53 protein-coding genes and 2 tRNA genes (2 of these 55 only partly in view) are annotated in these 55,942 nt (G+C 71.3%); 27 read left to right on the top strand and 28 right to left on the bottom strand.

The window, feature by feature from the left end; all coding sequences use genetic code 11:
* Both GQ466_RS15785 and GQ466_RS15780 read left to right on the top strand, forming a co-directional pair.
* Positions 1-441 carry the 3' portion of a deoxyribonuclease IV gene (locus GQ466_RS15785; RefSeq protein ID WP_161103579.1) on the top strand. Its footprint begins 330 nt before the window's first position, so 441 of the gene's 771 nt are visible here — the last part of the coding sequence; its start codon lies off the left edge, out of view; the stop codon is at positions 439-441.
* Positions 442-627: 186 nt separating this feature from the next.
* Complete coding sequence (locus GQ466_RS15780; protein ID WP_161103578.1) at positions 628-1,002, top strand: DUF4190 domain-containing protein; 375 nt, start codon at positions 628-630, stop codon at positions 1,000-1,002.
* 3 nt (positions 1,003-1,005) lie between these two features.
* Here the strand turns inward: GQ466_RS15780 and GQ466_RS31635 are convergent, their stop codons facing one another.
* Together GQ466_RS31635 and GQ466_RS15770 are read right to left on the bottom strand one after the other, a co-directional pair.
* Positions 1,006-1,449: a barstar family protein gene (locus GQ466_RS31635; RefSeq protein ID WP_161103577.1), complete on the bottom strand. Its 444-nt coding sequence runs from the start codon at positions 1,447-1,449 to the stop codon at positions 1,006-1,008.
* Between the two features lie 21 nt (positions 1,450-1,470).
* A complete protein-coding gene (locus GQ466_RS15770) occupies positions 1,471-1,878 on the bottom strand; it encodes a guanyl-specific ribonuclease (RefSeq protein ID WP_161103576.1) in 408 nt (135 codons plus the stop codon).
* A 123-nt stretch (positions 1,879-2,001) separates the two neighbouring features.
* Between GQ466_RS15770 and GQ466_RS15765 the strand changes: the two genes are divergently transcribed.
* A complete protein-coding gene (locus tag GQ466_RS15765; RefSeq protein ID WP_161103575.1) occupies positions 2,002-2,253 on the top strand; it encodes a hypothetical protein in 252 nt (83 codons plus the stop codon).
* Positions 2,254-2,262: 9 nt separating this feature from the next.
* Here GQ466_RS15765 and GQ466_RS15760 read toward each other — a convergent pair whose 3' ends face one another.
* From GQ466_RS15760 to GQ466_RS15740, 4 genes are all read right to left on the bottom strand, one after another.
* Positions 2,263-3,099, bottom strand: coding sequence for a D-alanyl-D-alanine carboxypeptidase family protein (locus GQ466_RS15760; protein WP_161103574.1), 837 nt, complete (start codon positions 3,097-3,099; stop codon positions 2,263-2,265).
* A 39-nt stretch (positions 3,100-3,138) separates the two neighbouring features.
* On the bottom strand, positions 3,139-4,554 hold the full coding sequence (locus GQ466_RS15755) for a glycosyltransferase family 87 protein (protein ID WP_161103573.1): 1,416 nt from the start codon (positions 4,552-4,554) through the stop codon (positions 3,139-3,141).
* Between the two features lie 64 nt (positions 4,555-4,618).
* Positions 4,619-7,267, bottom strand: a complete 2,649-nt coding sequence (locus GQ466_RS15750) for a transglycosylase domain-containing protein (protein ID WP_337193486.1) — start codon at positions 7,265-7,267, stop codon at positions 4,619-4,621.
* A 368-nt stretch (positions 7,268-7,635) separates the two neighbouring features.
* The gene (locus GQ466_RS15740; protein ID WP_161103570.1) at positions 7,636-9,891 is read right to left on the bottom strand and encodes a transglycosylase domain-containing protein; all 2,256 of its coding nucleotides are present in this window, start codon (positions 9,889-9,891) and stop codon (positions 7,636-7,638) included.
* Between the two features lie 1,148 nt (positions 9,892-11,039).
* Between GQ466_RS15740 and GQ466_RS15735 the strand changes: the two genes are divergently transcribed.
* From GQ466_RS15735 to GQ466_RS15715, 5 genes are all read left to right on the top strand, one after another.
* Positions 11,040-11,654, top strand: coding sequence for a PadR family transcriptional regulator (locus tag GQ466_RS15735; RefSeq protein ID WP_161103569.1), 615 nt, complete (start codon positions 11,040-11,042; stop codon positions 11,652-11,654).
* 74 nt (positions 11,655-11,728) lie between these two features.
* Positions 11,729-12,808 carry an inositol-3-phosphate synthase gene (locus tag GQ466_RS15730; protein WP_161103568.1) on the top strand — a complete coding sequence of 360 codons (1,080 nt, stop codon included), beginning with the start codon at positions 11,729-11,731 and terminating at the stop codon, positions 12,806-12,808.
* 156 nt (positions 12,809-12,964) lie between these two features.
* Entirely contained in the window at positions 12,965-14,734 is a 1,770-nt protein-coding gene (locus tag GQ466_RS15725; RefSeq protein ID WP_237417882.1) for an ABC transporter substrate-binding protein, read from the top strand.
* A gap of 119 nt (positions 14,735-14,853) precedes the next feature.
* Positions 14,854-16,152, top strand: a complete 1,299-nt coding sequence (locus tag GQ466_RS15720) for a SpoIIE family protein phosphatase (protein WP_161103567.1) — start codon at positions 14,854-14,856, stop codon at positions 16,150-16,152.
* 93 nt (positions 16,153-16,245) lie between these two features.
* The gene (locus GQ466_RS15715) at positions 16,246-17,139 is read left to right on the top strand and encodes an EamA family transporter (protein ID WP_161103566.1); all 894 of its coding nucleotides are present in this window, start codon (positions 16,246-16,248) and stop codon (positions 17,137-17,139) included.
* Between the two features lie 49 nt (positions 17,140-17,188).
* On the opposite strand, the gene GQ466_RS15710 is transcribed toward GQ466_RS15715, so the two are convergent.
* The gene (locus GQ466_RS15710) at positions 17,189-17,392 is read right to left on the bottom strand and encodes a hypothetical protein (protein WP_161103565.1); all 204 of its coding nucleotides are present in this window, start codon (positions 17,390-17,392) and stop codon (positions 17,189-17,191) included.
* Between the two features lie 211 nt (positions 17,393-17,603).
* Here GQ466_RS15710 and GQ466_RS31620 point away from each other — a divergent pair, with 211 nt between their 5' ends.
* The 6 genes from GQ466_RS31620 to GQ466_RS15685 all read left to right on the top strand — a co-directional run bounded on the left by GQ466_RS31620 (position 17,604) and on the right by GQ466_RS15685 (position 23,837).
* Positions 17,604-17,723 carry a DLW-39 family protein gene (locus GQ466_RS31620; protein WP_235828180.1) on the top strand — a complete coding sequence of 40 codons (120 nt, stop codon included), beginning with the start codon at positions 17,604-17,606 and terminating at the stop codon, positions 17,721-17,723.
* Positions 17,724-17,884: 161 nt separating this feature from the next.
* Positions 17,885-17,958, top strand: a tRNA-Ala gene (locus GQ466_RS15705).
* Positions 17,959-18,296: 338 nt separating this feature from the next.
* On the top strand, positions 18,297-18,938 hold the full coding sequence (locus tag GQ466_RS15700) for a Crp/Fnr family transcriptional regulator (RefSeq protein WP_161103564.1): 642 nt from the start codon (positions 18,297-18,299) through the stop codon (positions 18,936-18,938).
* A gap of 76 nt (positions 18,939-19,014) precedes the next feature.
* Entirely contained in the window at positions 19,015-19,770 is a 756-nt protein-coding gene (locus GQ466_RS15695; protein ID WP_161103563.1) for a hypothetical protein, read from the top strand.
* A gap of 1 nt (position 19,771) precedes the next feature.
* Positions 19,772-21,913 (top strand): hypothetical protein, encoded by a 2,142-nt coding sequence (locus GQ466_RS15690; protein ID WP_161103562.1) that lies wholly within the window; start codon positions 19,772-19,774, stop codon positions 21,911-21,913.
* Between the two features lie 469 nt (positions 21,914-22,382).
* On the top strand, positions 22,383-23,837 hold the full coding sequence (locus tag GQ466_RS15685) for a DEAD/DEAH box helicase (RefSeq protein ID WP_161103561.1): 1,455 nt from the start codon (positions 22,383-22,385) through the stop codon (positions 23,835-23,837).
* 128 nt (positions 23,838-23,965) lie between these two features.
* Here the strand turns inward: GQ466_RS15685 and GQ466_RS15680 are convergent, their stop codons facing one another.
* Positions 23,966-25,039: a cytochrome P450 gene (locus GQ466_RS15680; protein ID WP_161103560.1), complete on the bottom strand. Its 1,074-nt coding sequence runs from the start codon at positions 25,037-25,039 to the stop codon at positions 23,966-23,968.
* Positions 25,029-26,435 (bottom strand): ABC1 kinase family protein, encoded by a 1,407-nt coding sequence (locus tag GQ466_RS15675; RefSeq protein ID WP_161103559.1) that lies wholly within the window; start codon positions 26,433-26,435, stop codon positions 25,029-25,031. The genes GQ466_RS15680 and GQ466_RS15675 overlap by 11 nt, the downstream gene beginning before the upstream one ends.
* Positions 26,436-26,488: 53 nt before the next feature.
* Between GQ466_RS15675 and GQ466_RS15670 the strand changes: the two genes are divergently transcribed.
* A complete protein-coding gene (locus tag GQ466_RS15670; RefSeq protein WP_161103558.1) occupies positions 26,489-27,076 on the top strand; it encodes a TetR/AcrR family transcriptional regulator in 588 nt (195 codons plus the stop codon).
* Positions 27,077-27,097: 21 nt separating this feature from the next.
* Positions 27,098-27,685: a hypothetical protein gene (locus tag GQ466_RS15665; RefSeq protein ID WP_202420449.1), complete on the top strand. Its 588-nt coding sequence runs from the start codon at positions 27,098-27,100 to the stop codon at positions 27,683-27,685.
* A 43-nt stretch (positions 27,686-27,728) separates the two neighbouring features.
* On the opposite strand, the gene GQ466_RS15660 is transcribed toward GQ466_RS15665, so the two are convergent.
* Complete coding sequence (locus GQ466_RS15660; protein WP_161103557.1) at positions 27,729-29,297, bottom strand: helix-turn-helix domain-containing protein; 1,569 nt, start codon at positions 29,295-29,297, stop codon at positions 27,729-27,731.
* A 199-nt stretch (positions 29,298-29,496) separates the two neighbouring features.
* Here GQ466_RS15660 and GQ466_RS15655 point away from each other — a divergent pair, with 199 nt between their 5' ends.
* Positions 29,497-30,138 (top strand): hypothetical protein, encoded by a 642-nt coding sequence (locus GQ466_RS15655; protein WP_237417881.1) that lies wholly within the window; start codon positions 29,497-29,499, stop codon positions 30,136-30,138.
* Positions 30,139-30,147: 9 nt separating this feature from the next.
* Here GQ466_RS15655 and GQ466_RS15650 read toward each other — a convergent pair whose 3' ends face one another.
* Both GQ466_RS15650 and GQ466_RS15645 read right to left on the bottom strand, forming a co-directional pair.
* Complete coding sequence (locus tag GQ466_RS15650) at positions 30,148-30,990, bottom strand: acyltransferase (protein ID WP_161103556.1); 843 nt, start codon at positions 30,988-30,990, stop codon at positions 30,148-30,150.
* 88 nt (positions 30,991-31,078) lie between these two features.
* Complete coding sequence (locus GQ466_RS15645; RefSeq protein WP_337193485.1) at positions 31,079-31,561, bottom strand: hypothetical protein; 483 nt, start codon at positions 31,559-31,561, stop codon at positions 31,079-31,081.
* 143 nt (positions 31,562-31,704) lie between these two features.
* Between GQ466_RS15645 and GQ466_RS15640 the strand changes: the two genes are divergently transcribed.
* Both GQ466_RS15640 and GQ466_RS15635 read left to right on the top strand, forming a co-directional pair.
* A complete protein-coding gene (locus tag GQ466_RS15640) occupies positions 31,705-32,235 on the top strand; it encodes a peptidylprolyl isomerase (protein ID WP_161103555.1) in 531 nt (176 codons plus the stop codon).
* Positions 32,236-32,276: 41 nt separating this feature from the next.
* Positions 32,277-33,170 (top strand): rhomboid family intramembrane serine protease, encoded by an 894-nt coding sequence (locus GQ466_RS15635; protein WP_161103554.1) that lies wholly within the window; start codon positions 32,277-32,279, stop codon positions 33,168-33,170.
* Between the two features lie 123 nt (positions 33,171-33,293).
* Here the strand turns inward: GQ466_RS15635 and GQ466_RS15630 are convergent, their stop codons facing one another.
* Positions 33,294-33,551, bottom strand: a complete 258-nt coding sequence (locus GQ466_RS15630) for a cell division protein CrgA (RefSeq protein WP_103561288.1) — start codon at positions 33,549-33,551, stop codon at positions 33,294-33,296.
* Positions 33,552-33,720: 169 nt separating this feature from the next.
* On the opposite strand from GQ466_RS15630, the gene GQ466_RS15625 reads away from it, so the two are divergent.
* The 3 genes from GQ466_RS15625 to GQ466_RS15615 are packed head-to-tail and all read left to right on the top strand — an operon-like array spanning position 33,721 to position 35,169.
* Complete coding sequence (locus GQ466_RS15625) at positions 33,721-34,347, top strand: class E sortase (RefSeq protein ID WP_337193484.1); 627 nt, start codon at positions 33,721-33,723, stop codon at positions 34,345-34,347.
* An 11-nt stretch (positions 34,348-34,358) separates the two neighbouring features.
* A complete protein-coding gene (locus GQ466_RS15620; RefSeq protein ID WP_161103553.1) occupies positions 34,359-34,541 on the top strand; it encodes a hypothetical protein in 183 nt (60 codons plus the stop codon).
* Positions 34,542-34,575: 34 nt separating this feature from the next.
* Positions 34,576-35,169: an anthranilate synthase component II gene (locus GQ466_RS15615; protein ID WP_161103552.1), complete on the top strand. Its 594-nt coding sequence runs from the start codon at positions 34,576-34,578 to the stop codon at positions 35,167-35,169.
* 237 nt (positions 35,170-35,406) lie between these two features.
* On the opposite strand, the gene pknB is transcribed toward GQ466_RS15615, so the two are convergent.
* From pknB to GQ466_RS15585, 6 genes are all read right to left on the bottom strand, one after another.
* Positions 35,407-37,224: a Stk1 family PASTA domain-containing Ser/Thr kinase gene (pknB, locus tag GQ466_RS15610; protein ID WP_161103551.1), complete on the bottom strand. Its 1,818-nt coding sequence runs from the start codon at positions 37,222-37,224 to the stop codon at positions 35,407-35,409.
* Between the two features lie 369 nt (positions 37,225-37,593).
* Positions 37,594-39,063 carry a penicillin-binding transpeptidase domain-containing protein gene (locus GQ466_RS15605; RefSeq protein WP_202420672.1) on the bottom strand — a complete coding sequence of 490 codons (1,470 nt, stop codon included), beginning with the start codon at positions 39,061-39,063 and terminating at the stop codon, positions 37,594-37,596.
* A gap of 40 nt (positions 39,064-39,103) precedes the next feature.
* Positions 39,104-40,696, bottom strand: a complete 1,593-nt coding sequence (locus GQ466_RS15600) for an FtsW/RodA/SpoVE family cell cycle protein (protein WP_337193483.1) — start codon at positions 40,694-40,696, stop codon at positions 39,104-39,106.
* The gene (locus GQ466_RS15595) at positions 40,693-42,243 is read right to left on the bottom strand and encodes a Stp1/IreP family PP2C-type Ser/Thr phosphatase (RefSeq protein ID WP_161103549.1); all 1,551 of its coding nucleotides are present in this window, start codon (positions 42,241-42,243) and stop codon (positions 40,693-40,695) included. The genes GQ466_RS15600 and GQ466_RS15595 overlap by 4 nt, the downstream gene beginning before the upstream one ends.
* Positions 42,240-42,740 (bottom strand): FHA domain-containing protein FhaB/FipA, encoded by a 501-nt coding sequence (locus GQ466_RS15590; RefSeq protein ID WP_161103548.1) that lies wholly within the window; start codon positions 42,738-42,740, stop codon positions 42,240-42,242. The genes GQ466_RS15595 and GQ466_RS15590 overlap by 4 nt, the downstream gene beginning before the upstream one ends.
* 11 nt (positions 42,741-42,751) lie before the next feature.
* Entirely contained in the window at positions 42,752-43,507 is a 756-nt protein-coding gene (locus GQ466_RS15585) for an FhaA domain-containing protein (RefSeq protein ID WP_161103547.1), read from the bottom strand.
* Positions 43,508-43,635: 128 nt separating this feature from the next.
* On the opposite strand from GQ466_RS15585, the gene GQ466_RS15580 reads away from it, so the two are divergent.
* Positions 43,636-43,718: transfer RNA gene (locus tag GQ466_RS15580), tRNA-Leu, on the top strand.
* Positions 43,719-43,941: 223 nt separating this feature from the next.
* On the opposite strand, the gene GQ466_RS15575 is transcribed toward GQ466_RS15580, so the two are convergent.
* The 5 genes from GQ466_RS15575 to GQ466_RS15555 form a co-directional block, all read right to left on the bottom strand.
* Positions 43,942-44,898, bottom strand: coding sequence for an esterase/lipase family protein (locus GQ466_RS15575; RefSeq protein ID WP_161103546.1), 957 nt, complete (start codon positions 44,896-44,898; stop codon positions 43,942-43,944).
* A 66-nt stretch (positions 44,899-44,964) separates the two neighbouring features.
* Positions 44,965-45,858, bottom strand: coding sequence for an aminoglycoside phosphotransferase family protein (locus tag GQ466_RS15570; RefSeq protein ID WP_161103545.1), 894 nt, complete (start codon positions 45,856-45,858; stop codon positions 44,965-44,967).
* The gene (gene dapA, locus GQ466_RS15565; RefSeq protein WP_202420447.1) at positions 45,855-46,733 is read right to left on the bottom strand and encodes a 4-hydroxy-tetrahydrodipicolinate synthase; all 879 of its coding nucleotides are present in this window, start codon (positions 46,731-46,733) and stop codon (positions 45,855-45,857) included. Before dapA ends, GQ466_RS15570 begins: the two co-directional genes overlap by 4 nt.
* A 40-nt stretch (positions 46,734-46,773) precedes the next feature.
* Positions 46,774-48,564, bottom strand: coding sequence for a sensor histidine kinase (locus tag GQ466_RS15560; RefSeq protein WP_161103544.1), 1,791 nt, complete (start codon positions 48,562-48,564; stop codon positions 46,774-46,776).
* Positions 48,561-49,244, bottom strand: a complete 684-nt coding sequence (locus tag GQ466_RS15555) for a response regulator (RefSeq protein WP_161103925.1) — start codon at positions 49,242-49,244, stop codon at positions 48,561-48,563. The genes GQ466_RS15560 and GQ466_RS15555 overlap by 4 nt, the downstream gene beginning before the upstream one ends.
* Before the next feature lie 117 nt (positions 49,245-49,361).
* Here GQ466_RS15555 and GQ466_RS15550 point away from each other — a divergent pair, with 117 nt between their 5' ends.
* Both GQ466_RS15550 and GQ466_RS15545 read left to right on the top strand, forming a co-directional pair.
* Positions 49,362-50,090 carry a L,D-transpeptidase gene (locus tag GQ466_RS15550; protein WP_161103543.1) on the top strand — a complete coding sequence of 243 codons (729 nt, stop codon included), beginning with the start codon at positions 49,362-49,364 and terminating at the stop codon, positions 50,088-50,090.
* A 14-nt stretch (positions 50,091-50,104) separates the two neighbouring features.
* Positions 50,105-50,416 carry a hypothetical protein gene (locus tag GQ466_RS15545; protein ID WP_161103542.1) on the top strand — a complete coding sequence of 104 codons (312 nt, stop codon included), beginning with the start codon at positions 50,105-50,107 and terminating at the stop codon, positions 50,414-50,416.
* Positions 50,417-50,454: 38 nt separating this feature from the next.
* On the opposite strand, the gene GQ466_RS15540 is transcribed toward GQ466_RS15545, so the two are convergent.
* From GQ466_RS15540 to GQ466_RS15525, 4 genes are all read right to left on the bottom strand, one after another.
* Positions 50,455-51,828 carry an MFS transporter gene (locus tag GQ466_RS15540; protein WP_202420445.1) on the bottom strand — a complete coding sequence of 458 codons (1,374 nt, stop codon included), beginning with the start codon at positions 51,826-51,828 and terminating at the stop codon, positions 50,455-50,457.
* A 200-nt stretch (positions 51,829-52,028) separates the two neighbouring features.
* Positions 52,029-52,922, bottom strand: a complete 894-nt coding sequence (locus GQ466_RS15535) for an AraC family transcriptional regulator (RefSeq protein ID WP_161103541.1) — start codon at positions 52,920-52,922, stop codon at positions 52,029-52,031.
* Complete coding sequence (locus GQ466_RS15530) at positions 52,879-53,100, bottom strand: hypothetical protein (protein ID WP_161103540.1); 222 nt, start codon at positions 53,098-53,100, stop codon at positions 52,879-52,881. The genes GQ466_RS15535 and GQ466_RS15530 overlap by 44 nt, the downstream gene beginning before the upstream one ends.
* Positions 53,101-54,201: 1,101 nt before the next feature.
* Positions 54,202-54,393 carry a hypothetical protein gene (locus GQ466_RS15525; protein ID WP_161103539.1) on the bottom strand — a complete coding sequence of 64 codons (192 nt, stop codon included), beginning with the start codon at positions 54,391-54,393 and terminating at the stop codon, positions 54,202-54,204.
* Between the two features lie 146 nt (positions 54,394-54,539).
* Between GQ466_RS15525 and GQ466_RS15520 the strand changes: the two genes are divergently transcribed.
* Positions 54,540-55,490: an SGNH/GDSL hydrolase family protein gene (locus tag GQ466_RS15520; RefSeq protein ID WP_337193482.1), complete on the top strand. Its 951-nt coding sequence runs from the start codon at positions 54,540-54,542 to the stop codon at positions 55,488-55,490.
* Between the two features lie 33 nt (positions 55,491-55,523).
* Positions 55,524-55,942, top strand: the 5' end (the start) of a protein-coding gene (locus GQ466_RS15515) for an HNH endonuclease signature motif containing protein (protein WP_161103538.1). The gene runs 754 nt beyond the window's last position; 419 of the gene's 1,173 nt are visible here — the first part of the coding sequence; the start codon lies at positions 55,524-55,526; its stop codon lies beyond the right edge, outside the window.

Below are 55,942 nucleotides of genomic sequence, written 5' to 3'. Positions count from 1 at the left end.
GAGAACTGGCGCAAGGTGTTCGAGCGCCTGGAGACGCCGATCCCGATCTACATCGAGAACACGGCGGGCGGCGGCAACGCGATGGCCCGCCGGTTCGACCGGATCGCCCGCCTCTGGGAGGTCCTGTCCGGCGTCACCGACATCGACAGCAAGGTCGGCTTCTGCCTGGACACGTGCCACGCGCACGCGGCCGGCGAGGAACTGATCGACGCCGTGGACCGCATCAAGGGCATCACGGGCGGCATCGACCTCGTCCACTGCAACGACAGCCGGGACGCGTTCGGCTCCGGCGCGGACCGGCACGCCAACCTCGGCAGCGGCACGATCGACACCGAGCTGATCCTCGGCGTGGTGCGCGCGGCGGGCGCGCCGGTCGTGGTGGAGACGCCCGCGGCGGGGCAGGCGAACGACATCGCGTGGCTGCGCGAGAGCCTGGCCTGATCAGGCCGACCGCCGATTTTCCGGACCGTCGGGAACCGCGCCGTCAGACCCGGCATCTAACATCCTGAGAGACCGGGACGGCGACAAAACGCCCCCTGGGACGTCACACTGGCATAATCCGGAACCCAGCCCCCCAGCGCACAGTCCGGCCTACGGCGGCACGCGCGCGATCCCGTCAGGAAGCCCATGTCGAATCCGTACGACCCCTATGGTCAGCACGACCCCTACGCGCAGTACTCCCAGCAGCCCGCGCCGGTCCAGCACCACTACTACGGGGGCCCGCCGGCCGTCGCGCCGACCAACGGCATGGCCACCGCGTCGCTCGTCTGCGGCCTGATCGGGTTCGTCGCGTGCGGTCTGACGTCGATCCTCGCGATCATCTTCGGGCACGTGGCGCAGAGCCAGATCAAGCGTACCGGCGAGGGCGGCTCGGGGATGGCGGTCGCCGGACTGATCCTCGGCTACATCGTGTCCGCGGGCTGGATCCTGTTCTGGCTGTTCTACATCGGCATGTTCGCCGCCCTCGGCCTGGCGGGAGCGGGCAGCAGCAGCACCTACTGACGGTCAGGCGAGTTTCGGGACGCCCGCGATCTCCGTGGTGGTGCTCGGCAGCAGCACCACCACGGGGGTGACGGTGTCGCGCCACGCCTCGGCGGTCCGGGTGAGGACGTCGAGCGCCGCGCGGAACGACGCCGGATCGGTCTCGGCGAGTTCGGTCCACGCCTCGTAGACCAGCAGGCGCCCGCGCGCCGGGGGCAGCCAGGACAGGTCGGCGAGGCGGGCCTCCAGGTCGTCCCAGTCGCCCGGACGGGGGAACGCGAACGCCTCGGCGCAGTGGCGCAGCAGGGCGTCCCTGCCCCGGATGAGGTGCCCGTCCAGGTGGAACGCGTGCCAGCCCGCCCGTTCGGCCGGGCCGCGCCAGCCGCCGCGCGCCGCCGACGCGGTGCGCCACTGGTAGACGCCGGGCTTCACGCGCCCGGTCACGAGGTCGCCGACGGGGCCGTCCACGTCGTCTCCCTTCCTCCGCCGTCACCGCTTCCACAGGACGCGGGCGAAACTCCGGTAGTGGTCCCCGCTGTAGTAGCGCTCGCCGTTCTTTCCGGCCACGACGCGCCGCGCGCCGCGATCCTGGGAGCGCGGGGTCGGCACCGTGTACTCGCGGTAATAGCCACTGGGTTCCTGGGGCAGTTTGTTCTCACGGTTCCGAAAGGTCGTTCCGTCCTTGCGGTAGGGAAACGGGCCGCCCCGGTCGATCAGTTCCAGCGTCTGGACGGCTTCTTTGGGCAGTTTGTCCGGCGAGACGTCCGGGAGCGCGGTCGACGCGGCGGGCCGCGGCGCGGCGGCCGTGGTCGCCTCGCCGCCGGTCCCGCAGGCCGCGCCGCCGAGCAGCAGGACGGCGGCGAGGGCCCCGTGGGCGACGGTCCGGTGCGCGATCATGGTGGTCTCCTGTCGTCGCGGTCGTCGCTGAGCGTTTCCGCCCGCTCGTCCGGCGACGCCCGGACCGGCGCGAACCTCCCGGCGAGGTAAGCGAGGTCAGGCCGTCTGTGCCACGCTGCGGGCATGCAGGAATACCGCTACGTCCTCGCCATGCGGCCCCGGCAGGGCATCATGGCCGGGCCGGTGCACCTCCACGCCGCCGACCGGGACGCGGCGGACGCGTCGATCCGCGCGTCGATCCGCCGGTGGGCGCAGGGCCTCGCGACCGACGCCGACGAGCCGTTCTCCTGGACGATCCACGAGAGCACCGGCCGTCCGGTGGACGAGGGACGCGTCGAGCCGGACGCCCGCGCCCGGCCCGCCCGGGTGCCCTGACCAGAGGTTTCACGTGAAACGTCCGGTGAAGCCCCGATCGAGAAGCCGCCGCGCGTCGGCGAACCGTGCGTCCGTCCGCGCGCTGTTCAGGACGATCCCGACCAGCGTCCGTCCGCGCCGCCGCGCCGCGAACAGCAGGCTGTAGCCCGCCGCCCGCGTGTAGCCCGTCTTGACGCCCGTCGCGCCGCGATACGTCGTGAGCAGCGCGTTCGTCGTGCGCCAGACGTAGCGGCCGTGCGCCGCCGTGCGCGGCACGACGTACCGGGCACGCCGGACGATAAGCGCGAAACCCGGCACGCGCAGCGCGCGGCGGCCGAGCAGCACCTGGTCCCGGGCCGTCGAGTGACTCGCGTCCGCGCCGGACGGTTCCGGCAGCCCCGCCGCGTCCGTGTACCGCGTGTTCCGCAGGCCGAGCGCGCGGGCGGTCGCGTTCATGCGCCGGACGAACCGCGTCCGTCCCGGCCCGTAGGCGTCGGCGAGCGCGGCGGCGGCGTCGCAGCCGGACGGCAGCAGCAGCGCGGCGAGCAGGTCCCGCGCGGTGAGCCGGTCGCCGACGCGCAGCCCCGCCGTCGAGCCGTGCCGGGCGGCGGCGTAGGCGCGGTGGGCGGCGGCGATCCGGATCGTCCGGTCCAGGTGCCCGGCGCGCAGCACGACGAGCGCGGTCATGACCTTGGTGATGCTCGCGACGGGACGCCGTTCGTCCGCATGGCGCGCCCAGAGCGTCCGGCCGGTCGCGTCGTCCACGAGCAGGCCCGACCGCGCGCCGACCGGCGCCTCCCGCGCGACCGCGATCCCGGGCAGCCCGGCGACGAGCAACGTCATGACCAGCACGAACACACCACGCATGATCAACTGACTACCCCGCGCGGGCACCCGGCAACACGGTCAGGCGAGCGCGGGTTCCGGGTCGCGGACGGTGCGGCGGGCGCGCAGCCGGGCCAGGCTGAACCGGTCGGCCGCGCCGTCGAGGACGCCGCCCGCCGGGTCGTCGGAGCCGTCCGCGCGCACCACGTCCGAGCCGGGCCGCAGGATCTCCCACACGACCAGCACCGCGAGCAGCGCGACCGTCGCGAACCGGGCGAACAACGCGAGGTAGTACACGTCCTGCGAGATGCCGTCGGGGGGCGCGCTCAGGTGGACGACGGCCGACAGCGTCGCCGACAGATCCGCCCCGTGGCGCTGCAACGTCACCGACAGCAGATACCACCAGATGCCGAAGAAGTAGGCGATCTCGCCCGCCTGCCACAGGACGAACGCGGGCAGCTTCGGCCGCGCCAGCACGACCAGCGGCAGCAGCCACAGCACGTACTGCGGCGACCAGACCTTGTTCGGCAGCATGAACGCGACGAGCACCAGCAGCAGCAGTTGCGGCAGGCGCGGCCGACGCGGCGCGCACAGCGCCAGCACCGCGATCCCGGCCGCGAGGACGAGGAACGTCCCGGTGCCGAGCAGGTTGAGGGTGTCGTGCTCGGCGGCCTGCGGGACGCCGTGGTCCTGGAGGTAGAAGAACACCGAGCCCCAGTCGATGCCGCGCTCCTGGCTGAACCGGTAGAACTCCAGCCAGCCGTCCCACGACAGGACCATGACCGGGACGTTCACGGCGAGCCACGCGACGGCCGTCCCGGCGAGCAGCCGCCCGAGCGCGCGGTACTGTCCGGCGCGCACGCACAGCAGCACGAGCGGGCCGAGGAACAGCAGCGGGTAGAACTTCGCCGCGATCGCCAGCCCGAGCAGCGCCCCGGCGAGCGCCGGACGCCGCGCCGACCACGCCCACAGCGCAACGGCCGCGAGCGCGACGGCCAGCAGGTCCCAGTTGATGTACGCGGTGAGCAGCAGCGCCGGGGACAGCGCGACCATCAGGCCCGTCCGCAGCGAGCGCCGTCCGGCCGCGTACGCGGTCGCGAGGACGGCGACGATCGCGAGCACGGCCAGCAGCCCGACCGTGATCCGGTAGAACGCCATGCCCCGGGCGTCCGCGCCGAACGGGTGCGCCAGCCACGCCGTGACCTGCATGAAGAAGCCGCTGAGCACCGGGTACTCGACGTAGTGGATGCTGTCGCCGGGGAACGAGTCCAGGTACGGGAGCTTGCCGTCGGACAGTCCGCGCGCGAAGTACAGCGGGTAGACGTCGGTGTAGCAGGCGTTCGTCGTCGTCTTGACGAAGTCGAACCCGGCCCGCGCGCACGGCTGCTTCTGCGCCCAGCCGAGCAGCGCCACCAGCGCCGTCACCCCGGTCAGGACGGGAACGAGCCGCGCGACGCGCCCGGGGACGTCGCTTTCCTGCTGTTTCGGCGTGGACATGCGCCAAGACTAGAGGCGGTCCCGGGTGACCCGCGCGCCCCGGAGCGGGGCGCGCGGGGTCCGGTCAGCCGTTGCCGTTGCCCCGGCCCGGCGGCTTCGGCGTCCGGGTGGTGGGCGGGGACGACGACGGCGTGCAGCCCGGCGGCTGCCCGAAGAAGTCGCACGGGACGCCCGGCGACGGGCTCTTGGTCGGCGGCTTCGGGGTGTTCGACGGCACCGGCTTGCACGGGTTGCCCTGGGCGTCCTGGCCGTCCTCGCCCGGGCCGCAGGTCGGCGTCGTCTCGGGCTTCGGCGTGTTGCTCGGCGTCGGCCGCGGCTTGGGCGCCGCCCAGTTCGGGATGTCGCCGCCGTTGACGGCGGCGGGCAGCTCGTCGACGGGGGTCCCGTCCAGCGCCTTCGTCATGAACCGCTGGAAGGTCATGGCCGGGACGTCTCCACCGTAGATCTGGCTGTAGCCGCCGATGCCCTGGAGCGAAAGGCGCTTCCTGCCGTCCTTGGTCTGCCGCCACATGGCGACGGCCGTCGCCATGTGCGGGGTGTAGCCGACGAACCAGGCGGACTGGTTCTGGTCGGTCGTACCGGTCTTGCCGGCGACCGGACGCGCCCCGAGGCTCGCCTTCCGTCCGGTACCGGACGTCACCACCGCGCGCATCGCCTTGGTCGCGTCACCGGCGACGCCCGGCGAGAAGATCTCCTTCTCCTTGTAGGGCAGCCGCTTGACGACGTTGCCCCGCGCGTCGGCGATCTTCTTGATGACGTGGACCTGGGTGTGCTTGCCGCTGTTGGCGAACGTCGAGTAGACCGACGCCATGTCGACGGCGCTGACGTTCATCGGTCCGAGCGGCAGCGACGCGTTGCTCGCGCTCAGTTCCTTGGACGGCGGGACGCCCATCTTCTTCGCCATCTCGACGACGTTGTCCAGGCCCACCTTCTGGCCGAGGTCGACGTAGGCGGTGTTGATGGAGAGCTGCGTCATCTGGACCAGGTTGTAGACGCCGTTCTCCGACCGGGAGTCGTTCGTGAGCGTGTAGTCGCCGAACGTCCGCCGGTACGCGCCGTTCAGCGTCGTGTTCAGGCTGATGCCCTTGTCCAGCGCCGTCGCCAGCACGACCGGCTTGAAGGACGAACCGGGCTGCACCGCGCCCTGGAACGAGTCGTTGAACGACTGCTTGGCGTACCCCGGGCCGCCGTACGCCGCGATGACGCCGCCGGTCTGCGGGTCCACCGACGCCAGGCCGAAGTGGATCAGCCCGTCGAGGCCGTTCTCCTTCTTCACCTGCTGGACGAGCGTCTGCGTGTAGTCCGTGAGGTTCTTGTCGAACGTCGAGGTGATGCGCAGGCCGCCGCGCTCCAGCACCTGGTCGCTGATGCCGAGGTCGCGCAGCTCCCCGAGGACGATCTGCTTCATGTACTCGGTCTGGCCGCCGTCCTTGACGTCCGTCCAGACCTTGTAGGTCTTCGGGAACTTCTGCTGCGCGCGCTCGGACTCGTTCAGCCAGCCCTTCTTGACCATGCCGTCCAGCACGTAGTTCCAGCGCTCGATCAGGGCCTTCTTGGCGGGCTGGTCGTCGGAGCCGTACGTGACGAAGTAGTACGGACGCTGGATCATCGCGGCGAGCATCGCGGCCTGGCTGATCGAGAGCTTGCGGACGTCGGTCCGGAAGTAGGCCCGCGCCGCCGCCTGGATCCCGTACGCCTCACGGCCGAACGCGACCGTGTTGAGGTACTGGTTGAGGATCCAGTCCTTCTCCTTCTCGTTGCCGAGACGCACCGAGATGAGGATCTCCTTCAGCTTGCGGCTGATGCTGCGCTGCTGGCTGAGGCCCTCGTAGTAGTTGCGGGCGAGCTGCTGCGTGATCGTCGAGCCGCCGCGCACGTCGCCGCCGGTCGCGGCCGAGAACAGCGCGCTCGCCACGCCCTTCGGGGAGACGCCGGGCTCGCTGTAGAAGTCGCGGTCCTCGGCGGCGAGCACCGCGTTGCGGACGTGCGGCGGGACGTCCTTCAGGTCGACGTCCTCGCGCCGCGTGCCGATGCGGGCCAGCGGGGTCTTGCCGTCCTTGTAGTAGATCACCGACTCCTGCGCGGTGGCGGCCTCCTGGGTCGCCTCCGGGATCGGCGTCTGCCAGTACGCGACGCCGACGAGCGACGCCATCGCGAGGACCAGCACGCCGGCGATCGCCAGCGACTTCTTCCAGCCGGGGACGTAGCGGCGCCAGCCGGTCGGCTTGTCGGCGTCCTGCTCGTCCTTGCGGGCGCGGCGTCCCTTGCGCTCGTCGCCCCAGAAGTCGTCCGGCCCCTTCGGACCGCCCGGTCCACCCGGCCCACCGGGTCCTCCGGGCCCGCCCGGGCCACCGGGTCCGCCCGGACCGCCGCCGCGCGGGCCACCCGGACCGCCGGGGCCGCCGGGCCCGCCCGGACGACCCGGACCGCCGGGGCCGCCCGGACGACCCGGACCGCCGGGGCCGCCCGGACGACCCGGGCCGCCGGGGCCGCCGCCGTTCGGCGGGACGCCGGGGGGGCCGCCGGGACGCGCCGGACCGCCCGGCGCCGCCGGGGGGACGCCGGGGCTCGGGTTGCTCGCGCGGCGCTGCGGCGGACCGCCCACGCGCCGCCGTCCGCCACCGCCGCCGCCGGACGGGGCGCCGCGCCGGCCGGTGCCGCGCCGTCCGCCACCGCCGCCCGCCGCGGCGCGGCCACCCGGACGCGGGGGCACCGGGGACTCACCCGGCACGCCGCCCGGTGCCGGGGGGCGACCGGGTCGTCCGGGGACGTTCGGCCCGCCCGCTGCGGGCGGGCGCGGACCCCGTCCACGGGGGTCTCCGTATTCGGGTCCGAACTGGCTTCCGTTACTCACGCGACCTCATCACCTGGGGTACGGCTGCGTCGTCCGAGGGTACTGCGCCGTTCGCGGCAAGGGGTCCAGACCTGTGTGACCTGGTGATATCGCCCGCTCCCGGACGATCTGGACCGCACGTTCCGGGCCGAAGCCGCCGTCCCGTCCAGGCCCGGCGAAACGGCCGCCAGCGCGTGGGACCGTTCCGAAAACGTCGTCGCCGGCCCGTCCCGAAGGCGGGCACGGCGTCAGCGTGTTCGGCGCTGCGCATCGAGCGGCACCTCGCGCACGAACTGCTGGACGTACGGCCACCCGGGACGCTGCCGCCCGCCGCCGCCCCGGCGGCACGCCTTGTCGCCCGGGTGCATCGCGCACCACCACTGCGGCGGCGGGTTGGACGGCGGCTTGTCCGGGTCGCAGTTCTGCGCGAACGGGGAGTCGCACGCCTGCTTCTTGCCGTTGTCGCCCTTGCAGCGCGGGTCGAAGCCGCCCAGCGGGCCCTTGCACCACTTGGGCTTGTCGTCGTGTTTCGGCGGCTTGTAGACCTGCGCCCACTTCTGCTGCGTGCCGATGTTGGCGGCGGGCGGGAACTGGTCCACGGGCGTCCCGGCCGTGGCCTTCGCCATGTAGGCGTGCCAGATCCGCGCCGGGACGCTGCCGCCCTCGACCACCGCGCCGTTGACGATGAGCGGCTTGCGCTTGTCGTTGTACATCGTGACGGCCGTGGAGATCTTCGGGACGTAGCCGACGAACCACGTGGCGATGTTGTTGTCCGTCGTGCCCGTCTTGCCCGCGACGGGACGGTCCGGCAGCGCCGCCGCGACGCCCGTCCCGCCCGGCTTGACGACGCCCTGGAGCGCGGCGGTGACGTCCGCCGTGACCCCCGCCGAGAAGGCGTTCTCGGTGGTCTTCCAGGTCAGCCGCCGGACGCGCTGGCCGTCGCGGTTGCGCAGGTCCCGGACGACGTGCGGCTGGTGGTACGTCCCGCCGTTCGCGAACGTCGCGTACCCGGCGGCCTGCTCGATCGGCCGCAGGTCGTTGATGCCGAGCGTCAGGCCGACCTGCCCCTTGCGCGCGTACGGCTCCACCATCGACGGGTCCACGCCCGCCTTCTCCGCCGCCTTCGCGACGTTCCGGACGCCCGTCTTGCCCGCGAGCTGGATGAACGCGCTGTTCGTGGAGTGCTTCATCGCCTCGAGCAGGTCGATGCCGCCCTTGGCGGGGTGACTGTTCGGGATCGGGCCGTAGCCGCGTCCGCGCGGGACGACGTTGCCGTTGCCGTCGAAGTAGAGCCCGGACCGTCCCTCCACCAGGCTCTTGAGGCTGTAGCCCTTCTCCAGCGCGGCGGCGAGCGTGTACGGCTTCATCGCGGACCCGGCCTGCGCGCTGCCGTACCAGACGTTGTCGTACTGGTCGTCCAGGTAGTCGGTGCCGCCGTAGATCGCCTCGACCTCGCCGTTGCGCGTGTTGACCGACACCAGGCCGAGCTGGATGTGCTTCTTCGCCAGCTTCTTCGGGTCCACGCCGGGCACGGTCGTCGTGACGGCCTGCTTCGCCGCCGCCATCTTGCGCTTGTCGAACGTCGTGTAGACCTTGAGGCCCTGGTCCACGACGGTCTTCTGGTCGATGCCCTGCCGCTGCAGCTCCAGCAGCGCCCGGTTGATCATGTAGCCGCGCTGGCCGCCGAACACCTCGGGGCCGCCCATCGGCTTCGTCTCCGGCAGGTTCTTGCTGTACTTGTCGTAGTCGGCCTGCGTGAGCGTGTGCGACTTGCGCATGCCGTCCAGGACATAGAGGTAGCGCGCCCTGGTCAGGTCGCGGGCCTTCGGGTCGTCGCTGCGGGGGTCCAGCCGTCCGGGCTGGTTGATGACGGCGGCGATCAGCGCGCCCTGGTCCGGCGTGAGCTTGCCGACGTCCCTGCCGAAGAACGCCTTGGACGCCGCCTGGATGCCGTACGCGTTCCGGCCGAAGTAGATGGTGTTCAGGTACAGCTCGAGGATGCGGTCCTTGCTGCCGAGCTTGTCCTCCAGCTTCAGCGAGATGAACATCTCCTTGAACTTGCGGCTCATCGTCCGCTGGTCGCTCAGGTAGTAGTTCTTCGCGAGCTGCTGGGTGATGGTCGAGCCGCCCTGCGTCTCACCGCCGGTGAGGTTGTTCCACACCGCGCGGGTGAGGCCCTTGACGGAGAACCCGCTGTCGGTGCGGAAGCTGCGGTTCTCGGCCGCGATGACGGCGTCCTGGACGTACCGGGGCACCTGCCCGATCTTGATCAGCTCACGGTTCTTGCCGAGCCGCCCGATCTCCGTCTTGCCGTCCGCGTAGTAGAAGATCGCCGACGTCTTGGTCGCGTCCGCGTTCCCCGTGTCCGGCACGGGCGTCTTGGCGTACGCGACGCCGACCAGCGTCCCCAGCCCGGCCAACCCGAGCCCGACCGACCCGAGGACGACCTTCCACGACGGCACGAACCGCCGCCACCCGGTCTCCCGCGACCGCAGAAACGCCAACCACGACCGCTTCCCCGGCCCACCAGGACCCCCGGGACCCCCGGGCCCACGCCCGCCCGGCCCACCGGGAGCACCAGAGAACGCCGGGCCGCCGGGCCCGCCGGGGCCACCGCCACCCGGGCCGCCGAACCCGCCGGATCCCGGCCCGCCGGGCATGCCGCCGCGCGGACCACCCGGTCCGCCCGCGCCACCAGGACCACCGCCCCGCGGACCGCCGGGCCCGCCGGGACCACCTGGACCTCCGGGACCACCCGGCCCGCCGGGACCGCCGCCGCGCGGACCGCCGGGACCGCCGGACGGCGGAACGCCGGGAGCGCCGAAGGCCGCCGGACGCCCCGGCCCGCCGGGACCGCTCGGCCCGCCGAACGACGGGCCGCCGGCAGCGTCGCGCGGACCGCCGGGACCGTTCGGGCCGCCGGAGGGCGGGCCGACAGGGGCGCCTCCCGCGTCGCGCGGAGCGCCCGGGGCGTTGGGGCCGCTCGGGGGGCCGCTCGGACCGCCTGCGGCGTTGCGCGCGGTGGGCGTGCCGGGAAAGGCGGGGCTTGCGCCGGGGGTAGGGGACATTGGCGGACCGGACGGTCCGCCGGGGGAGCCCGTGGACGGTCCCGGGGCGGTGCCGGGACGGGCCTGGTCCTCGGTCCGGCCGGGGCGGGGCTGCTGGTTCTCTCCGCCCGGCCGCGGCGACCCGGACTCCGGGCTGGGCTGGCCTGGATGACTCACGCGACCTCGATCAGCAGGGGACGACGGGCTCCGTTCGTCCGGAAGGGTACTGCGCGGGCCGGGGGGCGAGAGACGCATGTCGCGCAGGTGAACCGCGGGTGGCCGGACGTGCACGGAAAGCGCCGGGCGGACGGGTCCGGCGAGCGGACGGCGGATCGGCGGCGGTCCGCCCCCGGCGTCCGGTTACGACACGCGAGAGGTTGGTCACTCAGCCGGACATCCACGTCGGACAAACACGGCATAATACCGCGTTTCCCCCGGCTGACCTGCGGCAACGTGACGGGGAACGCGCCGCGTGACGTCCACCACCCCGCGGGGTGACTTGCCAGGATCCGCGCCGCTACGTATCTTTCAGATGTATCGACTCGATACATTGGGTTGATACATCACGACGAGACATCGGCAGCTGCGGAAGCGAGAGCGGTCACATGGCGGGCAAGAAGGGCGCGGGAGTACTCGAACTCGCCGTGCTCGGTCTGCTCAACGAGGCCCCGATGCACGGGTACGAGCTGCGCAAGCGGCTCAACGCCCTGCTCGGCATGTTCCGCGCCTTCTCCTATGGGTCGCTGTATCCCTGCCTCAAGCAGCTCCTCGCCAGGGGGCTGATCGTGGAGGACCGGCCCGAGGAGCGCGAGAGCGGGGCGCTCCCGCTGCAGAGCCGCCGATCGAAGATCGTCTACACCCTCACCGCCGAGGGCAAGGAGCACCTGCAAGAGCTCCTGACCGAGGCGGGACCCGCCTCCTGGGAGGACGAGGGGTTCGGCGTACGTTTCGCCTTCTTCTCGCACACCCGGGCCGACGTCCGGCTCCGGATCCTGGAGGGGCGGCGCAGCCGTTTGGAGGAGCGGCTGGAGAGTGTGCGCGCCGCGCTGGCGCGGACCCGCGAGCGGGTCGACAGCTACACCCTCGAGCTGCAGAACCACGGGCTCGAATCCGTCGAACGCGAGGTCCGGTGGCTCAACGAGCTGATCGGTCGCGAGCGGGCGGAACAGGAACAAGCAAAGACCACGAATCAGGACATGCCTCGGGACAAGGGCCGCTGAAAGCCGCGGTCCCACCCCCTCGGGGGCGGGTGAAGCAACACCACATGTTCCCCAAGAAGAGAAGGAGCAACCGGATGGGTTCGGTGCGCGTAGCCATCGTGGGTGTGGGCAACTGCGCCTCTTCGCTCGTCCAGGGTGTCGAGTTCTACAAGGACGCGAGCCCCGAGACCAGGGTGCCCGGCCTCATGCACGTGCAGTTCGGCGACTACCACGTGGGCGACGTCGAGTTCGTGGCGGCCTTCGACGTGGACGCCAAGAAGGTCGGGATGGACCTCTCCGAGGCGATCCACGCGAGCGAGAACAACACGATCAAGTTCGCGGACGTTCCGCCGTCCGGTGTCATCGTGCAGCGCGGCCACACGTTCGACGGCCTCGGCGAGTACTACCTCGACACCATCGAGGAGTCGGACGCCGCGCCGGTCGACGTCGTCCAGGCCCTGAAGGACGCCCGGGTGGACGTGCTGGTGTCCTACCTGCCCGTCGGCTCGGAGGAGGCGGACCGCTTCTACGCGCAGTGCGCCATCGACGCGAACGTCGCGTTCGTCAACGCGCTGCCGGTGTTCATCGCGTCCGACCCCGAGTGGGCGAAGAAGTTCACCGACGCGGGCGTCCCGATCGTGGGCGACGACATCAAGTCGCAGGTGGGCGCGACGATCACGCACCGCGTGATGGCCAAGCTCTTCGAGGACCGCGGGGTCGAGCTGCTGCGCACGTACCAGCTCAACTTCGGCGGCAACATGGACTTCATGAACATGCTGGAGCGCAAGCGCCTCCAGTCCAAGAAGATCTCCAAGACGCAGTCGGTGACGTCGCAGATCCCGCACGAGATGGCGAAGGCCGACGTGCACATCGGCCCGTCGGACCACGTGCCGTGGCTGGACGACCGCAAGTGGGCGTACGTCCGCCTGGAGGGCAAGTCCTTCGGCGACACGCCGCTGAACCTGGAGTACAAGCTGGAAGTCTGGGACTCCCCGAACTCCGCCGGCGTCATCATCGACGCGGTGCGCGCCGCGAAGATCGCCAAGGACCGCGGGATCGGCGGCCCGATCCTGTCGGCCAGCTCGTACTTCATGAAGTCCCCGCCGGAGCAGTACAACGACGACCAGGCCCGCGAGGCCGTCGAGGCGTTCATCCGCGGTGACGTGGAACGCTGATCCGTTTCCCGGCTCGGTGTCGGCCCCGGTGTCCACGGACGCCGGGGCCTTCCCTTTTACCTTAAGGAAAATGGGGATGTAGCGGCCGTTATTACGCTCTGGCCTTACTGTGGCACTGCGGGTGATGGTGGACCGTACCGCAGTGAGGGGCGTTCGATGGCGCGTGACATGCGCGGCGCGGCGGCGGGTTTGGCCTGCCTCGCGCTCGGACTGGCGGGCTGCACGGCCGACGGGCCGGCCGGCGCGGACCCGGGGCCGCCGCGCGACGGCGGGACGCTCCGGGTCGTCGGGTCGTCCGACGTCGAGCACCTGGACACGGCGAGCGTGGCCAGCGTCGGCGGGTTCGGGCTGACGCGGCTGTTCTCGCGGACGCTGCTCGGGATCCGCGCGTCCAACGACATCGGGGTGACGATGTCGGTCCGCGCCGACGTCGCCGCGAAGGTGCCGACGCGCGGGCACGGCATCTCGGCGGACGGCCTGACGTACACGCTGCGGCTGCGCCCCGGCGTCCGGTGGGACACGGCGCCGCCGCGCGAGGTGACCGCCGGGGACTTCGAGCGCGGGTTCAAGCGGCTGTGCAACCCGGCGTCGCCGTCGTCGTCGCAGGCGTACTTCCTGCCGACGCTGCGCGGGATGGCCGAGTACTGCCGCGCGTTCGGCCGCGTGTCCGGCCGCGACCCGGCCGCGATCGCCGCGTTCCAGCGCACCCACACGATCCCCGGCGTGCGGGCCGTCGGCGACCGGACGATCGTGTTCCGCCTGATCCGTCCCGCCAGCGACTTCCTCAACCTGCTGACGCTCCAGGCGACGGCCGCCGCGCCCGCCGAGTACGACCGGTTCCTCCCGGACGGTCCGGACTTCCGGCGGAACACCATCTCCGACGGCCCGTACCGCATCGCGTCCTACCGCGCCGGCCAGTCGATCACGCTCGACCGCAACCCGGCGTGGAGCGCGGCGACCGATCCGCTGCGGGAGCGGCACGTCGCGACGATCCGGATCACGTTCGGGCAGGACTCGCCGGACGTCGTCCAGCAGCAGATCGAGGCGGGCGCGGCGGACCTCGCGTGGGACCAGCCCGTCCCGACGTCCGTCCTGCCCCGGGTCCGCGCCGACCCGCGCTTCGCGATCCAGCGCACGCCGAGCAACAGCCCGTACGTCGTGTTCAACACGCGCAGCCCGAACAACGGCGGCGCGCTCGCGCGGGCGGACGTGCGGCGCGCCCTGTCCTACGCGGTGGACCGGTCGGCGCTGGTCAAGCTGGTCGGCGGGCCGTCGGTGGCGCGTCCGCTGCACGGGGTGATCCCGCCGGGCAGCTCGGGGTTCGCGCCGTCCGACCCGTACCCGACGCCGGGCGACGCGGGGAACCCGGCCGAGTGCCGCCGTCGGCTCGCCGCCGCCGGAGCCCCGCACCTGACGCTGACCTTCCCCTACCGGACGAACAGCGTCCACCGGCAGATCGCCGAGTCGCTGGCCGCGAACCTGCGCGCGTGCGGCGTCGAGACGCGGCTGCGCGCCGACAGCGGCGGCAACTTCTACCGGTCGACGATCGCCGACCCCGCGCAGGCCCGCGAGGGCCACTGGGACATCGCCGCGCCCGGCTGGACGCCCGACTGGTACGGCAACAACGGCCGCTCGGTGCTCCAGCCGCTGCTGGACGGACGCCTGTACGGCCCGAACTCCACCAACTACGGCGGCTACGACTCGCCCGACGTGGACCGCCTCATCGACCGGGCGCTGACCGCGTCGTCCCCCGAGAGCGCGGCGCGGCTGTGGCGGCTCGCCGACCAGCGCGTCATGGTGGACGCGCCGATCATCCCGCTGCTCGACCGGTCCACGACGGTGTTCCACGCGTCCCGCGTCCGCAACGCCCAGTTCCTCCCGACGGCGTCGTCCTACGACTACTCCCGCCTCTGGCTCGCCGACTGAACAAGGCATGACCGAACGTAGACGACATCGAGGACGTCACCGGCCGTGCCGCGCGGCGCCGCCGCGAGACGATCACGACGTCCGTTGTTGGCCTGTGCCCCCGCGTGAGGAAGGCGCCCGTGAACGAGCCGACCGGCGACGACCATCCGAGCCGCTCGGGCGACGCGGACCTGGACCAGATCCGCACCGCCCTGGCGCACCTGACCGAACACCACAGCCAGTTGAGCGAACTGCTCGACGCCGTCATCGCGCTCAGCGCGAACCTGGACGTGAAAGACGTCCTGCGCACCCTCGTGGAGACCGGGCAGCGGCTCGTCCACGCCCGCTACGGAGCGCTGGGCCTGCACGACGAGCACGGAGGCGTCACCGGGCTGCTGACCTCGGGGCCGGGCATGGACCACTACATCGAGGACGCCGCCCAGCTGCCGCGCGGCGGCGGGCTGATCGGCGAGCTGGTCCGCACCGCCCGGCCGCTGCGGTCGGACGACATTCCCCACGATCCCCGCGCGGTCGGCTTCCCGCCCGACCATCCGGTGATGAAGACGCTGCTGGGCGTGCCGATCCGCGTCCGCGGGAAGGTGTACGGCAACCTCTACCTGACCGACAAGGACGAGGGTCCGTTCTCCGACGACGACGAGAACGTCCTGACCGCGCTGGCGAGCGCGGCGGCCGTCACGATCGAGAACGCCCATCTCTACCGGCGGCTGCACAGCGCCACCGAGGACTTCCAGCGCCGGCTGCTCCCCGAGCTGCCGAGCCTCGACCTGTGCGAGCTGGACGCGCGCTACGAGCCGTCCTCGCAGGCCCCGCGCATCGGCGGCGACTGGTACGACGTCGTCCGGCTGCCCGGCGGCGCGCTGTGCGTGATGGTCGGGGACGTGATGGGCCACGACGTCCACGCCTCGTCGGTCATGAGCCGGATCAGCAACATGCTCCGGCTGATCGCGTTCACCCGGCGGGAACCGCCCAGCATGCTCCTCGGGCATCTCGACGGCGCGCTGCACGAGCTGCACGACGGGCCGATGGCGACCGTCCTGCTCGCGCGGCTGGAGCCGGACGAGAACGGGGGCCGGCGGCTGTGCTGGTCCAGCGCGGGCCATGTGCCGCCGCTGGTCGCCGTCCCCGGGCAGGGCTCGCGCTACCTGGACGGCGAGGCGGACCCGCCGCTCGGCGTCGACCCCGAGCTGCCCCGCACCGATTACACCCACGACCTGCCGCCCGGCGCGACCATCGTGCTGCACACCGACGGGCTCGTCGAACGGCGCGGCCACCACCTGCACGAGGGGATGGACGACACCGCCGCCATCACCGGCGCCCACGCGTCCCACGACCTGCGGGCGCTGTGCGACGCGCTGATGGGACGCCTCCAGGGCTCCTTCGAGGACGACGTCGCGCTCCTCGCCGCCCGGCTGCGCTGACGCCGCGCGGGAATGTTCCCGGTTTCGGCGCAATTGCGTTCAAGACCGGGACGCACCGCGGAGGGGAGCGTCGGGGCGGCGGAAGGAGGCGCGGTGAGCCGGCGTGGGTGGGCGTTGTTCGCGGTCATGTGCGTGGTGTGGGGCATCCCGTACCTGCTGATCAAGGTGGCGGTGGACGAGGTGTCCGTGCCCGTCGTCGTGTTCGCGCGGACGGCGGTCGGGGCGGCGCTGCTGCTGCCCGTCGCCCTGCGCGGCGGCGGGTTCGGGATCGTCGCGCGGCACTGGCGGCCCGTGCTGCTGTTCGCCGCGCTGGAGATCCTCGGGCCGTGGGCGCTGCTGTCGGACGCCGAGCGCACCCTGTCCAGCTCGCTGACCGGACTGCTCATCGCGGCCGTCCCGATCGTCGGCGTCCTCGCCGCGCGGGCCGCCGGGGACGCCGAACGGCTCGGGCCCGTCCGGTGGGCCGGGCTGCTGCTCGGGCTCGGCGGCGTCGCGTTCCTCGCCGGGCCCCATCTCGGCGGCGGGGACGTGCTGGCCGTCGGCGAGGTGCTGCTCGTCGTCCTCGGCTACGCGACCGCGCCGCTGATCATGGTGCGGCGGCTCGGGGACGTGCCGAGCCTTCCGCTGACCGCGTCCTGCCTCGCCTTCGCCGCGCTCGTCTACGCCGCGCCCGCCGCGCTCACCCGGCCGTCCTCAGTGCCGGACGGACGGGTGCTGCTCGCCCTCGTCGCGCTCGGCGCCGTCTGCACGGTCGTCGCGTTCCTCGTGTTCTTCGCGCTGATCCGCGAGGTCGGGCCGGCGCGGGCGACCGTGTTCACCTACGTCAACCCGGCCGTCGCGGTCGCCGCCGGGGTCCTGCTGCTGGACGAGCCGCTCACGCTTCCGATCCTCGCCGCGTTCGCGCTGATCCTCTGCGGGTCCGTCCTCGCGACGGTGCGGTCGCGTCCCGCCGCGCCCGTCGCCGAGACCAGCGTGACCACCGGCTGATATGGCCGGGAGTGGACGCGCTCACGCATCGTGGCCGGTCAGCGGCCGGTCAGAGGCCGCACCGCCACAGCACGGCGATCACCCCGGCGAGGACGAGGCCCGCGACGCCCGCCGCCGTCCCGCCGAGCACGATCAGCGCCGTGCAGCCGGTGACCGTCAACGCCCCGGCCAGCAGCGCCTCGCCCCGTCCGCGCCCGCTCTCCGCCGGCTCGGACGCGCCGAACTCCCGCTCCCACAGGTGGAAGTCGTCCACGCTCGGATTATCCGTCGAACCCCCCGATCCGCGAAGGTGTCCCCACCGCCACAGCACTGTCCGGATTGGACGTTGGGTCCGATAGGGCCGCGCGAGTGCGGAGCCGCGGCCTTCGGTTGCTAGGCTGCGAAGAACCTGGGGGCCGACTCGCGAGCGATCCGACCGCGATCCCCGGGCCGTGCTTCATAGTCGAAGTGAAGGGGTCCCAACCGTGAAGAAGCTGCTTGTTCTCGCTGTGGTCGCTCTCGGCGGCTTCGCCATCTGGCGCCGGCTCCAGCAGGACCGCGCCGAGCTGGACCTGTGGACCGAGGCGACCTCCTCCGACAACTGAGTCGCGGCGACGAGAACGCTTTCGAGGAGGACCCCGGCGTGACCGGGAGCGGCACCGCCCCGCGCCCGCCCCGATCCCGCCGGGTCCACTGCCGTCCCGGCCGCCCGCCGGCGCACGGCCGCTTCAGGGTGCCCGCCGATCCGGTACCCTGACCACGATTCGGGGCCGTAGCTCAGTTGGCCAGAGCGCCTGCCTTGCACGCAGGAGGCCCGGGGTTCGACTCCCCGCGGCTCCACGAGTCGGCATGTCCTGTTCGGTGCGCTTCGCTGCACCTTCCCGGAAGCCCGCAGTGCCCATCGGGGGGACGACCCCCCGAACCCCCCGATGTGGGGGCTCCGCCCCCACGCCCCCTCCTGTGGTCGCCGCGCTTGATTCAGTTCAGGCGGCCGACCTGCCGGGGCCCCGCTCTCGTGGTCGCCGCTCGCCAGAACGGCCGTTCAGCTCGGTGACCTGCGCTCTCAGTTCCCCTCCCGTGGTGCCGTTCTTGGTCCGCTGGGCTTCTTTGGCCTGATCGGGACACGCTGGCTGGTTGATTCCGTGGGCGCGTTCGTCTTTGTCGTTAGAGAGTCTTGTATGGCTTTCGACGCTTCTACGTGGCGGCGTTTGGCCCCGGACGGCGGTGAACGGCGGTTCGCGGCCGGGGACGTCCTGATGAGCCAGGGCGGACCGGCGGACGTCGTGCACTTTCTCGTCAGCGGGCGCGTCAAGGTCACGCGGCACACGGCCGACGGGGACGTCATCCTGCTCGCCGTCCGCGGCGCCGGGTCGATCATCGGTGAGCTGTCGGTGCTCGACGGCGGTGAGCGGTCCGCGACCGTGACGGCCCTCGACGCGTGTCTCACCCGGACGCTCGACGCCGAGCGGTTTCTCGCGCGCGTCCGCAAGGAGGACTTACGCGACGAGCTGTTGAAGACCGCCATCGCGCTCGTCCGGGAGAACGAGGCGTGGAACGCGGAGCTGGTCGGGCTTCCCGCCGGGCCGCGCGTCGTGCGGACGCTGCTGCGGCTCGCCACGCTCGGTCCCGACGGCGCGCTTGAGGTCGTCCTCGACCAGACCGAGCTGGGGCAGGCCGCCCGGCTCGTGCGGACCGGCGTCGCCGCCGAGCTGGCCCGGCTGCGGCGTGCGGGGCTCATCGCGACGGGACGGCGCCGGATCGTGCTCACCGATCCCGTCCGGTTGCGGGCACTGGCCGGGTCGGGCCACGGCAATGTCTGATTTCCGACAATGCGCCGGGTCCGCGCTGTGCAGGCTGTGAGGCGTTCGTCCGCCGAGCCCGCAAGGGGAATCGTCCGTGGAATCGTTGCGCGCGTTGCTCGTGGTCGACGCCGAGAAGTTCAGCCGCCATCCGGGGTCGGAACTGACCGGCCTGCACCTGGCGATCGTGGACGCGGTCGACCGCGCCATGGCCGCAAGCGGGCTGAAGGAGATCTGGGAGCGGGTCCGGTTCCGCCAGTCCACCGGTGACGGGCTGCTCGCCGCGCTTCCGGTCGACGCTCTCCCCCTGCTCGTCCACCCGTTCCCGCACCGGCTCCAGGACGCCCTCGCGGCGGCTGCGCCGGGGCTGCGGGCGCGCGGGGTGCGGCTGCGGCTCCGCGTCGCGCTGCACTTCGGGTTCCTGGACGACGAGCGCACCGACGCGCCCGGCATCTCGACCGCGACGACCGACGTCAACCGGCTGCTCGACAGCGAACCCCTGCGCTCCGCGCTCGACGCCGGCGACCCGGACGTGACGTTCGCGGCCGTCCTGTTGTCGGACGAGACGTTCCGGACGTTCGTCCTCGACGGCAAGACCGATCTCAAGCCCAGCCAGTTCACCGAGGTCCGGGTCGTCGTGAAGCAGTTCGACCGGCCCGCGCACCTGTACGTCCCGACGCCGTCGCGGGGCGCCGCCGGGCCGCCCGACGCCGAGCCGGACGCCGCGCCCGGGCCGCCGTCCACGCCGCCGTCCCCGCCGTCGCTCGGGAACGTGCAGGTCAGCGGGGACGGCTCGCAGAACATCGTCGGCAGCGTCCTGAACGGCGACGCCCACCTGCACGGACGCGCCTGACGTGGACGCTCCCGACTTCGGCGACGTCCACGTCGAGGGCGACGACGCCCAGAACCTCGTCGGGAACATCATCGGCGGGGACGTGATCGGCAGCCTCAAGCAGTACGTCAACCGCGAGCCGTCGATGGTGCTGTCGTCGGCGTGGATCGAGGACGCGGTGGCGTCCTACGTCCCGGTCGCCAACCACGACCTGGTCGTCGGCACGCTGGAGCGGACGCGGGCGGTCGCGCTCGCGGGCCCGGACGGGTGCGGGCGCACGGTCACCGGGCTCGCCGCCGTCCGGCAGCTCGCGCCGGGCCTGCCCATCCGCCGGTTCTCGGTCGGCCGCGACGACGTCGAGGGCATCGCCGGCGACCGGCCGTGCGCGTACCTGCTGCGGGCGGGCGACGAGGATCCCGAGCGGGTGCACCGCTGCGTGGAACTCGTCCGGGACGCCAAGGGCTTCCTGCTGCTGGCCGGCGAACCGGACGAGCTGCCGCCGTTCGTCGGCGACCAGCTCGGCGTCGTGGCGCTCGCGCCGCCGTCCGCGCTCGCGGTGTACCAGCGGCGGCTGATGCGGCGGGGGCTCGGCTCGTCGGGCCTGCCGGGCTGGCCGGCCGCCGCGCTGCTGCTGCGCGGCGCGACGCCCGCCGAGGGACGGCGGCTGGCGGACATCGCCGAGGCCGTCCACCGGCGCGGCGGCGCGGCCGACGAGATCGAGCAGGCGTACCGTAACTGGACCGACCGGCTGGACCGCTGGTTCCGCGAGCACGAGGAGCCGCAGGACCGGGCGCTGCTCATCGCGGCGGCGGCCATCGCGCCCGCCGACGAGGTCAGCGTCTACACGGCGGCGCGGTCGCTGGCCCGGCACCTGGACGTGCGGGTGAACGGGGCGGGGCTCGCGTGGCGTCCGGTGCGGGGGCTGGCCGCGCTGCTCGGCGCGGAGAAGCGCGACCGGGTGCTGGAGTTCGGGCCGTACGGGTTCGCGGAGGCGGTCGTCCCGTTCGTCCTGGACGAGTACCCGCTGACGCACGTCGACCTGTTCTCGTGGCTGGCCGAGCTGCCCACGAGCGACATCACGCTGCCCCGGACGCTGCGCCGCAAGCTCGCCGAACTCCTCGCCGACCTCGCCGCCGAGCACGGCCGGGACGAGGCGATCACCGACACGGCCGCGCGGTGGGCCGGGCGCGGCGAGGCGGAACTGGCGTTCGTCCTGCTGTCCCGGACGTGCCTGCACCCGCACGTCGGCGGCCGGGTGCGGCGCGCGCTGTACGACTGGTCGCGGACGCCGTCGCTGTCGCCGCAGCTCAAGGAGACCGTCGCGCGGACGTGCGCGGTGCTCGGCGAGGCGCTGCCGTCGGTGGCGCTGACGCGGCTGAAGCACCTCGCGACGTTCGGGGACGCGAGCATCCGCCGCATCGCGGTCGAGGTCGCAGCGGACCTGGCCGAGCGCGAGCCCGTCCTCGTCCTGCACGCGGCGCTGGACTGGTGCGGCGGGGACGGCCGGCGGCGCGCGGCGGGCGTCGACCTGTTCCTCGCCCTCGCCCTCCGGACGGACGGCTACGGCGCCCCCGCGCTGATCACCAGCGAGCACACCGACCTGACCCGGGTGGCCGTGGTGTGGGGGATCGCGCTGGAGCAGCCGTCCCCGGCGTTCTTCGCGGCGGTGGCGCTGTGGCTGGACGCGGCGGTGCGGTGGCCGCAGCTCGGCGCGGCCGTCGTCGGGACGCTGCTCTCCGCCGCCACGGCCGGACGGCCCGGCGACGCGCTGTTCCTCCTCCTCGCCGAACGCGTCGGCCCGCGGGGGGCGCCGATCGTGCTGGAGCACGCGACGCCCGGCCTGCTGGCGGACCTGTGGGCGGTGGCGCTCGCGCGGTGGATCGAGGAAAGCGGAACAACGTTCCCCATCGTCGCGGGCGTCTGGTTCGGCGCGGCGGCCCGGCGGCCGGAGGTGCGGGCCGTGCTCGTGGACATCCTCGCCGGGGCGACGCGGAACCGGGTCATCGCCGCGGACGCGCTCGTGGAGCTGGTCACATCCTGGGCGGGCGCGGAGCGCAGCCGCCGGGACGTCCGCGAGGAATTCCTGCTGCGCCTGCTCGAACCGCCGTGGCGTCGGCTCGTCCTGAAGGTGTGGATCCGCGTCCGCTCCGTGCTGGAGCGGTGACCCGTCAGGGCCGGTCGCGCTCTGCCAGGACGCGCTTCGCGAGGCGGTATCCGGACATCAAAAGCATGAGAATCACCACGATCAGCGCCGTACTGATGGCCATGTCGACCACGGACCTCTCCTTCCGTCGGCGAGCCGGGCCGGAGGGAAGGCCCCAGGGCGGCCGAACCGGGGTACAGCGGCCGGACGGAACGTACCCGTCGTTTCACCGTGCGGAACCGAAGCGTCCGTCAAGGACGGGTCGACGGATTGCCACGACAAACCGGTCTCGGAGGGATGAAACGACTGGCGCGGAAGAGAGAAGAAGACTTTCCACCGGGACGGGGCATAACCAGGCCGTGCGCCGACGTTAGACTGGACGAATCACTCTTACGACGCTGAACGCGTCCGGCTCGTCCTTGCAGCCCCCGGCCGACACCTGGTCCCGGTGGCCTTTCGAGAGACGTGCCCCCCTCTCGGAAGGTACTGCGTGACCAACGTTTCTGCTGCACCCGACCTCGCCGCGTCCACCGACGCCCCGGTCCCCTCCTTCGCCGAGCTGGGCCTGCCCGGTGAACTGATCGCCGCGCTCGCCCGCCAGGGCATCGAGGCGCCGTTCCCGATCCAGGCCGCCGCGATCCCCGACGTCCTCGCCCAGCGGGACGTCCTCGGCCGCGGCAAGACCGGCTCCGGCAAGACCCTCGCCTTCGGGCTCCCGCTCCTCGCCCGCCTGGCCGGCCGCCGCGCCGCGCCCAAGCGACCGCTCGGGCTGGTGCTCGTGCCGACGCGCGAGCTGGCCCAGCAGGTCCAGACGAACCTGGAACCGCTCGGCCGCTCGCTCGGACTGCACTTCAAGACCGTCATCGGCCAGACGTCGATGTTCAAGCAGATCGACGCGCTGCGCCGCGGCGTCGAGATCCTCGTCGCCACGCCCGGCCGCCTCAAGGACCTGATGCGCCAGGGCGCCTGCGACCTGTCCGACGTCGAGATCGTCGTGCTGGACGAGGCCGACCACATGGCCGACATGGGCTTCCTGCCCGACGTCACCGACATCCTCGACCAGGCCAAGCCGGGCGGGCAGCGGCTGCTGTTCTCCGCCACGCTGGACCGCGACGTGGACGTCCTCGTCCGGCGCTACCTGAACGACCCGGTGACGCACGCGATCGGCCCGGTGGACGAGTCCGTCGACACGATGGACCACCACCTCCTCCTCGTCGCGCCCAAGGAGAAGGGCACGATCACGGCGGAGATCGCCAACCGCGAGGGCCGGACGATCCTGTTCGCCCGCACCAAGCACGGCGTGGACCGGCTCGCCAAGCAGCTCACCGACGTCGGCGTCCGCGCGGCGGGCCTGCACGGCGGCAAGAGCCAGGGCCTGCGCACCCGCACGCTGCACGAGTTCCGCGAGGGCTCGATCAACGTGCTGGTCGCGACGGACGTCGCCGCGCGCGGCATCCACGTGGACGACGTGTCGCTCGTCATGCACGTCGACCCGCCCGCCGACCACAAGGACTACATGCACCGCGCGGGCCGCACGGCGCGCGCCGGCGAGAAGGGCACGGTCGTCACGCTCGTCCTGCCGCACCAGGTGCGCTCCACGTCCGCGATGACGCGCCGCGCCGGGATCGACGCGCCGCGCACGCGGGTGGCGTCCGGCGACGAGCGGCTCGTCTCCCTGACCGGGGCGCGCATCCCGTCCGGCGTGCCGATCGCGGAGCCGCTGATCCCCGAGCGTCCGCGCCGCAGCGAGGGCGGCGGCCGTGGCCGTCCGGGCGGCGGCGGCCGGGGCCGGCGCTACGGCGGCGGCGGTGGCGCGCGGCGCGGCGAGTTCCGCGACGGCGACCGCCACGAGCGGCGCGACCGTCCGTTCGAGCGCGGCGAGCGCCAGGGCGGTGGCCACGGCGGCCGACGCGGCGGCGAACGCCGCCCCGCCCGCTCCAGCTGATCGTTTGACCGCGAGCCCCCGTCCCGCGCCTGGGACGGGGGCTCGCGGCGTTCTCAAAGCTGGACGCGCAGCCCGTGAAATGCGCCACGCAGAGCCCCTGTCCCCCGTGACGGGGGCTCGCGGCGTTCTCAGAGGCGGACGCGCAGCTCGTTCAGGCCGTGGAAGGTGGACGACGCGCGCCAGGTCGGGTCGCCGTCCCGTCCCAGCTTCGGGAAGCGTGTGAAGAGGCGGGACAGCGTCTCCGCGGCCTCCATGCGGGCGAGGGCGGCGCCGAGGCAGAAGTGCGCGCCCGCGCCGAACGCCAGATGGGGGAGCGGGGGGCGGGCGAGGTCGAGCCGGGCCGCGTCCGGGGCGCGGCGAGGGTCGCGGTTCGCCTCGCCGATCATGACGAAGACCTGGCTGCCTGCGGGGATCTCGACGCCGCCGACCGTGTGGTCCTCCAGGGCGACGCGGCCGGCGAGTTTCACCGGGCTCTGGTGGCGGAGCAGTTCCTCGACGGCGCGGGACGGGTCGTCCAGCAGGGCGTCCTTTTGTCCGGGGTCGTCCAGGACGGCCAGGGTGCCGGTTCCGATGAGGTTCGCGGTCGTCTCGTGCCCGGCGGCGAGCAGCAGGACGCAGGTCGCGAGCACCTCGTCCAGCTCGATGCCGTCCACGGCGAGCAGCGCGCTGATGAAGTCGTCGCCGGGGGCCGCGCGGCGCTCGGCGATCAGCGGGGTGAGGTACAGCATGATCTCGGTGGACGCCGCCGCCGCGAGCGCCAGGCCGTCCGGCGTCACGTCGAGTTCGAGCAGGCCGGCGAGCGCGGGCGTCTCGTCCCGGAACAGCTCCGCGCCCTCCACGCCGACGTCGAGCAGTTCGGCGACCACCGCGAGCGGCACCAGGTAGGCCAGTTCGCCGACGAGGTCGGAGCCCTCTTCGAGGCCGTCCAGCGCGGCGTCCACGATCGCGGTGACGCGGGGGCGCAGCCGCTCGATCGCGCGCGGCGTGAACGCGGGGCTCAGCATCCGGCGCAGCCGCGTGTGGTCGGGCGGGTCGAGGAACAGCAGGACGTTCGGCGGCAGGTCGGCGAACTGCGGCGGCGTCCGGGGGCTGCGGCGCGGGTCGCTGCTCCAGCCGGCGCCGCGCAGGACGGCCGACGCGTCGTCGTAGCCGGAGATCAGGAACGCCCCGGCGCGCTCGTCCCAGCGGACGTCACCGGACATGGCCGGCCGCCGTCCGGAACGCGCGGTCCTGCTCGCCGTAGGGGGTGGCGGGTGGTCCCGCTTCGTCCCATTCCCGGCGGATCGCCTCCCACGGGCCGGTGGCGTTCAGCTCGCCGAGGATCGCCGTCACGCCGAGGTCGATGCGCGACAGGAACAGGAAGTGCGGCGGCGGCGTCATCTTGCGGACCACCTCGCGGAACCGGCCGTTGATCGAGTACTCGGACTCCACCAGCCGCGCCGCGTACTCGCGCGTGAACGTGAACGGCTGCGGCGCGACGCTCGCGCGCAGCGACTCGCGCATGTAGGCGAGCAGTTCGGCGGGCTCGGGGACCTCGGCGCCGTTCAGGAAGCCGCTGGCGCGGAACGTCGCGGTCAGCTCCTCGGCGTCGCCCGCGACCGCCGCGCGCACCGACGCGACGATCGCGTCCATCTGCTCGGCGGTGAACCGGCGGACGCAGCCGAAGTCGAGGAACGTGACCGTCCCGTCGCGGTGGAACAGGTAGTTGCCGGGGTGCGGGTCGCCGTTGAACAGCCGCAGCGTCCGCAGCCCGCCGACGGAGAAACGGAACACGGTTTCGCCCCAGAGGTCCTTGAGCCGCTGGTCCTCGTTGAGGGCGTCCGCGAACCGCAGGCCGTCGGCGAGTTCGGTGGTGAGGACGCGGCGGCTGCTCAGCTCCGGCACCACCTCGGGGATCCGGATGAACGGGTGCCCCCGGTAATAGTCGGCGAACTCCCGCTGGTGGGCGGCCTCCGTCCGGTAGTCGATCTCCTCGCCGATGCGCTCGGCGACCTCCCGCGCCATCCCCCGCACGTCGAGCTGGACGGGCCGGGGCATCATCCCGCGCGCCAGCCGGAAGAACGTCGCCAGCAGCTCGGTGTTGGCGAGGTCCGCGCGGATCGCCTCCTCCACGCCCGGGTACTGCACCTTCACCGCGACGCGCCGTCCGTCGCGCAGCCGCGCCGCGTGGACCTGGCCGATGGACGCGGCGGCGAGCGGCGTCGGCGTGAACTCGGCGAACAGCTCGCCGGGCGGGGCGCCCAGCTCGGCCTCGATCGTCCGGGCGGCCAGCTCGGGCGGCATCGGCGGGGCGTCGTCCTGGAGCCGCGTCAGCGCCGCCTGGTAGACGGACTGGTACTCCTCGCCGACCATCGGGCCGAAGCTCACGAACGACAGGAGCTGCCCGGCCTTCATCAGCACGCCCTTGGACCGGCCGAGCCGCTCGGCGTACCGCTCGGCGGCGCGCGCGTGCGCGGCGGCCCGCCCCTCGGAACGATCTTTGGCGCGCAGCCGGAGCGACGCGACCACGGTCTCCCCCGCCGTCCGTCCCGCGAGCCCGACGAGCGGCGCCGTGCGCGCCACCCGTCCGCCCCGGACCGGACGTTCGTCCTCGCCCATCACTGACTCCCCGTCAGTAGACACTGAGTTCGCCTCAGTGTTTACTTAGGCCCATGACGACGTCAACCCCCACCCGGGACCGCATCATCGACGCGGCGATGGAACTCTTCGGCGCGCACGGCTTCCGCGGGACGAGCGTCGCCAAGATCGAGGCCGCCGCCGGCCTCACCCCCGGCGCCGGGGGCCTCTACCACCACTTCCGCAGCAAAGAAGACCTGCTCCGCGCAGGCATAGACCGCCATCTAGCCCGCCTGAGAGCCCTGCGCGACATCCGTGCAACTTTCACGGGCGTAGGCGACCTGCGCACCGAACTCACCCTGACGGCCCGCTACGCCCTGGCCGAACTGGACGAAGAACGCGAACTCCTACAAATCCTCGCCGCCGAGGCCCGCTCCCGCCCCGACCTGGTCCGCGACGCCGTCAACCAACTCCTGGGCACGTCCCAACAGGACTTCGCCGCCCACCTGGCCGACCTCGGCAACCTGCCCCCCGACCGCGCCAACGCCATCGCCGCAGTCGCCCTGGGCTCCCTCTACTCCGCCCGCATGCCCCGCGACCTCTTCAACGCCGACCCCACCCTGGACGACGAGACCTTCGTCCAGACCTGGGTCGACATGCTCATCACCCTCCTCACCCCCTGACCTCGCGCTACGGTGGCGCCCGTGAACCTGGGCGACCTGTCGAAGACGCCGCACGACGACGTCCTGGACGAGGCCGAAGCGCGCCTCCGTCTGCGCATCTCTCGCCAGGACGGCCACTACAGCGCACTCAACGGCACGGCCGGATTCCCGACCGACGCCGGTACGTGGGTGCGACTGTCGTGGCATCGGCCAGCGAAGGTCAGCGCCCAGGCCATCACCGGTTTCGAGGCGGCGCTCGGACTGGACGGCGTGCCGCGCCCGGTGTGGAAAGCAGCCGCCGCCTGGCACGACCGCGGTCGTGACGTGGTGTGGCGAGCGGAGGAGATGACCCGTTCAGCCGACCCGGCCGTTTCCGAAACCGCGACCATTGCGGTGGATCCCGGCCTTCCGGAGGCTTGGTGGTCGGAGTTGCGGGCGGCCTGCACGACGCTCGCCAGATACGAGACGTCCCGGCTCTGCGTGAGTCAGGAGCACCGTGCTGTCGACGCGGACCGGGAAGCTCACACGGCTCCTGTTGTGCGCCAACACTGCGCGGGCCTTCAACCGCACCGGACGGAAACTGCCCCTCACCGACGTGATGGCGGACGCTGCGACGACCTTGCTCGCTGAACTCGCCTGAGCGAACGGCCCCCGGAAGGTACGGGGCCTGCGGTCAGACGATGCCGGGGCGAGGAGTGAGGCGGTGGTGGGCCAGGGTCTCGTCCAGGTCGCGGACGGCCCTGGTGCGCTGCCACGGCTTCAGCGCCTTGCGTGCACCGCTAATGCCTTTGCGGATGGAGGTGGACGTGTTGATGCCGGACAGGGTCGCGGCGATCTCCACGCTCTTGCTGGCTTCTGGGGCGTTGCCCTGCTTGATGAGCGCGTGCGCCCGGTCCAGCACCGTGAGCGCGTGTTCGCGTACATGGGCCTTGTTGACGAACTGCAGGGAGCGGTCGGCTGAATCCACAGAGTCCTGGGTGTCCCCGACGATGAGTGACGTCCGGCTTCGCATTCCCCAGTAGAACGCTTCGCCGTAGCGGTACCACCATGCGGCCAGCTCCTGGGGGGCCGCCTTCATGGCCTGGATTTCCGCGAACTCCTGTTCGTGGGCGTAGCGGGTCCGCCTGGCGTCTTGTTCAGTGGCGTAGGCATATGCGGCGACATCGTAGGCGTATCCTCGGATGGCCGGGCTGTCGATCTGGGCGGCCCATGCCTGGGCGGCGACGGCGTGGTCCATCCCGACGCGCGGCTTCCCCTGGTGCGTTGCCATCTGGCTCATGTTGCACAGGACGTAGGCCGCAAGTTCCATGTTCTTGGCATCGTGCGCCGCTGTACGCGCTTCCTCAAAGTAGTGCTGTGCGGTGCGGTAGTCGCCGAGGTCGTAGAACTGGCATCCGATCATGTCGGCGAGACGCGCGTACAGCGTGAGCAACCGCGAACGCAGTTCTTCGGGGGCTTCCTTGACGAATGCACCGACGATCTCCCGCTGCGTGGTGGCCACCTGAAAAGTCGCCGTCGGACCGAACGTCTCGGCCTGCAGTTGGTAGTGCTCCAACGAACGTTCCAGATGGGCCACGGTCGTTTCGTCGATCCGACGGGGATTGCGCAGCGCGCCCAGCACGCGGTCGCGCTCGCCCGTGTCGGTGAGGTCGAGCGTGGGTGCCGCAGCGGCGACGGCCAGTGTTGCGCTGACGTACTTCAGGACATCACGCCGGTCGAGGCCGAGGTTCTGGCCTTCCGCCCACATAAGCACCGCCTGCGCTAGTTCGTTGAAGACTTCGGGATCGACGGTGTGAGGCAGGCCGCCGATCGCGTCCGGCGAGATCAACCGCAGATCGCCGAGCTGTCCAGGCAACGTGAGCCCGTTCGCCGACCGCTTCGCCGTGGGAGCGGCGGGGGTGTAGTCCGGCAGGTCCGCCAACAGGTCGGAGACCGCACACTCATAAAGCTGCGCCAGACGATCGAGCGTGTCAAGGGACGGGGCGTGACCCGTGGGGCCGGGCCACTGTTCCCAGAGGGAGAACGCTTTGAAGGTTTTGATGTCGTCCGGCCAGCGGGTGTTCCACGCATCCGCTGCGTCGGCCTGGCTCCAGCCGTGGGCCAGGCGCAAAGCCCGGCGGGCGTTGACGCGGTAGTCGCGGCGGAAGACTGCGGCCACTTCGGCCCAGGTGCGGCCTTGGGAGCGCAGATCACGGGAGCGCTCCATTTGTTCCTGTCGAACGCTGCGCGGTCCGTCCGCCATGATCGTTTCTCCTCCGTCCCGCGGGTGACGTCGCTCGTACGGTAACCCGGCCGACGAGCCATTCGGATGCGGATTCAGAAACTCCCTGTTGAACCGGGAATTTCTGCGCGATCAAGTTACGGATACGCCAGGTGGGGGCGTTCGGCGATCGGTCGAGAGAGTGGCCGTCACGATCACCCATCGAGAGGAATTTCGGGTCATGGCGTATATGACAACGAACCAGGCATCCGTCAACATCCTCGGCGGCGGGGCCGTCGTCCCTTACATCACGGCCTGGAGTTCGGAGCAGGCGCTTCCCTCACCGGTCGTCCACCGCAATCGCGGCATCGCCTACGCCGACGAGTCGCCGGTCGACCGCGACCAGGACTCCGTGCTGTGGGCGCGGATGTCCGCCAGCCCCGGCGTGGGTCGGCCGCAGTTCAAGCGGATCCACGTCCTGCGGCAGCGCCGCTCGATGCGCAAGCTGCTGTGCCAGGTGTGCGGCGAACCGAAAGTCGTCCGTCCCGACGGGACGCTGTTCCTGCTCAGCCAGGACGAGTACGACTTCGCGCCGTGGCCCGAGCCCGTCCTCACGTCCAACCCGCCGGTGTGCCCGCCGTGCGCTCGTCTCTCGGTGGGCGTCTGCCCGCATCTGCGTCGGCACTTCGTGGTGATCCGCGCCCGTGCCTTCGCGCTCGCCGGGGTGCGCGGGAACCTGCACGTCCCCGCCCTGCCGCATCCCGTGCCGGTCCGCGCGTACACCGCTTACTACGGCGACCCCGCGCTCCGCTGGACGAAGGCGTCCCAGCTCCTCATGCGCGTCACCGACTACGACGTGATCGACATCGACGCGGCCACGTGAAAGCGCGGGTCAGCCGGCCTCTTCGTGGAGGTCGCCGGGAGTGACGTCGGCGGCCATGCGGGCGCGGTCCTCCTCCCGGAGGCGGTCGGAGAGGATCTGGAGGCCCGCCATGCCGTCCATCGCCAGCAGCGGCAGGTCCTCGACCGGGGCCAAAGGGGCGGTCGTGGGACGCAGTGGGGGTTGCCAGCCCGTTTCGGGGTCGTGGCTGCGCAGGATCTTGGCGGGGACGCCGCCGACGACCGCGTGGTCGGGGAACTCGCCGCGCACCACCGCGCCGCCCGCCACCGCCACGTTACGGCCGAGGCGCGTGCCGGGGAGGATGATCGCGCCGGTGCCGATCCAGCAGCCGTCGCCGATCACGACCGGGTTGTTCTCCGGCCATTGGCGGCCTATCGGCATGGATAGATCGCCGTAGGTGTGGTTCTGGTCGGTGATGTAGACGTTCGGGCCCGTGAAGACGTCGTTGCCGATCTCGATGGACTGGTGCCCGACGATGTGCGTGCCGCGGCCGAGCGAGCAGCTCTGCCCGATCCGGACGATCACGTCGGGGCCGAGGTCCAGGCCGGGCACGAAGCCGGCCGAGATCGTCACATGCGTGCCGACCAGCGTGTGGTCGCCGATCGAGATCCACGGCTCGCCGTAGATCGTCCCGACCGGGAACCCGATCGCCGCGCCCTCGCCGAGATAGGCGAACCGGCGCCGACCGGGGGTGTGCGGGGTGATCTCGCCGTGCCGCTGGATCCACTCCCAGCCCTGGTGGACGGCGGTGTGCAGGCCCTGCCGGGCTCGGCGCCGCAGCCGGGCGGCGAGCCCGGCGCCGAGGGGTTCCGCCCGGCCGCGATTCGCTGACATGCGTTCACGGTACCGGTTGGTAGAAAGCGCGGGAATCCGCCCGGACGGTCAAGAGCCCGGCCCCCGGCGGCCGGGCTCCCGCCCATGCTCACGACGACGCTCGGGCGCCGTCCGCGCTGTTCGGCGACCCGGTGACGGGCTCCGGCTCGGTCGTGGACTCGTCGAACGACGCCGTCTGCGCCCGCCGCGTCCGGATCATGCCGACGACCCCGGCGAAGGCCGCGACCGCGAGACCGGTGAACATCACCCGGCGGACGCGCCCGCGCTTCGGATCGGCGGGCTCGACGCGCTTGGCCGCGTCGGCCAGCACCGCGCTGACCTTCGGGCCGAGGTCGCTGTCGACGTACTTCGAGGCGCTCTCCAGGCGGGGAGCGCTCCACGCGCGGGCGGCCAGCAGCCGGTCGGCCGTGACCTCCCGCGTCTGCCGTGCGGCCGGGCCGATCCGCTCGGCCGCGGCCGACGCGCCGCGCTGCGCGACGTCCACCCCCTGCGCGACCGCGCCCTGGGCGCGATCGAGGGCTGCACGGACGTCCTGTTTGCGGCCACGACGGTTACTCAATCTGAGGGACACGCTAACCTCCCTGTTTGCGAGGTCCTGTCCTGCAGCCTTCCCCGCGGGCGAGGGGTAAACCCCATTCGGGTGATCTTGTGATGACGTGGGGTGATCATGGGCCCATCGCGTTCCCGCACACCAACGACGAGGAGGCAGCCCACGTGGCTGAGGAAATCTTTGCGACGCTGAACACGACCGCCGGAAAGATCGTCGTCCAGCTCTACCCGGAGCAGGCGCCGGAGACGGTGGCGAACTTCGTCGGGCTCGCCGAGGGCGGCCGGCCCTGGACGCACCCCGCCACCGGCCAGAAGACCGAGGACCCGCTCTACAACGGGACGATCTTCCACCGCGTCATCCCGAACTTCATGATCCAGGGCGGCGACCCGCTCGGCACCGGCACCGGCGGCCCCGGCTACCAGTTCAAAGACGAGTTCCACCCGTCCCTGAAGTTCGACCGTCCTTACCTGCTCGCCATGGCCAACGCCGGGCCGGGCACCAACGGGTCGCAGTTCTTCATCACGACCAACGTCCAGAACACCGCCCACCTCACCAACCGGCACACGATCTTCGGCAAGGTCGTCGAGGGCACCAACATCGTGGACGCGATCTCCAACGCCCCGACGGGCCGCAACGACCGTCCGGTGCAGGACGTGGCCATCGAATCGGTGACGATCGAGCGCCGTCAGTCGTAATACAGGGTGAGACCCGACCCCGGCCCCGAGAGAGCCGCCCCATGACCTCAGATTCCCCGCACGTTCCGGAGACGTCGGTGCCGTCGTGCTACCGCCATCCGGGACGGGAGGCGTACGTCCGCTGCACCCGCTGCGACCGCACCATCTGCCCGGACTGCATGCGCGAGGCGGCCGTCGGCCACCAGTGCGTCGAGTGCGTGAGCGAGGGGGCGAAGGGCGTCCGGCGCCCGTCCGGCGCGCCGCGCGGCGGGGGCGACTGGCGGCCGACCGTGACGTTCGCGCTGATCGGCCTGTGCGTCGTCGCCTTCCTCGGCGAGATCGCGTCGGCGCGGTTCGTCTACGAGCTGCTGATGACGGGCGTCGCCGTCCTGCCGGACGGTTCGGTCGGCGGCGTCGCCGAGGGCCAGTGGTACCGGCTCGTGACGTCGATGTTCCTGCACGAGCGGCCCAACGGCGACGCGCTCGCGATCACCCACATCCTGTTCAACATGTGGGCGCTGTGGGTCGTCGGGCCGCCGCTGGAGCGGATGCTCGGCCGCGTCCGGTTCCTCGCGCTGTACCTGCTGTCGGGCGTGGGCGGTTCGGTGCTGCTGTACGTCCTGGATCCGGGCGGGGCGGCGGTGGGGGCGTCCGGCGCGATCTTCGGGCTGTTCGCCGCGTTCTTCGTGCTGGGTCTCAAGCTGGGCATCCCGGTGCAGCCGATCGTGCTGGTGCTGGTGCTCAACCTGGTGATCACGTTCGCGCCGGGGACGAACATCTCGTGGCAGGGCCACATCGGCGGGCTGGCGGTCGGGGGGCTGCTCGCCGCCGCGTACGCGTACACGCCGGCGCGGCTGCAGCGCGCGGTGAACGTGGCCGCTCCGGCGGTCGTGGCGCTCGCGCTGCTGCTCGCGGTGGTGGTGAAGACCGCCTCGATCCCGGGGTCGGTCCTGTAGGTCACGGACGGACGCCGCCCGCCCGCAAGGGTAGGCGGCGTCCGTTCTGTGGAAAACCCGGCGGACGATCCCCAGCCTGTGGATAACTTCGGTGGATTCGTCCGGTCCGAAACGGGGTAAGGCTCAACGCCAGCGCGTCGCCGCCACCAGCCCCAGGATGATCAACGCGAAGCCGATGCCCAGGTTCCAGTTGTGCAGGCCGGACATGACCGGCACGTCGGTGCCGGTGCTGGCCGTCACGTAGAACACCGCGATCCACAGCAGCCCGACCAGCCACAACGTGACCATCAGCGGCGCCAGCCAGCGTGGGCTGACCTCGGGGGCCTTGGACTTCTGCGGCGGCGTGTAGACGGCCTTCTTGCGCACTTTCGACTTGGCCACGGCGAGATCGGTCTCCTCGGGGCGGCCCGGAACGCCGGTCCGCGACGGTGATTGGTGTCGGTAAGCGTAGTCGCTGGTAGGCAGCGTACGGCGTTCGGAGCGGGTAAGCACCACCCCGTCCGCGCAATACGCTGATCCCCGGTACGCAGCCAGGGGAGGACGAACAGCGGTGCGGGTGGTCATCCGGGGGATGGGCGAGCTGTGCGTCACCGCCGGGCTCGTCCTGCTGTTGTTCTTCGCGTACGAGCTGTGGGGCACCGGCGCCTACACCGCCGGGGAGCAGCACAAGCTCGACACCGCGATGCGGAAGTCCTGGACGAACACCAAGGTCACGACCGAGAAGGTGCGCCTCGGGACGGGCGTCGCGCTCCTGCGGATCCCCCGGTTCGGCAAGAAGTACCACTATGTCGTGATCGAGGGCGTCAGCCGCGCCGACCTCCGCAAGGGCCCGGGCCACTACCCCGGGACGGCCCTGCCCGGAGAGGTCGGCAACTTCGTCGTCTCCGGCCACCGCACGACCTACTCGGCGCCGTTCAACCGCGCCGCCGAGCTGCGGCCCGGCGACAGGATCCTCGTGGACACCCGGGACGGCCAGTACACCTACACCGTCACCGGGCTCAAGATCGTCAAGCCGACCGAGGTGGACGTGACCGCGCCCGTCCCGTTCCATCCCGGCCGCCGCCCCACCGACCGGCTGATCACGCTCACGACCTGCCATCCGAAGTACTCCGCCGCGCGCCGACTGATCGTCTTCGGCCGGCTCACCGCGACCGTCCCGCGCGCCGCCGCACACTGAAGGAGGCCCCCGTGTACCTGTGGATCTGGCGGCGGCTGCCGGACGACCCGCGCGTCAAGCTCCTGATCGTGGCGGCGGCCGTCCTCGTCGCGGGCCTGGTGCTCTGGTACGTCGTGTTCCCGTGGCTGGAGCCCAAGACCCAGTTCGACCACGGCGTGATGGACGGGACGCCGTCCCCGACCCCGCACCGCTGACCGATTCCGGACGGTTTCCGGGCAGAATGTCCGGATGCGCGTCCTCGTCGTGGACAACCACGACAGCTTCGTCTTCACGATCGTCCAGTACCTGCGGGAGCTGGGCGCGACGTGCGACGTCCGCAGCCGCACCGAGGCCGCCGTGACCGACGCCGCCGGGGCGGACGGCGTCCTGCTCAGCCCCGGCCCCGGCCATCCCGCCGCCGCGGGCGTGTGCCGCGACCTGGTCCACGACGCCGTCCGGACGGGCCGGCCGCTGCTCGGCGTCTGCCTCGGCCACCAGGTCGTCGCGCACGCGTTCGGCGCGACGGTCGGACGCGCGCCGGAGGTCGTCCACGGCTACACGAGCGCCGTCCGCCACGACGGCGACGGCGTGTTCCACGACCTTCCGGACGGCTTCGCGGCCATGCGCTACCACTCGCTCGCGGTAGCCCCCGAAACGGTCGCCGACCCCCTGACGATCACGGCCCGGACGGACGACGGCGTGGTCATGGGCGTCCGCCACCGGACCCGCCCGATCGAGGGCGTCCAGTTCCACCCCGAGTCCGTCCTGTCGGCCCACGGTCACCGGCTCCTCGGGAACTGGCTCCTGACCTGTGCGAACACCCCCGTCACGCGACAATCCTGAAATTTCTACGGAAACGTGTAACACACGGGTGGATCCCACCGAAGTCCAGAACGAGGGCTTCCGCCATTGCCCCCGAGTGGCGGAAGCCCTCTGCCAATTCTCGTCGGCGGCCCGAACTCGACGCTCCCGCCCGTCATCTCAGACGGTGGGGAGCCAGGGGGTGGGACTCCCCGACGCAAGGACGAAGGCCCGGCCCCCCTCCCCGGGGGCCGGGCCTTCACCGTTCGCGCCCGGCCGCTAGTGCGGGAACGGGAACCCGTTGTTCCCGTTCCCGCCGCCGTTCCCCGGCGGGGTCGGCGAGGTGGGCGGCGCCGACTGCTTGGGCACCACCATGATCGTCACCGACTCGCCCGGCGTGGCCTTCGACCCGGCCGGCGAGTTCTGCTGCCACACCCATCCGGCCTGCGTCGTGTTGCCGAGCGGCGGCGCGGCCTCCTGGATGTCGCACCGCAGGCCGAGCACCTTGAGCTGCGTGCAGGCCGTCTTGGCGCTCCGGTTCGTGAGGTCCGGGATGGTGACGAGGTTCGCACCCGACGACACGTACATCGTCACCGTCGAGTTCTTCTTCGCCTTCGAGCCGCCCGACGGGTCCGTCCGGATGACGTTGCCCTGCTGGACGCTGTTGGACTTCTCCTGCTTGATCTCGACGTTGAACCCGGCGCCCTCGAGCTGCTGCTGCGCGTCCGCCGACGGGTCGCCCCGGACGTTCGGGACCTCGACCTCCTCGGGCGGCTTGGGCCCGCGCGAGATCGTCAGCGTCACCTCGGAGTTCTTCGCCACCTGGTTCTCGGCCGGCGGGTCGCTCTCGATGACCTTGTTCTTGTCGACCTCGTCGTTGTACGCCCGCTTGATCTCGGGATTGACGCGCAGGCCGGCCTTCTCGATCGCCGCCTTCGCGTCCGCCAGCGACATGTCCGCGACGGCCGGGACCGCGACCTTCGGCGGCCCCTTGTCGTTCCCGTTGGACAGGACCAGCCCGAGCACCGCCGCGCCCGCGATCACGAGCACGGCCAGCGCGATCCAGATCGCGGCCTTCTTGCCGCCCCCGCCGCGCTCGGGCTCGTCGTCGTAGTGGACGGGCGGCAGATCGTCGTACCCGTTGCGGACGGGCCGCTGCATCTGCGTCCGTCCGGGCCCGCCCGGCACGCCGCCCATGACCTGCGTCGCCGGCGGCCCGCCCATCATCATCGTGGACGCCGCCGTCGACGCGACCGGCTGCCCGTGCAGGACCCGCTGGATCTCCTGCCGGAACTCCGTCGCGTTCTGGTACCGGTGGTCGGCGTTCTTCGCCATCGCCTTGAGGACGATCGCGTCCGCCCACTGCGGGATGTCCGGATCCACCTGCGACGGCGGGATCGGCTCCTCCCGGACGTGCTGGTAGGCGATCGCGACCGGCGAGTCCCCGGTGAACGGCGGACGCCCCGTCAGCAGCTCGTAGAGGACGCACCCCGTCGAGTAGATGTCGCTGCGGGTGTCGACCCGCTCGCCCCGCGCCTGCTCCGGCGACAGGTACTGCGCGGTGCCGATGACCTGCGCCGTCTGCGTCATCGTCGCCGCCGAGTCGGCCATCGCCCGCGCGATGCCGAAGTCCATGACCTTGACCTCGTGGTTGCGGGTCAGCATCACGTTCGCCGGCTTGATGTCGCGGTGGACGATCCCGCCCCGGTGGCTGTAGTCCAGCGCCCGCAGGATCCCGTCGGTGATCTCCAGCGCCTTCTCCGGCCGCAGCGCGCGGTTCTCCCGCAGGAGGTCGCGCAGCGTGCTGCCGTCCACGTACTCCATGACGATGTACGGGATCGAGTTGTCGCCGATCATGTCCTCGCCGGTGTCGTACACGGCGATGACGGACGGGTGGTTCAGCGACGCCGCGGACTGGGCCTCGCGCCGGAACCGCTCCTGGAACGTCGGGTCGCGGGCGAGGTCGGACCGCAGGGTCTTGACCGCGACCACCCGGTCGAGGCGCAGGTCGCGGGCACGGTACACCTCGGCCATGCCACCGCGTCCGATGACGGTGTCGAGCTCGTACCGGCCGCCGAGCAGCCGAGGTTGACTCATATCCGTACTTTCCCTCGTACCTCTACGCCTGGTCCTCCGAACCTAGCTCCCCGACCGGTGTGCGCGGGGGAGACGGGCTCCGAGTTGACGGAGTCGTGGTCGTCTCCGTCAGGGTGGTCGGCCCCGGCCCGGGCGGCAAGGGTCGTCGAGATGTCATCGCCGCCGCGGCCCCGGACGTTGCCGGGACGGACGGGGAAGCGGGTGCGCGGCGGCACCGGATCGGCCCGGCGGGCGGGCGGGAGCGGTCGGGCGCCGGGCCTCGTCGCCCGGTCGCCGTTCTCCGCAGGAGGGTAGCCGGTGCGCGCGGCCCGTCAAAAACCGGTCCGTCGAAAACCGGTCCATGGAGAACCGGCCGTGCGCCGTCGCGGGTCACTTCCGCCGCACCTGCGCCATGATCGACGCGGCGATGGGCCCGGCGCCGGACGCGCCGTCGCCCGAACCCTCGGTCACGACCGCGAACGCGTACCGGGGGTTCTCGATCGGGCTGAACCCGACGAACCACCGCGCGTTCGGGAGGCCCGCGCCCTGCTCGGCGGTGCCGGTCTTGCCGGCGATGTTCTGGCCGATGAGGTTCTTGGCGGTGCCCTCGTTGACGACGGCGCGCATCATCTCGCGGAGCTGGCTCGCCGTGTCGGACTTCATCGCCTCGGAGAACACCTTGGCGTTGGCCTCGTACAGCGTCTTCTGGTCCTTGGTGGTCACCTTCTGGACGAGGTACGGCTGCATGATCTTGCCGTCGTTGGCGACCGCCGCCGCGACCATCGCCATCTGCAGCGGCGTGGCCCGGACGTTCTCCTGCCCGATGCCGGACCGCGCGGTGCCGTCCCGGCCCGTCGTGACCTTGTTGCCGTTGGCGTCCACGTACGACAGCGGGACGTCGCTCTCGGCGGGCTTGACCAGCGGCTCGATCGCCCAGTGCCGGTTGAAGCCGAACTTGCTGGACTCGTCGTGCAGCTTCTGGATGCCCGCGTCCAGCGCGATCCGCCCGAACGTCGTGTTGCAGGACTCGGCGAACGCGCCGATCAGCGGCGCGGACCCGGCGCAGCTCCCGCCGTCGTGGGAGTTCGGCAGCGGGTTGCCCGACTCGGGCAGGATCAGCGGCCCGGTGTTCACCGTGGACGTCTTGGTCATCCCCAGCTCGTCCAGCGCCATCGCCGCGACGACCGTCTTGAACGACGATCCGGGCGGGAACGTCTGGCTCATCCCGTTGTCGATCAGCGGCTGGATGACGCCGCGCTGCCCGTCGAGCTGCTCCAGGACCTTGACGCCCTTCTCGCCCGTCTGCGGCGCGACGAGGTTCGGGTCGAACGACGACGACGAGGACAGCACCTTCACCGCGCCGGTCCTGATGTCGATCACCGCGGCGCCCGCCCGGCGGGTCGTCCCGTTCTTCAGGAGCTGGTACGCCCGGCGCTGCGCGTCCGGGTCCAGCGCCAGCTCCACGTTCGCGCCCTCGGCCTTCTTGCCGATGAACGTGTCGAACCAGCGCTGGTGGGTGATGCGCTTGTCGGTGCCGCCGAGCAGCGAGTTGTAGGCCAGCTCGACCTTGGACGCGCCGCCGTTGAAGTACCCGGTGACCGGGGAGAACGCCAGGCCGTCCTTGTAGGTGCGGCCGTACTTGGGGTTGTCCTTGCCGGTCAGCGACGACGACGCCAGCACTTCGCCGCCCGCGGTGATCTGCCCGCGCGGGCTGTTGAAGACGTTCTGGTACTGCCGCGCGTTGTTCGGGTCGTTGCGCAGGCTCTCGGCCTCCGAGCCCTGGACGTAGTTGACCTGGATCATGAGCCCGAAGAACAGCAGCATTCCGAAGATCGCCACACGGCGGATCGGCTTGTCCATGTTCACGGGGCGCACCGCCGCGTCGTCGGGGGGAGGAAGGTCACCGGGTGCTCACGATCTGGGTCATGCCCTCGTCCTGGATGGACTGCGGCGCGGGCTTGCGCGCGTCGTGGCTCATCCGGACGAGGATCGCGATCAGAATCCAGTTCGCCATGAGCGACGAACCGCCCTGGGAGAGGAACGGGGTGGTCAGGCCGGTCAGTGGGATCAGCTTGGTGACACCGCCGACGATCACGAAGACCTGGAGCGCCACCACGAACGACACGCCGCCCGCGAACAGCTTCAGGAACGGATCTCGCGCGGCCACGGCCGTCTTCATCCCGCGCTGGACGATCAGCGCGTAGATCAGCAGCAGCGCCATGAGCCCGGTGAGGCCCAGCTCCTCGCCCATCGAGTCGAAGATGAAGTCGCTGAACGACAGCGGCGTCTGCCACGGCTGGCCCTGGCCGAGGCCCGTCCCGAGCACGCCGCCCTCGCCGAGCGCGAACATGCCCTTCATGAGCTGCGCGCTGTCGGAGTACTCGCCGCCGAGCTTGATGCACGCCGACTGGCCGGGGAACGACGAGCCCGCCGCCTTCGCCGCCTTGAACAGGTCGGTGTTGGGGTTGACCGGGACGACCTTGCCGCTGTCCAGCAGGCACCCGCCGTCGTAGTACGGCGTGGGGTTCTGCCAGATGTCGATGCGCTGGTTGACGTGGCCCATGAACGGGAGCTGCGTCGCGACGAACACGCCCACCGCGAGCAGCCCGAGACCGATCACGACCCACGACACCCGCTGCGTCGCGATGTACAGCATCGAGACGAACAGGCCGAAGTAGAGCAGCGCCGTCCCGAGGTCCTTCTGCATGAACAGGACGCCGAGCGAGAAGAACCAGATCACGAGGATCGGGCCGAGGTCGCGGGCGCGCGGCAGGCTCATCGGGCCCACCTTCTTGCCGATCAGCGACATCGCCTGCCGCTTGTTCACCAGGTACCCGGCGAAGAACACGACCAGGAACAGCTTCGCGAACTCGCCCGGCTGCACCGAGAACGGCCCGATGTGGATCCACACCCGCGCGCCGTTGATGGACGCGCCGATGCCCGGCACGATCGGCAGCAGCAGCAGCACGATCGCCGTCAGGCCGATGATGTAGGTGTAGCGCTGCGCCTTCTTCGGCGTGAAGGACAGCGGGGCGTCCGGGCGGTTCGTGTCCCGCATGAGCAGGATCGCGGCGACGAACAGGCCGATGCCGACGAACGTCCACATGAGCTGGCTCGGGACGTCGGCCGCGTCCTTCAGGAAGTGCTTGCCGGCCATCTCGGCGACCTTGCGGTCCCGGCTGGTGTCCAGGTCCAGCCGGTAGATCATCGCCAGGCCGAGCCCGTTCAGCGCCACCGCGAGCGGCAGCAGCAGCGGGTCGGCGTACGACGCGAACTTGAGCTGGACGACGTACGCGACGACCGCCAGGATCACCAGCCCGCCGCCGTACACGAACAGGCCGCTCGGGATGGTGCCGTCCCGGGCGAGCCCGACCTCGGCGAACGCCGACAGCGTCAGGATCATCGCGAACGCCAGCAGCGCCAGCGAGGCGGCGTTGCGGCGCTGGTAGGGGATCCGCGCCCGGATCTGCTCGCCGAGGGACGTCATCGTCATCGGTGGCCGTCCCCACCGGGGCAGTTCTTGATCGTCGCGGCGGCGGTGCGGCACTGGTCGCGGTGCTGCGTCAGCTCGGTGAGCTTCTGCTCGGCCTGCTGACGGCTCGGGAACGCGAACGCTCCGGACCGGACCTTCGCCGCGTCGTCGGTCGGCAGCTCGGCGACGGCCACCTGGCTGCCCGCGACCTTGGTCTCCTTGCAGTTCTGCTGCTTGCGGCCCCGGACGATCTCCAGCTTCCCGCCGCTCTCCACGATCGCGTGCCGGCACACCTGCCCGCGCAGGTCGTCCACCGCGCCCGGCCCCTTGACCTCGTACTTCGCGCGGACGGCGACCTGCCGGTCCTGCGGGAGGTCGGCCACCGCGATCGGCGGGTTCGGCTGGTTCTTCGCGCGGCGCGACAGCGACAGGCCCGGCACCTCCTGCGTCGTCCCCCGGTACAGGACGACCGTGCCGTTCTCCTGGCCGATGTAATAACCGCTGCGGACGTTCTGCAGCACCACGAACGCCACGGCCGCGATCCCGACGACGGCCACGCCCGCGACGACGATCAGCCACGTCCAGCGGCGCATCCCGCCGCCGCGCGTCCGCCGGGGCACCGGGTCCGGCAGGGTCGCGCCCGGGCTCATCCGCTGCGGCGGCGCGGCGGCCTGCGGCGGCGGCAGCTCGTCCACCGCCACCGGCGGCTGCGGCATCGTGTCGCGCAGCTGCGCGGCCCGGCGCGCCGGCGTGTCCTGGACCGGGCTCGCGCCCGCCGGGTCCGGCGGGGACGCCGACGCCGCCGCGCCCACCGCGTGCCCCTGGCCCGGCCGCGGCGGCGGCCCGCCCAGCTCGACGACGTCCGCGACGACGCAGGTGATGTTGTCCGGCCCGCCGCCCCGGTTCGCCAGGTCGATGAGCTGCCGGACGGCCTGCTCCGGCTCGGGCGTGTCGGTCAGCACCTGGAAGATCGTCTCGGCGGTGACCACGCCGGACAGGCCGTCGGAGCACAGCAGGTACCGGTCGCCGACCTTCGCGTCGCGCAGCGACAGGTCCGGGTCGACCTCGCCGCGCCCGTCCAGCGCGCGCAGCAGCAGCGACCGCTGCGGGTGCGACGCCGCCTCGTCCGGGCTGATCCGGCCCTCGTCCACCAGCGATTGGACGAGCGTGTGGTCGTGCGTGATCTGGTACAGGCTGCCGTCGCGCAGCAGGTACGCGCGCGAGTCGCCGATGTGGACCAGCGCGACCTGGTCCCCCGCCCACAGCATCGCCGTGAGCGTCGTCCCCATGCCCTGCAGCGACGGGTCGGACTCCACGATCCGGTGCAGGTTGTCGTTCGCCGTCCGGACGGTGTTCTCCAGCGCCGCCAGCAGCTCCGGCGCCGGCAGCTCGGTGTCGAGCTTGCGCAGTTCCTCGATCGCCGCCGCGCTCGCGATCTCGCCGCCGACATGCCCGCCCATCCCGTCGGCCACGGCCAGCAGATAGGACCCCGCGTACGCCGAGTCCTCGTTGCCCTCGCGCAGCATCCCGACGTCGGAGCGCGCGGCGTACCGGATCCCGAGCGTCATTTGCGCAGCTCGATCACGGTCTTGCCGATACGGACGGGCACCCCCGGCGGGATCGGCATCGGCCGCGTCACCTTCGTGCGGCCGAGGTACGTCCCGTTGGTCGAACCGAGATCTTCCACGATCCACTGACCGTTCTGCGCGTAAATGCGGGCATGTCGGCTCGAAGCGTAGTCGTCGGTCAGCACCAGCGTCGCGTCATGCGCGCGGCCGATCGTGACCGGAACGTCGGTCAGGTCGATGACGGTGCCCGCCCGCTCGCCCTGCACCACGACCAGCTTGGTCGGCGCGTTCCCGCCGGCGGCGCCGCGCGGCGCCCGGGGTGCCTTGGGTGCCCGCGGCGGCTTCTGCGGCCGGGGCGCGGCGGCGCGCTCGGCCGCCCGCGCGGCGGCCTTCGAGCCGAACAGGTCGGCGCGGATCACTCCGACGGCCGCGATGACGAACAGCCAGAGCACCGCGAGGAACGCCAGCTTGATCAGCGTGAGGGTGAATTCGGACATCGGAGTGGGGGTTACTCCCTATCGCGGCGGAACACCAGGGTCGTCCGGCCCATCGTGACGCGGGAACCGTCGACGAGCGTCACCCGCCGGATCGGTTGGCCGTTCACGAACGAACCGTTGGTCGACCCTAGATCCACGAGGACGACTTCGGGGCCTTCTACACGGATCTCGGCATGATGTCGTGATACGCCCGGATCGACCAGTCTCAGATCGCAGTCCGTCCCCCGGCCGAGCAGGGTCACCGGAGTGGCGATCTCATACGTGCGCTGCGTGGCGTCCGAGCCCTCCACGGCCGTCGTCACCAGCAACCGCGGGTGCCCGCCGAACGCGCCCCCGCGGCCCCCCTGCGGAATGTCGCTCACCGGACGGCGGATCTCCCCGCCCTCCACCGTCGAACCCCGGATCACGCCCGAACGGATCCGGAACATGCCCGTGGCGAGGTCGCCCGCGTTCTCGAACCTGACCCGCACCGGCCCCACGAACGAGTAGCCCTGCTCCTTGGCGTACTCGCGCGCCAGGTTCGCCAGCTCCTGGCTCAGGCTGTCGGCGTACACCTGCAGCCGCTGACCGTCCTGCTGGGAGATCTCCACGACGAAGTCATTGGGCACCAGCGTGCGGCCCTGCGCCACGATCGCGGCCCGATCGTCCATCTCGCGCTGCACAGCGCTGGCCACCTCGACCGGCTGCAGCTCCGACTTGAAGGCACGAGCGAAGGCCCCTTCGACCATGCCCTCCAGCCGTCGCTCGAAGCGCTGAATGACGCCCACGGGCACCTCCCTTCCCCACTGGTAGACGATCGTATAGGTGCAAAGGTTCTCCCGAAGTACATGGATACCTATCCACTGTCCGCTGCGTGCTAGTCTCTTCGAGCACCCCGGCGACGGGGCGGTCACTCGGGCGAGTGGCGGAACGGCAGACGCGCACGGTTCAGGTCCGTGTGTCCGAAAGGATGTGAGGGTTCAAATCCCTCCTCGCCCACGCGAGTCGGCGGACCGTGTTCGGTGCGGCTTTGCCGCACCTTCCCTCGGGTCCCGCGCCATGCTTGTCGGGGGGACGACCCCCCGAACCCCCCGATGTGGGGGCTCCGCCCCCACGCCCCTTCCTTTTGATCTTCCTCCGGTCTTGTGGCCGGGGGGTTTCTTGTTTTTCGTCCGATCTTGGTCGCCCACGGTCCCAGTCTGGGGCCGTGGGCGCGTTCTTGTCAGACGTTCGGGCCGTAGTTCTTGCACTCCGGTTTGAAGTTCGGCGTTTTCGGGCCCAGTTCGTTGAGGATGAGTTGCATGATCGGGCCGTCGAAGGACATTCCGGAGTGGCTCACCGGGTCGTCGGGGCACAGGTCCTGGAGCAGGATGTTCGTCGTGTCGCCGCCTTCGAGGAACGAGTTCGTCAGCGGGGTGACCGTCGTGTCGTGGGTTGTCGCGATCGTCAGGTAGCGGACGCCTGGGACTGTGTCGCCGTCTGCGAACAGTGCGTTCTGGAAGTCCGAGCCGTCTTCCTGCTGGGTGTGCGCCGGTGATCCGATCAAGGTGAGGAAGCCGTTCACCAGGCCCAGGACCTGGAGGGTCCTGCCCAGGTTGACCAGGCCGCCCATCGTCGTGCCGTGGTTCGTCGGGGCCATGCCGATCAGTGTTCTGACCTTCGATTTTCCGCCCAGGCGCTTGATGTAGTAGTTCGGCATCATGCCGCCCTGTGATCCGCCGATCACGTCGACCTTCTGTGCGCCTGTGGACGCTAGGACCTTGTCCACGAACTTGCTCATGGTCTCGGCTGATTTGGCTATGTCGCCCAGGCCGTAGATGTGGCCGAGGGTCGAGTAGGTCTCGCCGTAGTTGAAGCCGTAGACGCAGTAGCCGGCGTTGGCGAGGGTCGGGGCGATCATCGCTCCGGCCGAGCCGAAGTTGGACGTCGTGCCGTGGACGATCACCACCGGGTTCGGGTGTTCCTCGGACGGGCGGCAGGTCCAGATGTTGGCTCCCGTCACGGCGTCCGGGCTGAAGAAGAAGTTGCTGATCGCCGTTCCCAGGTCGCCCACGGGATAGGTCGTCCGCTGTTGCGCTTGCGCTTGCGCTTGCGGTGCCGTCGCCGTAGCTGTTGTGAGCGCGGCGCACACTGCTGTCGCCGCCGCTGCCAGCGCTTGGCGGAATCGGGTTCTGCTCATGGGGCTCCCTGCCTGGGTGTGCGGTCTGCCGAACAGTGCGCGCCTCACTCAGACAAGGTTATCTATTTAGCTTCGGTCGCCGCCACGGTGTTCGCGCAGGGTTTCCGCGATGAGGATCTGGTCCCGGTCCAACTTCGTCTCGCCGTCCTCGATGTCCCAGAGGGCGTTCTGCAGGACGCGTGCCAGGGTCCATCTGGTCGCTCTCGGCCTGTCCAGGTCCAGTGCTTCGGTCAGTTGGTCGAAGCGGCGCAGGGTGGTCTTGGCCGGGTTCGTCTTGTTCCAGCGGTCGGTGAGTGCAGGCAGGAGGTCGAAGCCCCTGTCCCCTGCTAGGGGTTTCGGGTCGATCGCCAGCCATGGTTCTCGGTCGGACGCCAGGACGTTGTCGTAGTGCAGGTCCCAGTGCAGCAGTCTGTCGCCCGGTTCGTCGATCACCTCTGCCAGTGCTTTGGCGCAGGTCTTCACCAGGGCTCGTTCGTCCTCGTGTTGGAGGTTCGCCACTGCTTCTGGTGTCTCGTCGAGCATTGCCGCGCCGATGTCCTTGAGGGTGCGCATGCCTGGTGGTGCCTGTATCGCTGTCAGGCGTGACATGAGGTCCGCGATGACTGCCACCGCTGTGTCATCGTCTGGTTCGGATGACAGGGGGCGGGTCTCGTCCAGGCGTTCCAGCAGCATCGTTCCTGTGGGCGGGTCGTCCTCTATGAGGCGTACTGCGCCCTTGCCGTCCCAGATTCGTAGGGCCGGCGCTTCGCCTCTGCTCTCCTCGTCGGCGGGTTGGAACTTCAGTGCTGCGGGTGTTCCGTCCTTGCGGCGCACCGGCAGGACCAGCGACGCCTGGCCGTGCATCGATCTGCCGTCCTGGCTCAGGTCCCAGCGTTCCAGGAAGGTCGCCGCCAGGTCGGGGAGTGTCGCCAGCCACTTGCCGTCCTGGGTCCTGTTCAGTTCTTCCGGAACGTGGATCATGCTTGCAGTGTTGCGGCGATCCGTTCCTGCTGGATCGGTGTCGCCGGGGCGTTCGGGAGGCGCGGGGCTCCTACGGGGCGGCCCTGGAGTGCCAGTGCGGCCTTGGTGAAGGGGACGCCGCCGGTCTCGATGATCGTCCGGTAGAGCGGGACTAGGTCGTTGTGGGCCGTTCTCGCCGTCGCCAGGTCGCCTCTGGTTGCTGCGTCTACCAGTTCTGTGACCTTCTTCGGTGCCACGTGTGAGGCCACGCTGATGACGCCCTTCGCGCCGATCGCCAGCCATGGCAGGTTCAGCGCGTCGTCTCCGCAGTAGTAGGTCAGGCCCGTCTCCGCCATCACCGCGCTTCCGTGGAGGAGGTCGCCTCGTGCATCCTTCACTCCGACGATCCTCGGGTGTTCGGCCAGCCTGCGGTAGGTGTCCATCTCGATCGGGATGCCTGCGCGGATCGGGATGTCGTACAGCAGGACCGGTAGGTCTGTCGCGTCCGCTACCGCCGTGAAGTGTGCTGCTAGGCCCTCCTGGGACGGCCTTGAGTAGTACGGCGTCACGACGAGCAGTGCGTGTGCGCCCGCCTTTTCCGCCTGCCGTGCCAACTCGATCGTGTGGTGCGTGTCGTAGGTGCCTACCCCTGCCGTCACCTTTGCTCGGTCGCCTACCGCTTCTAGTACCGCGCGGAGCAGGTCGGTCTTTTCTGCGTCGGACGTGACGGGGGATTCGCCGGTCGTCCCGCTCAGGACGATTCCGTCCGTGCCCTGGTCTACCAGGTGGGTCGCCAGTGCTGCCGCCGCTTCCTGGTCCAGGTCGCCCGCCGGGGTGAACGGGGTGATCATCGCGGTCGCGGTCGTGCCCGCCGGCCGCTCGGTGTCCAGCGTCATGGGGTGACCGTATGCCCCGCGTGTTCGGTGCGCCTCTGGTTTATCCGGCGGGCAGGCGCAGGGTGAACGTCGTTCCTTCGCCCGGTTCGCTCGTCGCCGTGGCCGTCCCGCCTTGTGCTTCGGTCAGTGTCCGGACGATCGCCAGGCCCAGGCCGCTGCCGCCCGTCCTTCTGTTCCTCGACTTGTCGGCGCGCCAGAAGCGGTCGAAGACATGCGGCAGCGCGTCTTTGTCGATGCCCGTTCCCGTGTCGGCGACCTCGATGAGCACGGTGCCGTCCGTCGCGTGGGCGCGCAGTTCCACCGCTCCGCCGCTCGGGGTGTAGCGCAGCGCGTTCGCCGTCAGGTTGCCGACGGCCTGGCGGAGGCGGACGGGGTCTGCGAGGACGTCCACGTCGTCGGCCTGCACTGTCAGGCGCAGGCCTGCCGCCTCTGCTTGTGCTCGGTGGGCCGTCGCGGTTTGGTCGAGCAGGTCTGCTACTGGGACGGGTTCTGGGTGCAGGCGCAGTCGTCCCGCGTCGGCCAGTGCCAACTGCTGGAGGTCGTCCACGATGTGCTGGAGCAGCAGGATTTCCTCGATCAGCGATGCCGTGAGCGCCGGGTCCAGCTCGGCCACGCCGTCGTGGACGGCCTCCAGCCAGCCGCGCACGTTGCTCAGCGGGGTGCGCAGCTCGTGCGACACGTCGCTGATCATCTCCTTGCGCTGGCGTTCGGCGTTCGCCAGGTGTTCGGACATGTCGTTGAACGCCGCGCCCAGCCTGCCCAGTTCGCCGTCGCCCGCGCGGACGCGTGCCGTGCGGTCGCCGTCGCGCATCCGCTGGGCCGCCGCGGTCAGTGCGCGGATCGGGCGGACGAGGCGTGTCGCGAGGAAGGCGCTCACCCCGACCGCCAGTGCCAGCACGATCGCGGTGGCCGCCACGATCCTGGTGACTCCGGCCGCCGTCAGTCGTACGCCCGGTGTTGCGCCGTCGCCCGCGTCGCCGATGAACAGCAGCGCGGCGGGTGCGACGAACGGCTTGAGCTGGGCGCGCCTCGCGCCGGACACGCAGTCGGGGACGGGGTCATTGCGCCTGGGTCTGCCCAGGTAGTCCCAGGAGCCGTCCAGGTTCAGGGTGATCGGTGCTGATCCTGCTTGTTTGAGGCAGTCGTTCACGCGGTCGTTGAGGCCCTGGAGCGCTGCCATCTCCTTCGGCGTCGCTCCGGGGTCATTCAGCGGCGGGCAGTTGTACGTGGTCGGCACGGGCACCGGGGACGCCCTGACCATCGGGGGCGGTCCGGGGACGGTGCCGTCCGGCGCCACGGTCTGGACGGTCGGGCGTCCGCTCAGACCGTAGACGATCCGGACGTCCTGGCCGTCGCGGCGCAGGCAGGCGGCGTGCTTCTCGGCCTGTTGTGTCAACTGTGTGCGTTCGGCTGTGGACAGGCCGAACGGTGCTGTCGCGCGTGGGTCGATGCGGGTCTCTTCCGCCCCGGACGACAGGGTGACGTCCACTCGGAGCGGGTCCACCACCGCGGACGCCCGTACCGGGAGGTGGGTGCCCGGTTTTGCCGAGTCGGCGATCGGTTCGCGGTTCTCGGTGGTCAGGGCTATGCGTCGTCCGGTACTGCGGGCCAGGTTCTGCACCGTGCCCGATACACCGCTCCAGTTCGGGTGCGTGGCGGCATAACCGAGGAGCGTGTCATTGATGCGGGTGTCGTCGGAGAGCGTCCGGCCCTGCTGCTGGCGGATCGCCCCGGACGTGTTGCGCGTCGCGAGCCACGCCGTCGCGCCGATCGAGACCAGCGCCACCGAGACCGTCGCGAGCAGCATCCGCGCCAGCAGGCCGTGCCTCATGGCCGCGCGGCCATCTTGTAGCCGACGCCGAACACCGTGACCAGGCGTTCCGGACGGCGCGGGTCCTTCTCGATCTTCTTTCTGAGGTTCTTCACGTGGACGTCGATGGTCCTCAGCGAGACGTATCCCCCGAAACCGTGCAGGCGTTCGAGGACCTGCTCGCGGGTGAAGACGCGGTCCGGCTCGGCGGCGAGGGCCTCCAGGATGCGGAACTCGGCGGGCGTGCAGTCGATCTCCCGGCCGTCCGCCCGGACGGTGTGCTTCCCTGGGTCCACCACCAGGCCGCCGACCTCGAACACCGCCGGGGCCGCCGTCTTCGCCGCGCGGCGCAGCAGGACGCGGATGCGGGCCATCAGCTCGCGCGGGCTGTACGGCTTCGTCATGTAGTCGTCGGCGCCGAGGTCCAGGCCGAGCAGCAGGTCGTCCTCGGTGGCGCGGGCGGTCAGCATGAGCACCGGGACGTCGGACTCGGCGCGCAGCACGCGGCACACGTCCAGGCCGTCGACGCGGGGGAGCATCACGTCGAGGACGAGCAGGTCCGGGCGGGAGCGGCGGGCCTCGTCGATCGCCGTCCTGCCGTCGTGGACGACCGTCGCCGCGTGGCCCTCGCGGACGAGGTAGCGGCGGATCAGCTCGGCCTGCTTGGGGTCGTCCTCGACCACGAGGACCGTTGCGCACACGTCCGTCATCTCCGGTTTCTGTCGGCTGGAGTGAGCGTACGTCCCCTGCTGAGCGGCACACGCGACCTTCACGGCGGCCCCACAGGATCTTCACATCCGTCCGCCAGCATCCCGGCCATGCCTTCGAACGGTGTCCGCACCGCCGCCGCGCTCGGCTGCGTCCTCGTCGCGGCGACCGCCTGTGGATCGGGACACTCCGCCGCGCCCCGCCGCGTCGCGGCCTCGCCCTCCGGTCCTTCGGCGTCGCCGTCGTACGAGATCGCGACCGCGCGCGGCAAGCGGATCGACGTCTTCAGGACGCCCGACGGGGGCGCGCCCTGGAAGACGCTGACCAGCCCGAACTCCTACGGCGCCCCGCGCGTTTTCCGCGTGTCCGGCGTCCGGGACGGCTGGCTGGACGTCTACCTGCCGCTGCGCCCGAACGGCGTACGCGGGTGGATCCGCGCGTCGGACGTCACGCTCAGCCGGACGACGCTGCGGCTGTCGATCAGCGAGCGCGCCCTGCGGTTCACCGTCCACGACGGCGACCGGGTGCTCCGGACGGGACCGGTCGCGACCGGCACCGGCGGGACGCCCACCCCGACCGGGCAGTTCTTCGTCACCGAACTGGTCAAGCCCGCCGACCCCGGCGGCCCGTACGGCGCGTACGCGTTCGGGCTCAGCGGCTACTCGCCGACGCTCACCCGGTTCGCCGGCGGGCCCGGCCAGATCGCGGTGCACGGCACGAACGCGCCCGGCCGTCTCGGCTCCCGGGCCAGCCACGGCTGCGTCCGGGTCGCCAACACCGATGTCACCTGGATGGCCCGGCACCTGCCGCTCGGCGCACCCGTCGACATCCTTCCCTGAGAGAGGTCACTCCCATGCGCATCAAGTCTTTGCTCGTCGGCGCCACGTTGATCGGCGGCGCGCTGCTCACCACGGCTCCGGCCGCCTTCGCCGGGCCGAGCCCCGTCCCGCCCGGCAAGCTCCCGTCCCCCGTGCCCACGCTGTCGTCCCCCGTCCCGGCCCCGCCGACCTCGGCCCCGCGGCCCGTCCCGCCGCGCGACCCCGGGGCGTGCCCCCGTCCGGTGCCCCCCGGACGGTCCGCGGCCCCGCGCCCGAAGGTCACCTTCTGCCCGCCCGTGGCCGCCCCCGCGCCCCCGCGCCGCGGCACCCCGACCTACACCGGCTGACGTGACGGTGCGGCGGCCCGCCCCGCCGCACCACCGTCTCAGCGGCTGCGCAGCGTCCGGTCGGCCAGCGTGAGGACGGTGAGACCCAGGCTGACGCCGATCATGATCCAGGCGATGAGCCGGACGCCGTGGTCGGTGACCTCGTGGCGGAAGACGAGGCCGGTGATCGCGGACGAGGCGATCGAACCGACGTAGCCGAACGTCCGCAGCAGCCCGGCGGCGGTGCCGAGATGCTCCGGCGGCGCATGGGTGTAGAGGGCGGTCTGGTAGCCGGCGACCGCGAATCCCGTCGCGGCGCCGAACACCACGGTGAGGACGGCGACGACGCCGATCCAGACGTCCGCGTCCAGCAGGAGCACGCCGACGGACCCGGCGAGGGTGGTCAGGGCGGCGGCGATGACGGGGCCGCGCACCCTGTTCTTCCGGGAGATCAGCGCGATCACGATCCCGGAGACGAGCGTCATGGGCAGCAGGAGCAGTCCGGCGGCCGACTCACCGTAGCCGCGTACCGCTTCGACCCACTGGGTGACGCCGTACAGCACGACGTACTGGCACAGCATGACCAACCCGAACAGCACGTAGGCGTTGGTCAGCGCGGGGCGGGCGGCCAGGAGGCGGACGTCGATGAAGGGACTGTCCACTCGCAGTTCCCACGCGATGTCGGCGATCCACAGGGCGATCGAGACGGCCAGGATCCACCAGTGGACGGTCGGAAGCTCGAACAGGAAGACCAGCAGCGCCAGCATCGCGGCGGCGAATCCGGCGATTCCCGGCACGTCCAGGCGCGCGACGACCTCGCTGCGGCGGAGTCCGTCCAGCGGGCCGTCCGCCTCGACCCACGCCAGGGTGGTCGCCAGCGCGACCAACGCGATCGGGATGTTGACGAGGAAGACCGCCCGCCAGCCGAGGACGCCCACCAGCAGCCCGCCCACGGGCAGTCCGAGCGAGGCGGTCGCGACGCCCGCGATCTGGAGACCGCCGAGCACCCCGCCGGGCGGCTGCTCCATCCCTGCCGCGCGAGCGCGCCTGCGGATGAGCAGCATCGCCGTCGGGTAGGCGCACGAGGTGCCGATGCCGATGAGGACGCGGCTGACCAGCAGGGTGAGCAGGTTCTGGGCGATCCCGCCGAGCAGCCCGCCCGCGCCGACGGCCGCGATCCCGGCGAGCAGGACGCGACGGGGCCCGAACACCTCTCCGGCCTTCCCGGCCGTGGGCTGCGCCACCGCGCTGGCCAGGTACAGCGCCGTGACCAACGTGGCGGTCCGCCCGATCGGCACGCCGACGCCGCGCGCGATCGGGACGAGGGCAGTGGCGATCAGCGAGCTGTTGACCGGATTGAGCGCCGACCCGACGTACAGCGGCGCGAGAAACCGCCACGAGAACGCGCGGCCCTGCACAGTGGACGACGGCACGATGCCCTCCCTCCCCTAGGACGCCCCTCCGCTCAGCGGTGGAGGTGCGGCGCGCAGGAGTCGCCCGGTGCTGTGTGCGGCTCCTCAACGGCAATGCCCGGGCAGGCCGCCACGCCATCCGCCGGGTGGCGCGGCGGCCGGCGGATGCCGCCACCCGCCGGGTGGCGCGGACGCCGAGGTGGGCGGCACGAGCGTTCTGTTCAGGCTTTCGCCTTGCGGGACGGCTGGTGGGCGCGGGTGATTCCCGCGCGGTAGGCGCCGGGTGTCACGCCGAGGACCTTTCTGAACCAGCGGGTCAGGTGCGCCTGGTCGGCGAAGCCCGCTTCGGCCGCCGCGTCGGCGGGGCGGCGGCCCGCGTCGAGCAGCGTCCGGGCGCGTGCCACGCGGTGCTGTGCCAGCCACGCGTACGGCGGCATTCCCTTCGCCTCGCGGAACGCCCGGAGCACTTGGTAGCGCGAGAGGTCGAGCTCGGCCGCCAGCGTCGCCAGAGACGGCGGGGACACCGACTCGGCGGCGAGACGGTCCGCGACCGCCCGCGCGATCTCCGCCGCCCGGGTCGGACCCGCGTCGTCCGCGGTCCTCGCGGCCGGGTCGGCGTGGCGTCCGATCAGCGCGTTGAGCATGGACAGCAGGTGGTACTCGGCCTCCAGCGGATCGTCGCCCCGGCTCAGCGCGCGATGCGCTCGGCGAAGCGCCGCGTCCAGACCGTGGTCGTCGAAGACGCCGGCACGGAAGTGCGGCGCGTGGCGGCGGGGCAGTGCCGCGTGCAACAACGCGGCGTCCGGGTAGAGCGCGACGTAGCTGAAGCCGTCCACGTCGGCCGGACCGCCGGTGTGCGCCTCGCCCGGCTCGATGACGATCACCGAGCCGACGCCGGAGAAGATCCGCTCTCCCCGATACCGCAGCACCTCACGGCCTTCGACGCACACGCCGATCGCATATTCGTCATGGGCGTGCGGCGCATAGTGGCGGCGGCCGATCCGCGCGGTGAGCAGGTCGAGCGGCGCACCGGCCGCGCCGAGCGGCGCGACGCGCGTCCAGACGGCCCGGTCAGGCCGGGAAGACGTGCCGGAGCCGCCAGTCACCGGCTTCATGCCCCAGTTCCACGATCGCCCGTCCGTCCGCCCCGCTGACCCGGACCCGGACTACCCGCGCTCCGTACGACTTGAGAACCCCATCGACGGTGTACCGGGCGCCCCGCCAGCAGTACGCGGTGAGCCGCCCGGACGGATCGTGCTCGGCGATGACCGGCTCGTTGAGAAGCTGCCCCATGGATCCGTGACCCTACCACCGATTCGAACACACGTTCGGCAAAATCCAAGGTCATCGCCATGTCACCACCTCCGGCCCCCCTCGCAAGCACCACTCCCGGACCACCCCCACATCCCGATCCGACACCCCGCCGACTCGCTCCTACGGCACAGCGTCCCGGCGCAACGTCCCGGCGCAACGTCCCGGCAAGTCGTGGGCGCGAGTGGGCCGGGTGACGCGTCGGCCCCGGCGGTCACCGGTCTGCTGGTCGCGCGGCCGGGCGGGAAGGAGAGCCACGCGTGGGCGCTCCTCGGTCGGGGTCTGCCGGTCGCGCGGGCGGGCGGGTTATCCACAGGCTGGGGATGGAGTTGCCCACAGTGAAAGAGGCTGCTGGGCGGGCGATGGCGGGGGTTCGGTCCACAGCGATGTCCCCAGATAGACGGGTTTTCCACGGTCGTGAGGCGGCCGGGACGCCGCCGAGTCGAGCTTTGTCCACCGGCCTGATCCGCGTCCACCCTTTCCACAACCTGTGGATAACTCCGTACACAGGGTGTGCGTTGTCGGCGTGGACCGCTGTCCACCGGTCGTCCCCAGCGGCGTCCAGAGGCGTCCGGCGGTTTTCCACGTCGTGGATAACGGTTTGACCAGCTGAAATGCCGAATTGTTAGCGCTGTGTACACCTGTCGTCCACAGGCTGTGGGCAACGTCGGTCCACAGGGGCAGGGGATCGGTGGATGACGTTTTCCACCACTGGTCCCCAGGTTCGTCCCCAGAAGAGATGATCCACACCGCGGCCTCTCCGGGGCTCGTTCGCCACGCCGAACAGATCACCCCACTTCGTCACAATCTGCTGTGGGCCGCCGACACGCGCGCGGTTCGTCCCCAGGCTGTGGACGGCCCTTGTCCCCAGACGGAGAGCGCTGTGGGTGACGAGTTATCCACCGACTGTCCCCAGAGTGCGTCGATCACAGCCCTCCTTCCACAGGCGAAATCGCAGGTCAGAAGGGTTGCGAGCCAGCGATCCACAGGCTGTGGATAAATTGCGAGTGGAGTACCCACAACCTGTGCGCGAGTGCGTCCACACGTTATACGCAGCGTCATCCCCAGGTCAGGGACACGGCGTCAATCGCCGATCATCCAGTTGAACAGCACGACCGCTCCGGCGAACGCCGCCCCGGCGAACAGCAACGATTCGGGCCACGACCGTCCGGCGACATGGGCGAGGAGGCCGGCGCCGACCGCTGCCAGGACCGCGACCGTCAGGACCAGTGCGGCGCGGACGTTCAACAGGGCTCGTTGGGGACGATCCACCATGATTCACCTCATCTGCACGTGCATTTGCATGAGCATCTGCATGGGATTCTCACGCTAACAGGGCCGGTGCCGCCGCGCCCCGTCCGCGGCCAACTCGTCACCGGCCTGACAGAAAAGTGATCGACAACGTGCCTTACAGGACATAGGTGACGCGCATCACTCTGCGGGACAATCGGCTGCCCCACCGTCCCGCCCTCGGAGCCCCCATGCCGCGCCGCACGTTGTCCCTGCTCACGTCCCTGGTCGCGGCGGTCTCGGCCGCGTCCGGCGGCGCCACGGCCGCCCGCGCCGACGAACAGCCCGTCCGCTACGTGGCCCTGGGGGACTCGTACACGGCCGCGCCGCTCACGTCCTTCCTCCAGCCGGGCTCGCCGCTCGGCTGCATCCGCGGCGACCTCGACTACCCGACGCTCATCGCCAAGAGCCTGAAGCCCGCGTCGTTCAAGGACGTGAGCTGCAGCGGCGCGAAGACGGGGCACATGACGTCCGCGCAGACGTTCTCCGTCGGCGACCCGAACCCGCCGCAGTTCGACGCGCTCACCGAGGACACGACGCTCGTCACGCTGACGATCGGCGGCAACGACATCGGCTTCAGCAAGGCCGTGAAGTGCTTCACGCTCAGCTACAGCGCCCCGGACGGCTCCCCGTGCAAGAACTCGCTCACCGCCGACGGCATGGACCCGTTCCAGCAGAGCATCGCCAAGGCCGCACCGGACGTCGGCCGTACCCTCGCCGGAATCCACGAGCGATCCCCGAAGGCGAAGGTCTACCTGCTCCTGTACCCGCTGATCCTCCCGGCGGAGGGCAGCGGTTGTTTCCCCTGGGTACCGATCGCCAAGGGTGACGTCCCCTACCTGCGCGGCGTCCAGTCCCAGCTCAACGCCATGCTGACGGACGAGGCCGCGAAGAACGGCGTCACCGTCGTGGACACCACCGAGCCGGGCCACGACACCTGCCAGCCGGACGCGTCGAAGCGCTGGATCGAAGGCGTCCCCACCCAGTGGGCCGCCCCCGCGCACCCCAACCAGAACGGCGAACGCGCGATGGCCGCCCTGACCCTCGCCGCCTACCGCACCGCCGCGTCCACCGCCCGCTGACGAAACGTCGTTCCGTCCTGGTTGGCTTGCCGCATGGACCTGTCGCCGATCACCCGTGCGGCCGTCCTCGACGCGGTCGCCGAATGCGACCGCGTCGGCAGGCGGCGCTTCCTCGAGCAGTACGGTTTCGACCCCGCCCGCCAGTACTTCCTGGAGTACGACGGACGGCTGTACGACTCCAAGGCGATCGTCGGCGTCGCATACGGCCATGCCACCGGGCGCCCGCTGCGCGCCGGCGAGTTCTCCGGCGGACGCGCCACCGTGGGCCGTGTGCTGGGACGACTCGGCTTCCACGTCACCGACGAGCCCACCACGCCCGTGGAGCAGGTGATCGACCGCGTGCGGAGGCTGCGGGTCGCGTCCACACCGGACGGTCCCGCACTGCACCAGCCCATCACCTTGCTGTGGGCGCTCGGCAGGGCCGCGCAGGGACGGCCGCGGCTGGTGTCCTG

This window comes from Actinomadura rayongensis, from assembly GCF_009831215.1.
Lineage (GTDB): Bacteria > Actinomycetota > Actinomycetes > Streptosporangiales > Streptosporangiaceae > Spirillospora > Spirillospora rayongensis.
Note: the sequence above shows the minus strand (reverse complement) of the source record. Positions and strands in the feature narration are given on the sequence as shown.

Bases quoted from the DNA above. Each gene is read 5' to 3' on its own strand.
- GQ466_RS15770 (WP_161103576.1), bottom strand. From the start codon at position 1,878: ATGATCGCGCACCGGACCGTCGCCCACGGGGCCCTCGCCGCCGTCCTG.
- GQ466_RS15755 (WP_161103573.1), bottom strand. From the start codon at position 4,554: ATGTCCACGCCGAAACAGCAGGAAAGCGACGTCCCCGGGCGCGTCGCG.
- GQ466_RS15575 (WP_161103546.1), bottom strand. From the start codon at position 44,898: ATGAGCAGAACCCGATTCCGCCAAGCGCTGGCAGCGGCGGCGACAGCA.
- pknB (WP_161103551.1), bottom strand. From the start codon at position 37,224: ATGAGTCAACCTCGGCTGCTCGGCGGCCGGTACGAGCTCGACACCGTC.
- GQ466_RS15600 (WP_337193483.1), bottom strand. From the start codon at position 40,696: ATGACGATGACGTCCCTCGGCGAGCAGATCCGGGCGCGGATCCCCTAC.
- GQ466_RS15590 (WP_161103548.1), bottom strand. From the start codon at position 42,740: ATGTCCGAATTCACCCTCACGCTGATCAAGCTGGCGTTCCTCGCGGTG.
- GQ466_RS15650 (WP_161103556.1), bottom strand. From the start codon at position 30,990: ATGTCAGCGAATCGCGGCCGGGCGGAACCCCTCGGCGCCGGGCTCGCC.
- GQ466_RS15535 (WP_161103541.1), bottom strand. From the start codon at position 52,922: ATGAAGCCGGTGACTGGCGGCTCCGGCACGTCTTCCCGGCCTGACCGG.
- GQ466_RS15655 (WP_237417881.1), top strand. From the start codon at position 29,497: ATGGCGTATATGACAACGAACCAGGCATCCGTCAACATCCTCGGCGGC.
- GQ466_RS15570 (WP_161103545.1), bottom strand. From the start codon at position 45,858: ATGATCCACGTTCCGGAAGAACTGAACAGGACCCAGGACGGCAAGTGG.
- GQ466_RS15605 (WP_202420672.1), bottom strand. From the start codon at position 39,063: ATGGACAAGCCGATCCGCCGTGTGGCGATCTTCGGAATGCTGCTGTTC.
- GQ466_RS15525 (WP_161103539.1), bottom strand. From the start codon at position 54,393: ATGGTGGATCGTCCCCAACGAGCCCTGTTGAACGTCCGCGCCGCACTG.
- dapA (WP_202420447.1), bottom strand. From the start codon at position 46,733: ATGACGCTGGACACCGAGCGGCCGGCGGGCACGACCGCGACCGCGATG.
- GQ466_RS15680 (WP_161103560.1), bottom strand. From the start codon at position 25,039: ATGTCCGGTGACGTCCGCTGGGACGAGCGCGCCGGGGCGTTCCTGATC.
- GQ466_RS15725 (WP_237417882.1), top strand. From the start codon at position 12,965: ATGGCGCGTGACATGCGCGGCGCGGCGGCGGGTTTGGCCTGCCTCGCG.
- GQ466_RS15670 (WP_161103558.1), top strand. From the start codon at position 26,489: ATGACGACGTCAACCCCCACCCGGGACCGCATCATCGACGCGGCGATG.
- GQ466_RS15700 (WP_161103564.1), top strand. From the start codon at position 18,297: ATGGCTTTCGACGCTTCTACGTGGCGGCGTTTGGCCCCGGACGGCGGT.
- GQ466_RS15560 (WP_161103544.1), bottom strand. From the start codon at position 48,564: ATGAGGCACGGCCTGCTGGCGCGGATGCTGCTCGCGACGGTCTCGGTG.
- GQ466_RS15595 (WP_161103549.1), bottom strand. From the start codon at position 42,243: ATGACGCTCGGGATCCGGTACGCCGCGCGCTCCGACGTCGGGATGCTG.
- GQ466_RS15530 (WP_161103540.1), bottom strand. From the start codon at position 53,100: ATGGGGCAGCTTCTCAACGAGCCGGTCATCGCCGAGCACGATCCGTCC.
- GQ466_RS15760 (WP_161103574.1), bottom strand. From the start codon at position 3,099: ATGCGTGGTGTGTTCGTGCTGGTCATGACGTTGCTCGTCGCCGGGCTG.
- GQ466_RS15730 (WP_161103568.1), top strand. From the start codon at position 11,729: ATGGGTTCGGTGCGCGTAGCCATCGTGGGTGTGGGCAACTGCGCCTCT.
- GQ466_RS15765 (WP_161103575.1), top strand. From the start codon at position 2,002: ATGCAGGAATACCGCTACGTCCTCGCCATGCGGCCCCGGCAGGGCATC.
- GQ466_RS15545 (WP_161103542.1), top strand. From the start codon at position 50,105: ATGCGCATCAAGTCTTTGCTCGTCGGCGCCACGTTGATCGGCGGCGCG.
- GQ466_RS15635 (WP_161103554.1), top strand. From the start codon at position 32,277: ATGACCTCAGATTCCCCGCACGTTCCGGAGACGTCGGTGCCGTCGTGC.
- GQ466_RS15675 (WP_161103559.1), bottom strand. From the start codon at position 26,435: ATGGGCGAGGACGAACGTCCGGTCCGGGGCGGACGGGTGGCGCGCACG.
- GQ466_RS15660 (WP_161103557.1), bottom strand. From the start codon at position 29,297: ATGGCGGACGGACCGCGCAGCGTTCGACAGGAACAAATGGAGCGCTCC.
- GQ466_RS15615 (WP_161103552.1), top strand. From the start codon at position 34,576: ATGCGCGTCCTCGTCGTGGACAACCACGACAGCTTCGTCTTCACGATC.
- GQ466_RS15735 (WP_161103569.1), top strand. From the start codon at position 11,040: ATGGCGGGCAAGAAGGGCGCGGGAGTACTCGAACTCGCCGTGCTCGGT.
- GQ466_RS15780 (WP_161103578.1), top strand. From the start codon at position 628: ATGTCGAATCCGTACGACCCCTATGGTCAGCACGACCCCTACGCGCAG.
- GQ466_RS15550 (WP_161103543.1), top strand. From the start codon at position 49,362: ATGCCTTCGAACGGTGTCCGCACCGCCGCCGCGCTCGGCTGCGTCCTC.